This is a genomic window from Methylobacterium sp. Leaf111 (genome assembly GCF_001423285.1).
Taxonomy (GTDB): domain Bacteria; phylum Pseudomonadota; class Alphaproteobacteria; order Rhizobiales; family Beijerinckiaceae; genus Methylobacterium.
Genome location: NZ_LMNE01000020.1, coordinates 1 through 44568, shown reverse-complemented (window position 1 = coordinate 44568; position 44568 = coordinate 1). Strand labels below are relative to the sequence as shown.

Below are 44568 nucleotides of genomic sequence, written 5' to 3'. Positions count from 1 at the left end.
GCCATCACGCGCAGGCTGCCTAACCTCTCACCCCAGATGGACCAGAGCCTCCGCTCCTGAACACCGCTGAATGTCCCAAATCATCTGACGACAGACAGGCGCGGTGCGGTCGGCGAAGACCGACCAGTTGGTGCCGAACTGGTAGGACATCACCAGGCCCGACACGACGCCCATGGCGAAGGCGACGGCGAAGACCTTGAGCCAGTAGCGGTAGACATCGAGGTAGACGGCCTTGCCGGTGGCCAGCCAGCGGCCCTCCAGGACGGCCAGGAAACTCGCCAGGCCGATGGTGAAGGCCGGGAACAGGAAGTGCCACACGACGGTCAGGGCGAACTGGGTGCGGGCCAGGTCCACCGCGCTCGGCAGGGTCAGGGAAGGCATCGGGATCTCCGGGCGTCCGGGCGATGTGCCCGGATCCATCCGCCCGACGATGGCGGGGGGCCGACGCCGCGACCTTGCGCTGGATCAAGGCACCAAAAACTCTTCCCGGCGGGCGATGCGGGATCGGCGCGGCGACGCAGCGCTCGCCGTCGCGAGGCTTCGGCCCTCTCCGTCGACGCAACGGGCGCCTGTTGATCCAGCGCAAGGCTCCCCGGTCGACACGGGCGCACCCCGAAGGCCCCCGACAGCCGGAAGCGACCCTGAGAATGACGACCGCGGCCGTTGACCCCAGGACTTCGCGCGCGCCGGCGGGCCTCGGCTGGCTGACGGGCCTGCGCGGAGGGCTGGCCGTCCTTCCGCTCGCCGGCCTCTGCGCCGGCCTGTCCGCCGAAGCGCTCGGTCGCCCGGACATCGCGGCCTGGGCGTGGACGCTTCCGACGCTGGCGGTCCTTGCCGTCCTCGCGCTCCAGGTCGTGACCAGCCTGGCGCGCGGCGACGTCGGGCTCGACCTCGTCGCCCTGCTGTCGATGGGCGGCGCGCTCGCCCTGTCGCAGCCGCTGGCCGGCGTCGTCATCGCCCTCATGTATGCCGGTGGCCAATCCCTGGAAGCCTACGCCTCCGGACGCGCCGGGCGGGCCATGACGGCGCTGCTCGCCCGGCAGCCACGCTCCGCCCTCCGCGAGGCCTCGAGCGGCGTGAGGGAAGTCCCTATCGAGACCCTGGCCCCGGGCGACCGCATCCTCGTGCGCGTGGGCGACGTCCTGCCGGTGGACGGCCGCGTCGCCGCGGGCCGGGCCATCCTCGATCAGGCGACGCTCACCGGCGAGGCCCTGCCGGTCACGTTCGAAGCGAACGCGTCCGTGCTGAGCGGCACGGTCAATGTCGGGGCGCCCTTCACGCTCCTGGCCGAGCGCCGGGCCGCCGAGAGCACCTATGCGGGGATCGTCCGGCTCGTCGAGGCCGCCCGAACCCAGAAGGCGCCGATGGCGCGCCTCGCCGACCGCTACGGCCTGGCCTTCCTCGGCCTGACCCTGATGCTGGCCGGGGGCGCCTGGGCTGCCACGGGCGATCCCCTGCGGGCCCTCGCGGTGCTGGTCGTCGCCACGCCCTGCCCGCTCATCCTCGCGGTGCCCGTTGCCCTGATCTCCGGTCTGTCGCGGGCGGCCGGCATCGGCGTCATCATCAAGGGCGGCGGCGCCCTGGAGAAGCTGGCGCGGGTGCGCGTCCTGGTGGTCGACAAGACCGGGACGCTGACCCACGGGACGGCGCGGCTGACGGCCGTGGATCGCCTCGGTCCCGTCGCGGAGCAGGATGTCCTGAGGCTGGCCGCCTCCCTCGACCAAGCCTCCGGCCATCCGACGGCCCGTGCCCTGGTCGATGCGGCCCTCGCCCGCGGCCTTACGCTGACGCAGCCGACGCAGGTGGCCGAAGTCCCGGGCGAGGGCGTGTCGGGCCTCGTCGCGGGGCGGCCCGTGAGGGTCGGCGGACCCCGCACGATGCGGGCGCACGGCATCCCCTTCCCGGAGACGGACGCCGTCCGGAACGCGGATGCCGTGGCCGCGACGGTGCTGGTGGCCGTGGACGGCAGGCCCGCCGCGATCCTGAGCTTCGCCGACCCGGTACGAACGGATGGCGGACGGACGCTCGCGGACCTGCGCCGCTGCGGCATCCGGCGCGTGGTGCTCGCGACCGGAGACCGGCGCAGCGTCGCGCAGGCGCTGATCGCGGGCCTGCCCATCGATGCCCTGGCGGCCGATCTCGATCCTGCGGGGAAGACGCAGGTCGTGGCGCGCGAACGGGGCCAGGGGTTGGTGATGATGGTGGGGGACGGCGTCAACGACGCGCCCGCCCTGGCGGCCGCCGATCTCGGGGTCGCGCTCGGCGCCAGGGGCGCGGCCGCGGCGGCCGAGGCGGCGGACGTCGTCCTGCTGATCGACAGCCTCGCGCCGCTTCCGGATGCGATCCGCATCGCCCGGCGGGCCCGGGCCATCGCGCTCCAAAGCGTGCTGGTCGGCCTCGGCCTGTCGCTCGCCGGCATGGTCGCGGCGGCCCTCGGCTACCTGACGCCGCTGCGGGGCGCCCTGTTGCAGGAGGTCATCGACGTCGCCGTCATCCTCAACGCCATGCGGGCGCTCGGTGGTCCGATGACCGCCCCGGCATCCGATGCCGACGAATCCGCGCGCCCGGCCCAGCGGCCTCGTGCCGTCCCTTGAGATGGATCAAGGCCGGCGGAGCCGGGCCGAGCCAGATTGCCCTTCCGCCGGGCTCGGCGGCTCGGGGAGGCGGCCGTGGGTTACGCGCACATCCTGGTATCCGTGGACCTGGATCGCGGTTCCGCCGACCGCGTCCGTCTCGCCGCCGGCCTGGCGCGGCGCTTCGAGGCCGACCTGACCGGCGTGGCGGCCCGGCCGATCCCCGGACCGTCCGCATTCGCCAACATGCAGGCGGACGGGATCCTGCGCGCGGCCGAGGAACGCCGATCGCGCGACGAGGCCGCCCGGGTCCGGGACCTGTTCCTGCGCCATGCCCGCGAGGGCCTCCGCACCGACTGGCGGTTCACCGAGGGACATCCCACGGCCAACCTCGCCCGGGAGGCCCGCGCGGCGGATCTCGTGTTGGTCGGGCGCCATGGCCCGGCCGATGCCGTGCCGGGCGCGATGACGGTGCTGCCCGGCCCGTTGCTGATGGAGGCGGGACGTCCGGTCCTGATCGTTCCCCCGGGGATCGAGCACCTGGGCGCCGACCGCATCGTCGTCGCCTGGAAGGACACCCTCGAGGCCCGGCGGGCCGTCACGGCGGCGCTGCCTTTCCTGCGACAGGCGGACCACGTCTACCTCGTCTCGGTCGGACAGGAGACGCAATTCCAGGGAATCGAGGAGGTGGCGGCCCACCTGTCGCGCCACGACGTGAATGCCACCACCCATGCCCTGTTCGGAAGCCGGTCGGTCGAAGCCGACGAGATCCTGCGCTTCGCACGCCGGGAATACGCCGACCTGATCGTCCTGGGAGCCTATGGACATTCGCGCCTTCGGGAATGGATCTTCGGCGGCATGACCCACGCCATCCTGCAGACGGCACCCGTCTGCTGCCTGATGAGCCACTGATGCGCCGCGCGCTCGTCCTCGCATCGGTCGCGCTGTTCGGGCTCGTCGCGCCCCCCGCCACGGCCCGTGACGGATCGGCCTCACGCGGCAAGGCGTTGGCCCGCGCGACCTGCGCGCGATGCCATGGCATCGGCTCTCGGGGAGTCAGCCCGATGCCCGAGGCGCCGGCGTTTCGAACGCTCGCCCGCCGCTTTCCCATCGATGATCTCGCCGACATCCTGGTCGAGGGTGTCGAGCGACGTCACCCGGCCATGCCCGCGTTTCAGCTCGATCCCTCCTATGCCGACGACCTCACCGCGTATCTGAAGACCCTGAGGCGATGACAGTCCTCCCCGGGATGGCGATCCGGCCGGTGGACGAAGACGAAGGTCGAAGAAGCCCATGGAGCGATCCTTTCTCTACGTCAGTCGCAGGCAGGCGACGGAAGCGGACATCCGGGACATCGTGGACGCCGCCCATGTCAGGAACGTTCGGCTGAACGTCACCGGCGCGCTGATCGCGACCGACGGACGCTTCGCCCAGATCCTGGAAGGCTCGCGCGCCGCCATCGACGAACTGATGGAGAGCATCCGCCGCGACCGGCGGCATACGCAAGTCCACGTGGTGCAGGACCGAGACGCCCCGCGGCGTGACTTCGCCGACTGGTCGATCGCCTATTCGGGCGGGTCTCTCTTCGTCGACGGTTTGATCGGCGCCCTCGCGACGGGCTCGCGGCCGGAACCCGACCGCCACCATCTGCGACGGCTCCTGGCGTTCATGCGGGAGTTTGCGCGCGCCCCCCGGTGAAGGCCCCGCGCCGCTTCGAAGGGGTCTCGCCACAGCCCCCGGCATCCGTCACGGCGCGCGGGTCGTTTTCGTCCCAAGGCGCCTCCCGCGCCACGGCGGGATCGCGGACGGGACGGGGTGTTGGGCCGTGCGACCCGGACGGCCGCAACGGGAACGCGGTATCGGCGGCTCGGTCTCGTGACCGAACCTCCCCTCGTCAGTGCGCGAGGAGCAGGGGGGCCGGGCTGCTTCTCAGGAGGGCGCGCGTGACGCCACCGAAGAAGAACTCGCGGACGCGGGAATGGCCGTACGCCCCCATCACGATCATGTCGGCGTGAAACATCGTCGCCTGGTTGCGAAGCGTCTCCGCGGTGTCCCCCACCACCGGGACGTCGACGACGCTGACGGTCACGCCGTGGCGCGCGAGGTGAGGCGCGAACTCGGCACCCGGAACCGATGTGTAGAGTTCTTCTGTGCCGGCGACGCAGACGATCTCGACGGCGTCCGCCGCGCAGAGGAACGGCATCGCGTCGTTGGCCGCCCGCGCCGCCTGCGCACTGCCGTCCCAGGCCACGATGATCTTCCGACCGGTGAAGGCGTCGTGTCCCGGCGGCACTGCGATGACCGGACGACCACTTGCGAGGAGGGCTTTCTCGATCACCTCGCGATCCAGATCGTAGGTCCGCGGTCCCGCATCCAGGACGGTCAGGTCATGCAGGCTGGCCTGAGCCACCAGCCGACCGACGACGTCCGGGTAAGGCAGGCTCGGCGTCTGCGTCGTGCAGAGCACGCCCGCCTGCGCCGCGTCCCCGGCCGCACGGTCCGCGACGGAACGGGCCATCGCATCGAGGCGCCGGTCGATGCGCGCGACCCCGTCGTCGTCGAGATCGAAACTGCCGAGCCAGGCATCGTCGCCCGAGAGGCACCACGAGGCGGATTGGACCGTGAGGTGGGCGCCGGCGGCTTTCGCGAGCGTCAGGCCGTAACCGATGGCGCTCGAGGGTTCCTCGTACGCGGTCTCGACGGTCGTGCCGACGAGGATGTCGCGAATGGCTGCGAGCGGGGATGAGGGGGGCTTCGCCATGGGGCGTCTCCAAGTTCTGCTGGGTCCCGTGTTCGTCCCGTTGCGACCCAGCCGCCTTGATCCACCTCAAACGCCCCCTTCGCCACAAGATGCTTAGCCGCGGCCAGCAGTTGCGCGGTATCCATCGACTATCTTCAGTGATAGAAACCGCATCAATCGCCGGCCATTGATCTGCGGGCCATGATGTTGGCCGAAGATGTTGCTGTTCGTGGAAGCGTCCATCACGTGACGTCCTTGAACGGACTGGTTGCAGAGATTGTTCTTTGGAGCCCTGGAATAGCCAGCGCCGAAGGGGGCGAACGATGACGAACCCCATCGGCTCGATGTCCCTCGGCCATCTGGGCGACGGCACGCTGACCGTCGACGAACTCCGGCAGACCCTGGACGACGTGGGCGTCTGCATCTGGTCTCTGGATATCCCGACCGGCCGCGTCACGGTCTCGCCGACCTGCGCCCGGCTCTTCGGCGTTCCGCCGGAGCGACTGACCACCTTCACGGCCTCCCAGGCCCTGGTGCACCCCGATGACCGCCAGGCGCGGGCCGATGCCATCCAGGGGGCCCTGCGGGATGGCGGGAGCTACGAGGTCGACTACCGGGTTGTGCGGCCGGACGGTCAGGTCTGCTGGCTGCGCTCGTGCGGGCAGGTGAACCGCGACGCAGAGGGCCGACCGGTGCGTCACCGGGGCGTCGTCCTCAGCATCCACGAGCAGAAGAAGGCCGAGGCGGACCTGCGCGCCCGCGAGGCGCACCTGCGCTCGATCCTCGACACGGTGCCCGAGGCCATGGTCGTCATCGACGAGGCCGGCCTCATCACCTCCTTCAGCACGGCGGCCGAGCGCCTCTTCGGATACGCGGCCGCCGAGACCATCGGGCGCAACGTCCGCATGCTGATGCCGGAGCCGATGCGCGGCGAGCACGATGGCTACCTCGACCACTACCGCCGAACCCGGGAGCGCCGCATCATCGGCATCCATCGGGTCGTGACGGGCCAGCGGGCGGACGGCACGACCTTCCCGATGGAGCTCGCCATCGGTGAGATGCGCTCGGGCGAGCAGGTCTTCTTCACCGGCTTCATCAACGACCTGACCGAGCAACAGAGGATCCAGGCACGGCTGCAGGAACTGCAATCCGAACTCGTCCACATCTCGCGCCTGAGCGCCATGGGCGAGATGGCATCCACCCTGGCCCACGAGCTGAACCAGCCGCTCGGCGCCATCGCCAACTACACCAAGGGCTGCCGTCGCCTGCTCGCGAACCCGGGTCCCGAAGCCATTGCCAAGACCATCGAGGTTCTCGACAAGACCGCCGAGCAGGCCCTGCGGGCCGGGCAGATCATCCGCCGCCTGAGGGAGTTCGTCACCCGCGGCGAGACCGAACGCCGCCTCGAGTCGGTCTCGCGGCTGATCGAGGAGGCGGGCGCCCTGGCCCTGGTCGGCGCCCGGGAGCAGGGCCTCGTCGCCCGCCTCCGCGTGGCCCCCGGCCTGAAGGCCGTTCTGGCGGACCGGGTGCAGGTCCAGCAGGTCCTGGTCAACCTGATGCGCAACGCGCGCGAGGCCATGCAGCACAGCGAACGGCGCGAACTGGCCGTCGACGCCCATGCGCTCTCCGCCGAGGCGGTCGAGATCACGGTGGCGGACACCGGCCCCGGCATCGCGGACGAGGTCGCCGACAGGCTGTTCCAGCCCTTCGTGACCACGAAGGCCAGCGGGATGGGCGTCGGCCTCTCGATCTGCCGCACCATCATCGAGGCGCATGGCGGCCGCCTCACGGTCGAGCGCAACGCGGCCGGCGGGGCGACGTTTCGCCTGACCCTGGCGACCGCCCCGGAGGGAGATGCCATCCATGGCCCATAGCCTCGTGCACGTGGTCGACGATGACCCGGCGATGCGGGATTCGGTCGGCTTCCTGCTCGACACCGCGGGCTTCGAGATCGCGCTCTACGAGGCCGCGACGGACCTCCTCGACACGCTGGTCAAGCCGGCCCGCGGGTGCGTCCTGACCGACATCCGCATGCCCGGCGTCGACGGGCTCGAGCTGCTGCGCCGCCTGCGGGCCTGCGGCCATACCCTCCCCGTGGTGGTGATGACGGGGCACGGGGACGTGCAGCTCGCGGTGGAGGCGATGAAGCTCGGGGCCTGCGACTTCATCGAGAAGCCGTTCGACGACGAAGCGTTGGTGCAGGCGCTGCGCTCCGCCCTGAACCGGGGCGGAGCGGCCAAGGTCGTCGATCCCACCCTCGACGAGTTCGTCCGACGGGTCGGCACCCTGAGCGACCGCGAGCGTCAGGTGATGGACCAACTCGTCGCGGGCGGCTCCAGCAAGGACATCGGCCGCACCCTCGACATCAGCCCGCGGACCGTCGAGATCTACAGGGCCAAGCTCATGGCCAAGACCCAGGCGGCCAGCCTGCAGGAGCTGGTGCGATGGTCCGTGCTGGCCGGCCTAGCCTGACGCGGCTGCGAGGCCCGGCAAGGACGGAACGCGTGGGGGAGCCGCCGGTCCTGGCGCACCTGGCGCCCGACAGCGCGGAGGGGCGGTGAGGGCGTCGGCCGCTCACGGCCTGCAACGATCCGGCTCGGCCCCCTCGCCGCCCCAGGGACGGGAGTAGCGAGCCGACAGGGTCTCGCAGGGATGATGAAACAGGTAATATCCGAACGCGGCACTGGCCTCGCGCGCCGGTGCGGGTTGGAAGCCGAACGGCAGGCTTCCGGTCTCGCGGACCTCGGCGCCGAAGTTCCAGCCCTGGGCCCCGACGAAGGACGGGATCGACAGGTCCTCGCGGACGGCGCAACACAGCCCCGGCGCATGCCGGTGCTGGAAGATGCGGTAGATCTGGGGGCGGCATGGTCTGCCCGGCATCGGAGCCCGTCCTGCCAACAGCGCTTCAGGGTCTCGGGAGAAGCCCGCCGGAGCCATTGGCCGGTCGGCGGACGCCCGTGTCACGCCGCCTTGGCGAAGGCGGTCTCCGTGACGTCGTGCGACAGGGTCGTCGCCTCCTGCCGGTCGTCGGTCAGGCCACGGGTCACGAACGCCGCCTGGAGCGCGACGACCTCCTGGAGCGAGCCGCACCGCGCCAGCCCGACGAGGTGGTCCGCCTGGGCCTGAAGGCGACGGCCCGTGAAGCGCATCGTCTCGGCCGCGAGACGCAACGGCACGTCGACGGCGAGGGTGCGCCAGGCGGCCAAGCCAGCCCCCATCGCCTCGGCGGCGTCCTTGGGGTCATGGGCATGCAGGTGCGGCGTGTGTCCGGAACGCATCGCGATCTCCTTGTCTGGCGAAGGGGCGCAGGGTGCGCCGGCCCACGGCAAAGACCTTGACCCAAATCAAACATCGAGGGATGCATCGTCGTTCTGGAGATCAAGCGACGGCTTTACCAATCTTCGGCAGTTCTCATGCTGCCGAGACCGGACCTCTGTTGATTTGGGTCAAGGCCGCAGACCCATCGCGCGACGATCGTCCTCGCGTGGAAGCGACGGGACGTCCGTCGCTCGGCGTCCGGTCGGCCCCGACTCCCGGGCGCCTTGCTCGCGAGGAGAAGTCGATGCGCACCATCGAGAACCGAGCCGAGGACGCGGTCTTGAACGGCCTCAACGTCTTTCTGGGCATCACCCTGTTCCTGGCCCCCTGGTACCTGGAGCTGGGCAGCGAAACGGTCGCAGCGCGAAATGCCTTCATCTGCGGCGCCGCGATCGCCGTCATCGCCATGCTTGCGCTCAGCCAGTCCTACGACTGGGAGGAATACCTCAACCTCGCCGTCGGTCTCTGGGTGGCCGCGGCGCCCTGGGTGCTGGGCTTCGCGGAGCTGAAGGTCGTCGCGGGCGCCCACGTGGTCATCGGCCTCGCCGTTTTCGTCCTGTCCGGGTCTGAACTCTGGCGGCTGTACCGGTCGCCCGAGGCGCGCTCCGTCTGACCGGAGCGTGTTCGTCAAACAGCGGCTGCGCCGCGCCGTCACGGCCGGCGCAGCCCCGAAGCTCCAGGGCTCCCGATTGCTGCGAACCACGGTCATGCCGTCCGATCCCCTCGCGATCCTCCTCGCTGCGGCGTTCACCTCCGGCTGCGCCTCGATCCACGCTCTGCGCCATCACGCCGATGGCCTGACGTTCGTCCTCGCGGTGATGGCCTACGCGCTCGCCACCGCCGTCGGGTCCCTGCTCGCGGCCCGCTTCGGCCTGCTCATGGCGCCCGACCATGCCGGCGGATGGATGGCCGTGGCGATCGGCGGGGGATGACGGTCGACCCCCGGACCTACGTAATTGCCCTTACGCAGGGGCCCTTACGAAACGGGCCGGAATTTCCCTCCGGCGACGGCGCGGCCAACTTCCCCCTCATCCGATCCGGACGAGGAGTCGATCCATGGCCACAGAGATGACGCGACCCATTCCGTCGTTCACCCCCGCGAACGTCCCGGTTGCCATCGGCCGCGAGGGCGTCCTCTTCGCGGGTTGCCCCGAGATCGTCGGAACACCGTTTGCCTATGGCCGCGAGGAGGAGATCTACGGTGAGGGCGAGGACGCCGAGTTCGTCTACCGGGTGACCGACGGCGCGGTCCGAACCCACAAGGTCCTCAGCGACGGTCGGCGCCAGATCACCGGTTTCCACCTGCCCGGCGACCTGTTCGGCTTCGAGCAGGGCCAGACCCACCGGCACTCGGCCGAGGCCCTCTCGGACACGAAGGTCCTGATCTTCCGGCGCCTGGGGATACAGCGCGCCGCCACCCGCAACGCCGAGGTCGCCTGCCACCTCTGGAACATGGCCACCCGTGGCTTGCGTCACGCCCAGGACCACATGTTGCTTCTCGGCCGCCGCTCCGCCGTGGAACGGGTGGCGACGTTCCTGATCGAGGTCGACGAACGGCTCGGCGGCACCGGGACGTTCCTGCTCCCGATGACGCGGCGCGACATCGCCGACTACCTGGGCCTGACCATCGAGACCGTGTCGCGGACCCTGTCGCAGCTCGAGGAGGCCGGCGCCCTGCTGCGTGCCGGCGGACGTCAGGTCAGCCTGCGCCGTGCGCGCCTTCGCCGGGTCGTCGAGGACTGACCGGTTCCTCGCCGCAAGGCATGAGCCGCACGCGACGTTCAGGCATGGCTTGACACAGATCAACGAAGAAGAATTCGCCTCGAAGAAACATCGACCAGTTGAACGGAGCGCCAATCATGCCATCAACATCGACTATCAGCCGGAGGATCGTGAAGGTCGTGAAACCCGGGATGAAGGCCAAGGACTTGATTGCGGCCGTTCGCGAGCGCTGGCCAAAGGTCTCCAAGAAGAAGATTCGGCGTTCAGCCTTCGCGGCACTGATCGTGCGTGCAGGCAAGAAGGCAGGTAAGAGCGGCTCGGGCGATCGCGGCTCCGTGCAGCCGGCACCGACGCACTGACGGCGGGGCATTGGAGAGGCCGAACGGCAGCCCGGTCGAACGGTCGACCGCCTGCGCACGCACATCTCCGCGGTGTTTCGCCGCAACGGACGCGTCTTCAAGCTGAAGCGGCCGGTGCACGTCCCGGACCTCGACGTCTCGACGACCGAGCGCCGGCGCGCGATGTGCCGTCCCGGGGGCGACGAGCGCGAAGCGCGGCCCCGTCGCCGGGATGTCCCCCGCGGCAATCCGCTCCTCGGAGACGATGGGCAGTCCCGGGAATTGCTCCGAAAGTCGGCCGCCGATGGCGCGCTCGGCGGCGAGATCCGCACCGGTGACAGGCGATCCCCCCTTCCATCTCGGTGCGCGACCGGCCGCGGAGAGGACGGCCGAGCCGGCCGAGCCGGCGATGCGCGCGAGATCGCGTGCCCACCCATCCCCAGCGCGATGGCTTGCTGCGACCTCGTTCGAGTCCATGCCGGCTTCCGCGATCCCTGCCGTCCTGCGTGGGGCCCTGCTTGCGGCCGCCGGAGGCGCCCCGGTCAGTGGGACAGGTACAGAGGCAAGGGGCTGCGCTTGAGGAGGGACTGCGTCACGCCGCCGAGGAACCACTCCTGGAGGCGCGAATGCCGGTAGGCGCCCATCACCAGCATGTCGGCGCCGATCTCGCCGGCCCGGACCCTGAGCGTCTCGGCGACGTCGCCGACGACCGGCACGTCGACCGCGGAAACCGTCACGCCATGCCGCGCGAGGTGCGGGGCGAACTCGGCGCCGGCCGCGGAGGTCGAGAGGTCCTTCTCCCCGACGACGGACACGACTTCCACCAGCTCCGCCGCGCGCAGGAACGGCAGCGCGTCGTTCGCCGCCCGGGCCGCCCGGGCGCTGCCGTCCCAGGCGACGAGGATCCGCCGCGCGGCGTAGGTCTCGTAGCCGGGCGGAACCACGAGGAGCGGTCGCCCGCTCCGGAAGAGGATCCCGTCGATGAGGTCGCGGTCGAGATCGAGCTCCCTCGCCTCGGCATCGAGGACGGTCAGGTCCGCGAGCCGCGCGCGGGCGGTGAGGCGCGCGACCAGGTCCGTGTAGGCAAGGTAAGGCGCCTCGGCCATGCAGGTCACGCCCACGCTGGCGGCGTCCGCCACGGCGCATTCGGCCAGGGCCTGCGCGAGGCCGCGCAGCCGCCTGTTTTCGGTCGCCACGAGGTCGTTCACGAACCCCCACGCCCCGCCGGCGACCACGGCCAGGCGCCGTGCCGCGGATTGGACGGTGAGGTGGGCGCGCGTCGCGGCGGCGAGCGAAAGTCCGTAAGCCAGAGCGGTTTCGGCCTCGTCGCCGCGGCCCTCCTCGGTGAGGCACACGAGAACATCGCGGATCTCGGCGTGCGGGGATGAGAGCGGACGGGACATGCGGGGCTCCGGGCGTTTTGACGGACCCAGTTTCGCACCGCGGTTCGGTCCCGCGTTGATCCATCGCAACGCCGGCCGGTCGGGTCGCCTGGGCATCGCGCCGGGACGGCGGCCGTCATGTCCTGCCGACGGGTCCGCGGGCGCCCCTGGCCATCGTCCCGACCTGGACGAGCAGGAGCGGGGCGACGCTCGCGCCGAGGATGATCGCCCACATGGTCGCGTCGGGCGGCACGAGGCCGAGCACCTTCCCGGCCGCGGGCACGTAAGCCGGGCCGACGAGCAGCACCGTGCAGAGAAGGAGGGCGGCCCAGACCCAGGGGTTGCGCGTCACCTCGTTGCGAAATGGCTTCGCGCCGGAGGCCCGCATGTTGAAGACCTGCCAGAGTTGCGCGAAGGCGAGGGTCAGGAAGGTCACGGTCACGCTGGAGGCCCGGTCGAGGCCGAACCAGGATTCGGCGACCGCCAGCCCCGCGAAGGTCGCGACCGTCAGAACGGCGGCGTGCAGGACGATCCGCACCCATTGGGGACGTCCGAGGATGGGCTCGCGCGGGTCGCGCGGCGGTCGTGCGAGGATGTCGTCCCGTCCCTCGCACATCGCCAGGGCGAAGGCCGGGAAGACGTCGGTCACGACGTTGAGGTAGAGGATCTGCAACGGCTGGATGGGGAGCGGCAGGGCGGAGACGATGGCGAGTCCGACGATCATCACCTCGCTCAGGTTGCAGGCGAGGAGATAGGCGGCGAAGCGGCGGATGTTGTCGAAGATGATCCGACCCTCGCGGATCGCGCCCACGATGGTCGGGAAGGCGTCGTCCATGAGGATCATGGCAGCCGCCTCACGCGCCACGTCCGTCCCCCTCCGCCCCATCGCCACGCCGATATCCGCCTGCTTCAGCGCCGGCGCGTCGTTGACGCCGTCGCCCGTCATGGCGACGATCTCGCCCTTCGCCTGGTACGCCCTGACCAGGGACAGTTTCTCGGCGGGGCTCACCCGCGCGAAGACCGCGACCTCGTCCAGGCGGCCCGGGATCTCGCCGGTGCTGCCGCCCTCGACGACGCGGTCCCCGCGGCCGGCGAGCCCGACCGCGCGCGCGATGCTGAGGGCCGTGACGGCGTGGTCGCCGGTCACCATGACCACGCGAATGCCCGCGGCGCGGCAGGCGGCCAGAGCCTCCGGAACGTCCGACCTGGCGGGGTCTTCCAGCCCGACCAGACCGAGGAACGTGAGGTCCCGGAAGGGATGCCCCCCCGCAGCGCCCCCCGACCTCTCCGCGCAGGCAATGACCCGCAGGCCCCGCGCGGCCAGGTCTTCGACGCGACGCCGCCACAGGTCCCGGGCGCCGTCGTCCAGCGGGACGTCCCGCTCCGCGCCACCGACCGAGCGCGAGGCGGCCAGAACGGCCTCCGGGGCCCCCTTGACCGCCACCCAGTGGCCCGGTTCGACGGCATGGACGGTGGCCATCATGCGGGTGCCCGCATCGAAGGCGTGCTTCCCCACGAGCGGCCGGTCGCGCAGGAGTGCCGCGCGGTCGAGCCTGACGGCGCGACCCGCCCGCAGCAGCGCCTGTTCCATCGGGTCGCCGCTGCCCTGCTGGGAATCCTGCCCCAGGGAGGCGTCGTTGCAGAGGACCGCGACGCGAAGCAACCGTCCGGTCTCGGCGGCGGCGGAGCCCGGATCGGTCAGGTCGGCCTCGCCCGACGGCACCAACAGCCACCGCACCGTCATGCGGTTCTCGGTGAGCGTGCCCGTCTTGTCGGTGAGGATCACCGTGGTGGCGCCGAGGGTCTCGACGGCCGACAGGCGCTCGATCAACGCATTCCGCCGCGCCATCCGCCACATGCCTCGCGCCAGCGCCAGGGTCGCGACGACCGGCAAGCCCTCCGGGATGGCCGCGACCGCCAGCGCGATGCCGGCCTCGGTCATGAGGCGGAGATCCTTGCCGGTCGCCACGCCGAGGCCCGCGAGGACGAGGGCAAGCGCCAGGATCACCCAGACCATCTGGCGGGACAGACGCTCCAGGCGCCGCTCCAAGGGCGAGGTGTCCGGCTCGGCCTGCGCGACGAGGCGTGCGACGGCGCCGAGTTCGGTTCCCAGGCCGGTCGCCACGACGATACCGAGGCCGCTGCCGCGCGTGATCAGCGTGCCGCGGAACAGCATGCAGGTGCGCTCGGCGAGCCGCGCGTCCGGGGCGACCGGCTCCGGCGCCTTGTCCACGGGCACCGACTCGCCCGTGAGGGTGGACTCGTCCGCGCCCAGGTTCGACGCCTCGACCAGCCGGATGTCGGCCGGGACGGCATCGCCGCCTTCGACCAACACGATATCCCCCGGTACGAGATCCTCTGCGGGAAGCACCCGTGCGTGCCCGTCGCGGCGCACGCGGGCCGAGCGCGTCCCGAGCGCCCGCAATCCCTCGACGGACCGCGCCGCCCTCAGTTCGGTCGAGAAGCCAAGGCCGGTGTTGATGGCCAGCACCGCGATGATCGCGGTCGCCTCCTGCCAGTCGCCGAAGTAGAGCGAGAGCGCACCCGCCGCGGCGAGCAGGGAGACGACCGGGCTCATGAACTGGTTCAGGAGCAGGGCAAGCGTGCCGGCCTTCTCCTTCGTGGCAATCACGTTCGGGCCGAAGCGGGCGAGCCGTCGCCGGGCCTCCGCGTCCGTCAGGCCCGCGCTCTGGCACGTTCCGAACATCTCTGGAACGTCCTCGCTCGGCACGGCATGGGCGCCCTCCTTCCCAGCCAGCGTCGAACGGGGTGCGGTGCGCGGGTTCCAAGGCGCGGCCCCGATGTCCTGCCGGGCGGATCCGTGCGCGATTATCGGGCGTTCGGGACCGTGAGGCGCCACGGCCGGATCGCAGGCCGTCCTGGGGCTGCCGTGGGGTTGATCGCATGCCATCTGAAAGCCCGGTCTGGTCCGCCCCGTCCCAGTCTCCCGATGGTCGGCCGGCCGGGCGTTGATCCGCGTCAACGTCCAAGCGGATCGGCATCGGGCGCTGTGAGCATCGAAGCACCGCCCGAGGCCTGCGTTCGGACGCGCGGATTCCCCGAGAAGGCAAATGGAGCCGGCCACAGGCACCGGACACTCCGTTCGCCCAAGAAGGCTCAGAGGCCTTCAACGGCAGCGGTCGTGACCTCGGTGCCGGGCGCAGCGACGATGCCGGTGCTCGCGATAGCCGCGTACGATACGTCTGTGCGTCGGTGACACGAGGCCTGCCCCGAGCCGGCGGACCGAGCCGACCGCTGTCGAAACCGGGGCCGCGGCGATGACCGTTGCAAGCCCAAAGCTGAGCGCGTTCGGGCACATTGCCGCCTCTCACGGCCCGGGGCACCGCGACGGAGAGACGGACGAGCGGACGGGTTAAACGGACTGCCGCCGGTCGAAGCGCGAGCCGTTCGGACAGAACGCCCGGTCGGCGCCGGGTGGCGTTCCCGCCCTCGGTTCGCGTGCGCAGCGGCTGCGTTCCGTACAGTCCGAGCAGCCCGCCTCAAGGGCCCGCATGGCCGCGAGCTGTTGCCGCTGCCTGGCGACGGGGTCGAGGCTCAGGCGTCGCCGCGGGTCCGCGATGCCGCGGCGCCTCGTGCTGGCGCCCGAGCCGGAGGGAGGCCGGGCCGGGCGCCCCGGCCTCCAGCATCGTCTCCATCATCTCCCCGTCGACGTTCCGGAGTTCCTCAGCAGCCTTCAGCAGGCCGCACCACTCGTCCGTCGCGGCGACGATGCCGAAGGGGTCGAACGGGTCGGGCTCGTCGATGGGGGAGGACATCGCAATCTCCGTCTGGCTTGGGAATCCTCCGCACCGGACCGCGGCCCCGCGGGGACCGGGCTGGCGGACATGTCGATCCAGTGCCGCGGCCGTCGGCCGGGGCCATGATCTGGATCAAGTCCCGTCGGCGGATCGACGGACGGTGCCAGACCCGATGCAGCGGTGGGGCGCGCTGAGACGCGCCATGGCGCATGACGCCACCCGGGACGGTTCGCCCTCGGACCGGCTGGTCACGACGATCGGCACGCTCGCGCCCAGAACCAGGCCGGCGGCCTCGGCGCCGGCGAGGTGCACCAACTGCTTGGCCAGCATGTTCCCCGACACGAGGTCCGGCACGACGAGCACGTCGGCATCGCCCGCGACCCGTGAGACGATGTGCTTGGCCGCGGCCGCCGGTCCCGACACCGCATTGTCGAGGGCGAGGGGGCCGTCGACGATGCCACCGGTGATCTGGCCCCGCTCAGCCATCTTGCAGAGCGCGGCGGCATCGACGGTCGAGACGATCCGCGCGTTGACGGTCTCGACGGCGGAGAGAATCGCGACCTTCGGCTCCCGGATGCCGAGGGCGTGGCAGAGCTCGATGGCGTTCTGGACGATGTCGCGCTTGTCATCGAGCGAGGGGGCGATGTTGACCGCCGCGTCCGTGATGAAGAGCGGCTTGGGATGGTGCGGCACGTCGAGCGCGTAGACGTGGCTCATCCGCCGCTCGGTTCGCAGACCCCCCGCCTTTCTGACGGCGGCCTGCATCATCTCGTCGGTATGGAGCGCACCCTTCATCAGGGCGGCGACTTTCCCGGTACGCGCGAGCGCCACCGCCGTCTCGGCCGCCGCATGGCTGTGCCGCGCGTCGACGAGCTCGAAGCCATCGAGCGCGAGGCCAGCCTCGGCGGCGACCGCCCGTATCCGCGCCTCCGGCCCGACCAGGACGGGTTCGATCAGACCCGCCTCCCAGGCCGCGATCGCACCCAGGAGGGAGGTCGCATCGCAGGGATGGACGATGGCCATCCGGATCGGCGCGAGACCGCCGGCAGCCTCGCGCCATCCCCGAAGGGACGTCGCATTCCCGACCGTTCGGGGATCGGCGGTCCGTCCCCCCTCGTCGCCGACCGCGAGGCGTGCCCCGCGGGTCGCCGCGGCTCCGAGGGACAGGCGCCAGGTCATGCGGTGCTCCGCTGCGAACAGGCGCAGACCCTGTCCGCACGGGAAGCCGGGAACCTTGATCCATCTCAAGGCAGGGGTGACCGTGGCCTGGGCAGTCTCGCGGATGCCTTCCCCGAGGCCTGTCCATCCCGAGGCCTGTCCATCCCGAGGCCAGCCCATGCCCGGCCCGAACGACGCCCAACCCGCGCGACGGGCGATCCCTCGTCGGGTTCGCCACCGCTCCCGCTGGCTGGCCGGCCTCGCCGGCGTTGCCGCCGCCCTCCTGGCGTGCACGGCATCCCCGGACGCCCGGCGGGGGACCGGGGAAAGGACCGGGGATACGCCCGGCGGTCTCTACGAAGCCCTCAGCGTCTTCGGAGCGGCGTTCCATGCCATCCGCGCGAAGGCGGCGGAGGAGCGCCGCGACGATCAGCTCGTGGATGCGGCGATCTCCGGGATGGTCGCATCGTTGGATCCGTACTCGGGATACGTGACCGCGGCCGAGCTTCAGGCGTTCGACGAGGAGGATACCGGGACTTACGCGGGGATCGGCGTGACGGTCGAGGCAGGCGGGCGCGTCCGGTCCGCCTTGCCCGGCGCCCCGGCGGCCCGGGCCGGTCTGCACGCCGGAACGATCATCGAGCGGATCGACGGCAGGGCCGTCCACACCATCGACCGCACCGGGATCGTCGACCTCCTGCGCGGTGATCCTGGAACCGCCGTGCACCTGCGGGTCCGCCTTTCGGAGAGACAGGCCGCCACCGAGGTCGCCCTGACACGGGAGTGGCTTCCCCTGCACCCGGTCCGCACACGTCTTCTGGGCACCGTGGGCTATGTCGGGCTCGACCACTTCGACGACTTCACCACCGGGAGGCTGCTCAAGGCCGTGGCGGGCCTCCAGGCTCACATCGGTCCGGAGGCGATCACGGGTCTCGTCCTTGACCTGCGCGGGAACCCCGGCGGTCTCGTCGTGCAGGCCGTGGCGGTCGCCGGGGCGTTCCTGGGGCGGGGAGAGATCGTGCGCCTGGTGGGACGCGGCCCCGGGGACGTCGAGCGTTTCGCGCTCGACCGCGGCGGCAAGGACCTCGTCGACGGGCTTCCCCTGGTGGTGCTCGTGGACGGCGACACCGCCTCCGCGGCCGAGATCGTGGCCGGCGCGCTTCAGGACCACCGACGCGCGACCCTGGTCGGGACGCGCACCTATGGAAAGGGTGCCGTTCAGACGACGTATCTCCATCGCAGCGGACGCGGCCTGCGACTGACGACGGCCTGGTTCGTCACGCCGGCGGGCCGAAGGGTGCAGGGACGCGGCATCGAGCCCGACCTCGTGGTCGCGCAGGATGGCGATGTCACGACGCGGGACGAGGAAGCGGTGCCGACCGGCCATCCCGACGGGGACGCCACGTCCCTGCAGAACGGCATCGTCGAGGATGCCCGCATCGATCCGGCCGGCGATGCCCCGCTCGCGACCGCACTCCGGCATCTCGGGACCGTGGTGGAGAGCCGTGCCGGACGCCGCCCGCCGGGCCTTGATCTGCCTCAAGGTGCGCGCATCCCGGCGGGGCGAGAGTGAGGGAGCCGTTTCGACGTGGCCCGACAGGTGAGGCATCCGATGAACACGACGTTCGACGAGCGCGAGCGGGCCTTCGAGAGCCGCTTCGCCCACGAGGAGGAGTTGCGCTTCCAGGCGCGTGCCGCCGCAATCGCCTGCTGGCGACCTGGGCGGCCGAGCGGATGCACCTGACCGGGGACGCGGCCTCCGGCTACGTCACGTCCTTCGCCGAGGAAGCCGTGGTGTCCGACGACGACGCCTTGCTCGCGCGCCTTCGCGCGGACCTTCGTGCCTGCGGCATCGACGAGCCCCTCGCGAACCTGCGCCGGGAAATGGAGCGCTGCATCGCCTTCGTCCGCGCCGAACAGCGCGTCGGGCTTGCGCTGGATCAAGGCTCCTCCGCCTAGGGCGCGTCATCCTGGTCCGGACTTCCTCACGACAGCAGACGGGAGAGACGCCATGACCGACAAGGATCTTCGCCGCGATGTGCTCGACGAGCTCGACTTCGACCCGAGCCTGGATGCCGCCGAGATCGGCATCGCCGTCTCGAACGGCGTGGTGACCCTGACGGGGCATGTCGGCAGCTATGCCGAGAAGGTGGAGGCCGAGCGCGCGGCGAAACGGGTCAAGGGCGTGCGGGCCATCGCCCAGGAGATCCAGGTTCGCCTTCCCGACGCCAAGAAGATCGAGGACGATCAGATCGCCGCGCGGGCCCTGGCCATCCTCGACTGGTCCGTCCACCTCCCGAAGGACGCCATCCAGGTGAAGGTCGCGCAGGGCTGGGTGACGCTCACCGGGGCGGTGCCCTGGCAGTACCAGGCGATGGGCGCCGAGGCGGCCGTCCGCAAGCTCTCCGGCGTCTTCGGTGTGACGAACCTCGTCGAGGTCAGGCCGGACGTGCAACCGACGGCCGTCAAGGCGAAGATCCTGGAGGCGTTCCGGCGGAACGCCCTGTTCGAGGCGGACGCGATCAAGGTCAGCGTCGAGGGCGACCGGGTCACCCTGGAGGGGGCCGTCACGGTCGGCATCGAGCGGGATGCCGCCGAGCGGGCGGCCTGGTCCGTACCGGGCGTCCGGACCGTCGTCGATCACATCGTCGCCCTGCGCTGAGGAGACGGGACATGCCTCATGGGACACAGGGATCCTCCCCATCCGACCAGCGACACGGCAAGCCTCCCGGACAGCACGCCCTGCCGGGGATGCTGTATCGGGTGACCCTGACGCTGGCCCGCTGCCCGGACTTTCCGGACGGCAGCGTGGCCCGGGGCTACGAGATGGTCGTGCCGCTCGGACCGGACGGGCACCTCGATCCCGCCCTCTGGCGCGAGACCCGCGACAGTTGCCGTGTGCGCCGCTTCTGGGCGGGCCAACGCGACCGCGACGGTCGCCTCGTTCACCGGGCCGGCGGGGAGGGCGGCGCGACCTGGCTGATCGACTACGAGGATTGGACGAACGAGGACGACGAGCCGGGCTACCACCTCGGCACGCACGCCTTCGTTCCGGGCGACTACGTCTCGATCCGTGATGCCGACGACGGGGTCTACCGCACGTTCATGGTCGCCCGCGTCGACCGCGCCGGCGCTGGACGTCAGACCTGACGCCGAGGGTTCCCACGGGGGGAAGGCGGGCCGCTCGCGGCGATGGAGCCGGTCGCTCCGGGCCTCGGGTGCGACCGCTCCGGAGCGAGATCGGCGGTGAGCGGTGGCGCGCGGCCCGTGCGGGGTTTCGACCCGCCGCTCACTGGAGATTCGGGGGAACGACCTCGTGGGTGACGTCCTGACCCGACCCGGCTTCGCGCACGCTGATCCTGACGCCGCGGCGGATCAGCCGCTCCAGGTCCTCGGGCGCCAGGTAGGCTCGGCTCTCGGGGTCGTAGAGCCTGCACCCGCCATACCGTTTGAGCTGGCGGACGGGTGAGGGCTTCGTGCTGGGCGTCATCTCGACTGCGCGGCGCCGGCCGCCTCCGACGTGGGATAGATCTTATCTGGAATAATTAAAGTCTGGACGCCGGATGTGCAAGGGCCGGCGCCCGGGCCGCGCGCCCCTCGAGGCCCCCGTGCACCGAGCCTCCGGTCGCGACCGCGATCTCGCGCTCCTCGTCGGCGGAGACGACGCGGACCTGCACGCGGGAGGCGCGGGCCCCGATGACCCCCGCGGCACGGGCGTTGGCGTCCGCGTCGAGGGCCACGCCTGCGAACCCCAGTCCGCGGCAGACGGCGGTGCGGACCTCGGCGGCGTGCTCGCCGATGCCCCCGGTGAACACGAGGGTGTCGAGGCCGCCGAGGGCCGCGATCAGCGAGCCCGCCTCGCGCACGATCCTGTAGGCGAACAGGTCGAGGGCCTCCCGCGCATCGGGACTTGGGCTCGCCGCCAGCACCCGCACGTCGTCGCTGATCCCCGAGACCCCGAGGAGGCCCGACCGCTCGTTGAGGAGCGAGGCCACCGCATCGGGCGACAGGCCGCGCTCGCGGATCAGGTGCAGGACCAGGCCCGGATCCACCGAGCCGCTGCGGGTGCCCATCATCACCCCGTCGAGCGTCGTGAAGCCCATGGTGGTGGCGACGCTGCGCCCGTCCCGGATGGCGCAGAGGCTGGCCCCGTGCCCGAGATGGGCGGCGAGCACCCGGCCCTGCGGGCAAAGCCGGGCGACGTGGGCGTAGGAGAGGCCGTGGAAGCCGAAGCGGATGAAGCCCTCGTCGAGGAGGGCGCGGGGAAGGGGATAGATCTGGGCGAGCCGGTCCTGGGTGCGATGGAAGGCGGTGTCGAAGCAGGCGACCTGCGGCAGGTCAGGCCAGGTCTCCGTCACCGTCCGGATGCAGGCCAACGCCTGGGGCTGATGGGCCGGCGCCAGCGGGACCAACGTCTCCAGGTCGGCGAGCACCTCGGCATCGAGGCGCACCGGCGCGGCGTAGCGCAAGCCCCCGTGGACGATGCGGTGCCCGGCCGCCGTCGGCGCGGCGGGCAGCCGTCCGAAGAGCCACCGGGCGACCTCGGGATGGTCCCCGGCCGGGGGCTGCTCGTCGTCGCGGGCCAGGCCATCCACCGCGAGCCGCGGGGCGTTTCCGATGTCGGCGACGTGCGCGCGCCAGACCGGGGCATCCGCACCGGACCGGAACAAGGCGCAGCGCAGGCTGGAGGAGCCGGCGTTGAGGACGAGGATCATTGCTCGATTTCCGGCAGGACCGTCCAGCCGTCGACGGTCTCGCCGGCCGGGGGCTCGTGCCTGTCCGGCGGATCGCCCTGCATCAGGTCCGCCTCGATCCGGCGCCGGTCGGCGTGCGCGGGGCCCTCGGGCCAGACCCAGTCCCGGACCGCCGGCAGATCGTCGCCGGTCCGGCAGACGTGCTCGCGATGGGTCGCCAGCACGTCCCGAAGCGCCTCCTGGGCGTGTTCCCCCCGGGCGCCCAGCCGCGGCGCGGCCTGCAGGGCGGCTTGTGCGAGATGGAACCGGTCGAGCCGGTTCAGGACGCACATGTCGAAGGGCGTCGTCGTCGTGCCTTCCTCGATGAAGCCGTGCACGTGGAAGTTGCCGTGGTTCGTCCGCTTGTAGGTCAGCCGATGGATGAGCCAGGGATAGCCGTGATAGGCGAACACCACCGGCCGGTCGCGCGTGAAGAGGCTGTCGAAGGTCGGGTCGTCGAGTCCGTGCGGATGCATCTCGCGCGACGCCAACGTCATCAGGTCGACGACGTTGACGACCCGGACCCGCAGCTCGGGAACATGCCGGCGCAGCCAGTCCACGGCCGCGAGGGTCTCCATCGTCGGCACGTCCCCGGCGCAGGCCATCACCACGTCGGGCTCGGACTCGCCCTCGTTCGTCGCCCAATTCCAGATGGAGGCGCCGGCCGCGCAGTGCTTGGCCGCCTCGTCCGGGCTGAGCCATTGCAGGGCGGGCTGCTTGCCGGCCACCACCACGTTGATGCGGTCGTAGGTGCGCAGGCAGTGGTCCATGACGCACAGGAGGCTGTTCGCGTCCGGCGGCAGGTAGATGCGCGCCGTGTCGCCGCGCTTGTTGGCCACGAAGTCGATGAAGCCCGGGTCCTGGTGGCTGAATCCGTTGTGGTCCTGGCGCCAGACGTGCGACGACAGCAGGATGTTGAGGGAGGGGACCGGCCGGCGCCAGGGCAGCTCGCGCGCGGACTTCAGCCACTTGGCGTGCTGGTTCACCATCGAATCGACCACGTGCGCGAAGGCCTCGTAGGTCGCGAACAGGCCGTGCCGGCCGGTGAGGACGTAGCCTTCGAGCCAGCCCTCGCAGAGATGCTCGCTCAGCACCTCCATGACGCGCCCGTCGCGCCCGAGGTGGTCGTCGCCCGGCAGGATCGCCTCCTGCCACGCCCGGCTCGTCACCGCGAAGACGGCGTCGAGGCGGTTCGAGGCGGTCTCGTCGGGACCCATGATGCGGAAGTTGCGGGCCTCCGCGTTGAGGATCAGGACTTCCCGCAGGTAGGTCCCCAGCACGCGGGTCGCCTCGGCCCGGACCCGGCCGGGCTCGGGTACCGCGACGGCGAGGCGGCGCAGGTCCGGAAGGCGTAGGGGCGCGCTCGTGTGGGCATTGGCGTGCGGGTTGGCCGAGATGCGCCGTCGGCCCTTCGGGGGCAGTGCCGCGAGCTCCGGCACCAGCGCGCCGTCCTGCCCGAACAGCTCCTCGGGCCGGTAGGATCGCATCCAGGCTTCCAGGATGGCGCGATGGTCCGCGTTGTCCCGCACGGCGGCGACGGGAACCTGGTGCGCGCGCCAGGTCCCCTCGACGGGCTTGCCGTCGACGGTCTCGGGGCCGGTCCAGCCCTTCGGGCTGCGCAGCACGATCATGGGCCAGCGCGGCCGCTCGACCTTGCCCCGGTGGGCGGCGCTCCTGATCGCCGCGATGGCGTCGAAGGCCGCGTCGAGAGCCGTCGCCATGGCCTGGTGCATCGCGGCGGGCTCGTGGCCCTCGACGAAGGCCGGCTCGTAGCCGTAGCCGACGAGAAGGCTGCGCAGCTCCGCCTGCGGGATGCGGGCGAGAAGCGTCGGGTTGGCGATCTTGTAGCCGTTGAGGTGCAGGATCGGCAGGACGGTCCCGTCATGGCGCGGGTCGAGGAACTTGTTCGCGTGCCAGGAGGCGGCCAGCGGCCCGGTCTCCGCCTCGCCGTCGCCGACGATGCAGGCGACGGTCAGGTCCGGATTGTCGAGGGCCGCCCCGAAGGCATGCGCCAGTGAATAGCCGAGTTCGCCCCCCTCGTGGATGGAACCCGGCAATTCGGGCGAGGCGTGGCTCGGGATCCCCCCGGGGAAGGAGAACTGGCGGAACAGACGGGTCATGCCGTCGAGGTCCTGCGCCACGTCCGGGTAGGTCTCGCTGTAGGTGCCCTCCAGGTAGGCGTTGGCGACGAGGCCCGGCGCCCCGTGGCCCGGCCCCCACACGGCGAGCATGTCGAGGTCGCGCTGCCGGATGACGCGGTTCAGGTGGGCGTAGATGAAGTTCAGTCCCGGCGTCGTGCCCCAGTGGCCGAGGAGCCGCGGCTTGATCTGCTCCGCCCCCAGGGGCTCGCGCAGCAGCGGGTTGTCCATCAGGTAGATCTGCCCGACCGACAGGTAGTTCGCGGCCCGCCAGTAGGCGTGGATCTCCCGCAACTGGTCCGGGCCGAGGGGACCGGGCGCGAAGGGGTCGGCAGGCGGGAGCGGGGTGCCTCCGCTGGCGGCGTCCAAGCCTCCATCCAAGCCTCCTGTGAGCGGCTCATCCATGTCGGGGTCCCGGGGTGCGGTGATCTTCCGGACATGATGCGGTCTGCCAAACGTCCCGCCTTGCGCTGGATCAACGCCGCTCCGTCCTGCCGGAGGCAGCCTGCGGATCGTTCTGCGCGCACGGGGATGCGGACCATGATGCCGGCGACTGCCCTTCTCCCCCTCATGGTCTGTCTGAGCGTCTCGCTTCCGGCGCGGGCGCAGTCCCGTGCGCCCGCACTGGTCTTTCACGGCAATTATTGCGGCCTGGGCAACAACGCCCCTCTCCCTCCCATCGACGCCCTCGATGCGGCGTGCGCACGGCACGACGCCTGTACCCCTGTCGCAGGCCTGCCTCCCGCCCCCTGCAATCTGCGCCTGAAGCGCGAGGCGGAACGCATCGCGCGCGATCCGAGGATGCCGGACGATGTGCGGACCCTGGCCGGCATCATCGCCGCCGGTGCCTCCGTGCTCCCCTTCGATCCGAGACCCGCAGCGGTCGTCGAAGCTCGGTCACCGCCCCCGAAGCCACGCGGCCGTCGCACCGCCGGGTGAGGGCCGACAGAGCGTCCGCGGGGGCAATCACCGGCCGCGCCGGCGGGTCGTCGCGCGACATCACCTTGCGGAACGTCCGCAACGCGCCTGCTGTCGGAGGAGGGCACCATGTTCGCGATGGTCCTGCGGGAGGCCGGAGGATTCCTTGCCCCCGAGTGCCGCCCGACCCCGGAACCGGGGCCCGGCGAGGTCCGGATCCGGGTCGAGGCCTGCGCGGTCTGCCGCACGGACCTCCACCTCATCGACGGAGAACTCCCGCAGGCGACGTATCCCATCGTGCCCGGCCACGAAGTCGTCGGCATCGTCGCGGCGCGCGGCCCGGATGTCCGGGAGCCACCGTTGGGCAGCCGGGTCGGCGTGCCGTGGCTCGGGCATGCCTGCGGGCATTGCTCCCATTGCGAGGCCGGCCGCGAGAACCTCTGCGACGCGCCCGGCTTCACGGGCTGCACGCGCGACGGCGGCTTCGCGACCGACATCCTGGCCGAGGCAGCCTTCACGATCCCCCTCGGTGCCGATCTCGACCCGGTCGCGACGGCACCGCTGCTCTGCGCCGGCCTGATCGGATGGCGAACCTTGCGGATGGCCGGCGCGGCGGAGACGGTCGGGCTGTACGGCTTCGGCGCGGCGGCCCACATCATCGCCCAGGTCTGCCGATGGCAGGGCCGGCGTGTCTTCGCCTTCACCCGCCCCGGCGACCGCGAGACCCAGGCCTTCGCGCGATCCGTCGGGGCGGAGTGGGCCGGCGGGACGGACGCGCCGCCGCCGGCGCCGCTGGACGCCGCCCTCGTCTTCGCGCCGGACGGGGCCCTCGTCCCGACGGCGCTGAAAGCGGTGCGCAAGGGTGGCCGGGTCGTCTGTGGCGGCATCCACATGAGCGATATCCCCGCCTTTCCCTACGAACTTCTCTGGGGCGAGCGCGCGGTGCTGTCGGTGGCGAACCTGACCCGCGAGGACGCCCGCAGCTTCTTCGCGCTCGTCCCGCGGGCGGGCATCGTCACCCACACGCGTCCCTACCCGCTGGAGCGGGCCAACGAGGCGATCGCGGATCACCGGTCCGGGATCTTGCGGGGGGCGGCCGTCCTGGTGCCTCAGCCGCTCGCCCGGCGCCCAACGACGTGAAGCCCGCAGGCCCCGAAGGGGACGGCCTTGATCCATCTCAAGGCCGTCGCTGGTCCGACGGTCATCATGCCTCGCGTAATCGCGAACGGGAGCCGACGATGACCCTGGTCATGAGATCCACTTACATCCGGTCGGTCCAGCATGTCCGGATGCCGGTCACGCTTCGGGCGCACAATACGGATGCACCCTCGGTCGTCTCGGACGGGCACCGCTACCGAAGCATCGGCAGCCTGCAGGCCCTGGGTCTCGCGATTGTGGCCTCGCTGGTCACGCCGGCCCTGCTCTGGCTCGTGCTCTGAAGCCCCGCGTGAACGCGAACGGGAGACGGACGATGGACGACAGGACCCTGCGCCAGCACGTGCTGGAGGAATTGGACTTCGATCCGAAGGTGGACGCGGCGCATATCGGCGTGGCCGTTCGGGACGGTCTCGTGACGTTGTCCGGCCACGTCGCCACCTATGCCGAGAAGATCGCCGCCGAGAAGGTCGCGCAGCGGGTCCGCGGAGTCCGGGCCGTCGTCGAGGAGATCGAGGTCCGCTACCCCGCAGACCAGAAAACCGGCGACGAGGAGCTCGCCGCCCGCGTCGTGAAGGTTCTGGCCTGGAACGTCCAGGTCCCGGACGAAGCCATCAAGGTCAAGGTCGAGGAGGGCCGTGTCACCCTCGATGGCTGCGTCCCCTGGTACTATCAGAGGGCTGCGGCGCAATCCGCAGTGGCGAAGCTCGCCGGAGTCCGGGAGGTCCTGAACCTCCTCGCGGTCAAGCCCTCCGTTCGGTCGCGCGACGTGAAGGCGAAGGTGCTCGCAGCCCTGAAACGGACGGCGCGGGATCCCGACACGATTACCGTGCGCGTGGAGGGCGACACGGTGATCCTCGACGGATGCGTCGACCTGTGGCGGGAGCGCGAGCTCGCGGAGCGTGCGGCCTGGTCGACCCCGGGCGTCCATGCCGTCGACGACCGCCTCCGGCTGGCTTGGTGACGGGACCGGTGTTTCCCCGCCCCACCGATGCGGGCGGGTTCGGAATGACCGACGCGGATCAGCGGGACCGGATGGCGCGCTGCCAATCCGGACGCCCCCTCCCGCGGGGGCGGCGCGCGAAGCTGTCCGAGGGACTGTTTCAGGGATTGTCCAAGGGACGGGCGGCGGCCACTCCCCGTCATGCGCGGGACGCGCAGAGGATGGGCCCGATGGAGGGCGAAGCCCGGATTCGGGTCGTTCGATCGGGGACCGGGGAGGGCTTCGGCGCCCGCCCGATTCCCCGCCAGGCGCGCCCTCGCGAAGGACCGTCGCGCGCCAGACGCCGCTGCCGCGAGGCGGACGTGGCCGGCCATCCGCCGGTCCTTGAGATGGATCAAAGGCACCGGGGGCCATCGCAGGCAAGGTGTCCCGACAGGGCGGTCGAGCCCGGGCTCGGGGGGGAACTCGTGACGATCTCCAACATCATGGTCTCGGTCGATCTCGGGGCCGCTGCGTCGGACCGCGTTCGGCTTGCCGCCGGCCTCGCCGAGCGCTTCGGGTCCAAACTCACCGGCGTCGCCGGACGCCCGGTCCTCGGTCCGATACCGATCGGAGACGTGCTGCAGGCCGAGCGCGCCTGGGCGGCCGAGGAGCGATCGGCCGAGGAGGATCTCGCCGCGGCCCAGGCCCTCTTCGCGCGCGAGGCGGCAGCGGCGCAGTCTCGAGCCTGGAGATCCGTGACCGGCTCGCCCCTGGCCTACCTCGCCGCACAGGCGCGCAGCGCCGATCTCGTGGTCGTCGGACGGCAGGGGCCGGGCGACGGCGACCCGGGGGTGATGGCTGTCTCGGTCGGTCCGCTCCTGATGGAGGTCGGACGCCCCGTGCTGCTCACGCCGCCCGGACTCGCACATCTCGCGGCAAAGAGGATCGTGGTGGCCTGGAAGGACACCCGCGAGGCGCGCCGGGCCGTCCATGACGCTCTGCCGCTCCTCGCACGGGCGGACAAGGTCCACATCGCCGTGGTCGGCCCGGCGGCGGACCAGGAGGGGGCCGAGGATGCCGCCGCCTATCTGTCCGGCCACGGCGTCACGGTCACCACGCATCTGCTGCGCAGCCCGGAGATCAGCCCCGCTGAGGAGATCCTTCGGTTCGCCCGGCGCGAAGAGGCCGACCTGATGGTGATGGGGGCCTACGGGCGCAGCCGCCTTCGTGAATGGATCTTCGGCGGCGTCACCCGCGACATCCTTCAGACGACCCCCCTCTGCTGCCTGATGAGCCACTGATGCGCCGCGTCTCCCAAAAACGACGTGATCTGCTGGCGATCAGCGCGGCGCCATTCCTTTGGCTGTCCGTCTTCGCCCCCGCCTCCGCCTGGGACCTCAAGGCGAAGCAAGGGGAGACCATCGCCCGGACGAACTGCGCCAGGTGCCACGCCGTGGGGCGGCAGGGTGCGAGCCCGCTCCGGGACGCACCGCCATTCCGTGAGCTGCACACGCACTACCCCGTCGAGAACCTCGCGGAGGCATTGGCGGAGGGCATCACCACCGGGCATCCCGCCATGCCGGAATTTCGCCTCGAACCGGACCAGGCGGACAACCTGATCGCCTACCTGAAGACGCTGGAACGCTGATCGAGGAGGAACTCGTGTACCTGCGCTGCCTCCTCGTACCCACGGCCCCCGGGAACGACGCGACGCCCCGGCTCGATGCCGCACTGCGCCTCAGCCGCCGCCTGCACGCCCATATCGGGGTCGGCTTCATGGCCCCCGGTCCCGAGCACGTCCTCGCCGGAATGGCGAGTTTGGTGCCCGTGGACGACCTGACCATCCAGGCGATCGAGCAGGGCGTGCGCGAGGCCGCCATCGCCGGAAAGGCAGCCCTGCAAGCCTGGTGCGCCCGGCAGGGCGTCGCGTTCATGCCGGCCGGCGAGCGCCTCGATGCCACCTTCGCGGCTTGGTCCGAACATTCCGGCGAGGTCGAACCGCTCCTGACGCGCCTCGGCCGGGTCAACGATCTCATCATCGTCGACCGCCCCGATCCGGCGCAGCCCTTCACCGGGCGGGCACTCGACACGGCCCTGTTCTCCGTCGGCCGACCGACCCTGATGATCGGGGAGCCCGTCACCTACGATCCGCTCTACCATGTGGTCATTGCCTGGAACGGCAGCTTGGAAGCGACGCGCCTGATCGGCCAGTCCATCGCCCTCCTGCGCGAGGCCACCCGCGTGACCGTCCTTCACGTCCGCACCGAGCGGTTCGCGGAGGCCTGCGCCGCCGACCTTTCGGAACACCTGCGCTGGCACGGCATCGTGGCCGAGACGGTGAACCTGCCGATGACGGCAACGGCTTCGGTCGGGGCGGCGATCCTGGCGGAGGCCGAGGCGCGAGACGCCTCCCTGCTCGCACTGGGCGCCTACACCCACAGCCGGGTCCGCGAGTTCCTGCTCGGCGGCGTCACCCGCCACGTCATCGAGAACGCCCGGATGCCGGTGCTGATGGCTCACTGAGGCGCCGGTCCCGGCACGCCGCGCTCCGCGCCCGGATCCTCCCGTTCTCGCCTCACCCGGCAGGCCCGGCTTGCGGGCGGCCTGTGGAGTCGCCCACCATCGGCTTCGGGCCGGCAGCCCGGGGTCGGTCCTTCAGGCATCGGCGAGATGGCGCCCGATCTCCTCGACCGGGTGTTTGGTCAGGTCCTTGTCGACCTCGGCCACGATGGCCCGCCGCAGGCGCTCGGGCAGGACACGCCGAAGTTCCGCGAGCATCCTCGGCGGTGCGACCACGACCAAGGCGAGGAGAGGATCGATGCGGTCCAGGGCCGTCACCACGTCCAGGGCGAAGCGGGTCTCGGCCATCCGATGCCAGTCCGTCTGCTCGATGGAACTGCGGCGGTCGCCCAGCCTGACCCGCGGAGGCCTGTCCGTGCCCTGTTCGCGGGTCGGCGGGTTGGGCGGGGCCTCGAACACCCTCTCCATTCGCAGGTCCAGGGCGCGCGGGTGCCCCTCGTTGCGGAGCACCAAGGCCTTGCGGCCGTCGCAGACGACGACGGAGCCGTCGTGCGGGATCATGAGGTTCAGCCTGCCGGTCATGGGGTCGCTCCAAGCCGAGCGTTCGTCTCCGTCAGTGGCTCAGGAGGCAGCAGACGGGGCAGCCGGCGAGCAGGTTGCGGGTGACGCCCCCGAAGGCCCATTCGCGCAGGCGGCCGTGGCCATAGGCCCCTGCCACGATCAGGTCGGCGGCGTACTCGCTGGCCGCCTCGACGAGCGCTTCGGCGGTCGTGGCGCCATAGGCGTCCTTCGGCATGGCGGTGGCGTGGACGTCATGGGCCTGGAGGAGGCTGACGATGTCCCGGGTATCGCCGGCGCCCTGGCCCTCATCGACGGTCAGCACGACGACATGGGACGCCCGTTTCAGGAAGGGCACCGCATCGCGGACGGCCCGATGCGCTTCGCGGGTGCTCTTCCACGCGACCGCCACCCGCTGCGCATCGAGGTGGTCGATCTCCGGCGGGACCACCAGCACCGGGCTGCCGAGCCGCATCACCGCATCCCCTGGATCGACCGACAGGAGCGGGTTGCCCGCGTCGCCCCGGCCGACGATCACGAGGTCCGCCGCGGTCGACTGGCGGGCCAGGAACTCCAGCGGAAAGTCCAGGTTCGAGCGCCACTCGACGCGGCTTCGGCCGGCGGCGGCTTCGTCGAAGGTCGCGTGCGCGATCCGAAGGTCGTTCAGGACTGCCTCCTGAACCGAGGGGAGGCAAAAGGCGCCTCCGAGCATCGGGCCGATGGGCGCAGCCTCGTAAGCCGGCATCTCGGCCGCGATGCCGATGAGGCGGGCCTTGAAGTCGTCGGCGAGGTGCCCGGCGAGGCGGATCCGGCCGCGCGCAGCTTCGCCGAGATCGACCGAGACCATGAGGCTGGCATAGGACATGGGGATCTCCCGTTCGGCGTCGGCTTCGGAAGGGGCGGCGCGGGGCCGGCGGCGAGCCCGACCCCGGTCGGTCGTTCAAGCGAGCGTCAGGTGGTCCACGACGGAGCGCACGCCGGGAGCGGACCAGGCGGCGTTCTCGACGAGGTTGCGCTCGTGCCAGGCATGCACCTTGCCCTCCAGGGTCACCTTGGCGTCCTTGACCGTCACCTTGATCGCGTCGGCCTCGACCTCGGCGTTGCGCTTGAGCGCCGCCTCGATCTTCGCGCGCACGTCCGTGGCGCTCGCCGCCGGCTTGACCTCGATCATGTTGATGATGCCGGCGACGCCCGAGAGGCGCTTGAGCGCGGCCTGGGCCTCCTCCTTCTGGTACTGCCACGCGACCTCGCCGGTGAGCGTGACCCAGCCGTCCTGCACCTTCACCTGGATGGCGTTCGGCGGAACGCTGACGGACCAGTCGAGCATCTGAACGGCGCGTCGGGCCAGGTCCTCGTCGCGGGGCGGTGCCTCGCCGGCGAAGCGGACCTTGATCTCCTCGACCACGCCGCGCACGCCGCGCACCTTCCGGGCCGCCTTCTCGGCCGCCAGCCGCTCGGTGTAGCTGCCGACATGGCCCGTGAGCGTGACGATGCCGTTGTCCACGGCGACGCCGATGTTGGCCGCATCGATGCTGGGCTCGAAATCGAGCTCGTCGACGATGCTTTGGCGGAGGATCTTGTCGTTCATGGGAGATCTCCTTCGGGGAGGGACCGGCATCCGTCCTCGTGACGATGGCCGGGTGCCGTATCCTGGCTTCCGCAGGCCGGGGGGCATTGATCCACCTCAAGGGCCTGGCCGGAGCGGATCCCGCCCTCCATCGGGCATTCCCTGGGCTCGGCCCGGGCCCCTTCCGCCAATCGCTGGAGCCGGATCGCCCGTGCGACGGCCTCCGTCAGGCAGGGGCGGTCGAGGACGAGGACGTCGCCGAAGGCTTTTGGAACGGGAATCGAGCCCGCGAACAGCGCGAACGGGATCCCGCGGCGGCGCAGCGCGCAGGCCAGGGGGAAGCAGGGGCCTTCCTGCAGGTCGACGCTGACGAGGGCGAAGGCCGGCTCGCTGCGGGCCAACCCGTCCACGGCCTCCTCGCAGGTGGAATAGGGGCCTTCGACCGCGTAGCCCTCATCCGTCAGCGTGTCCTCCAGCCACATGGCCGGCAGCGCCTGCGGCTCGGCCACGAGCACGACCCGTCTCGAGGCTTGATCCGTCCCTGGCATGGCCCGTCCTTCCAAAGCTGCAGGCGCCGAGAATCGGGGAGGGAGGTCCGGTCGACCTTGATCTATCGCAACGGAAGGACGGCGCTGATCAGCATCGCGGCGACGGTGAGCATCATGCAGGCGGTGGCCGCCCAGCCGAGCAATCGGAGCGGCCCGCGCACGGCGAAGGCCCCCATGATGTCGGTGCGGGACGCGGCCAGCATCATCACGGCCATGATCGGCACCGCGATGACGCCGTTGACGACCGCGCTCCAGTAGAGCGCCCGGATCGGGTCGACGGCGCCCAGGCTGATGATCATGCCGACGAGGGTCGCGAGGGCCACCGTCCCGTAGAAGGCGCGTGCCTCGAGCAGGTGACGTCCGAATCCGACCGGCCAGTGCTGCGCCTCGCCGACCGCGTAGGCCGCCGAGCCGGCCAGGACCGGCACCGCCAGGAGCCCGGTGCCGACGATGCCAAGCGCGAAGACGCCCGCCGACAGGGGGCCGGCGATGGGCCGGAGCGCCTCGGCGGCCTGGGCCGAGGTCTGGATGTCGGTGATGCCGTGCGGGTGCAGCACCGCGGCGGTCGTCACCATGATGGCCAGGGCGACGATGTTCGAGAACGTCATGCCGACGAGGGTATCGACGCGGATGCGGTGAAGGGCCGCCTTTCCCTGCTCGGGTGCGTGGGCGAGGTCGCGCCGCCGCGGGAAGGCGTGCAGGTCCTCGGCCTCCTCCGCCGCCTGCCAGAAGAACAGGTACGGGCTGATCGTGGTGCCGAAGATCGCCACCAGGGTGGTGAGGCTCGCCCCGCTGCCGTCGAGACGCGGCACGGCCATGGCCCATCCGAGCTCGGACCAGGAGACATGGGCGAACACGACCACACCGAGATAGGCGAACAGGCTCAGGGTCAGCCACTTCAGCACGGCGACGTAGCGGGTGTACTGCAGCACCAGTTGCATGAACACGCAGGCCCCCGAGAACAGCCCGACATAGAGCCAGCGCGGGCCCGGCAGCAGGAGATTCAGGGCATCGGCCATGGCGCCGAGGTCGGCGCCGAGGTTCAGGATGTTGGCGATGAGCAGGAGCAGGACCACGCCCTGGAGCAGGCCGTTGGGATAGTGCTGGCGCAGCACGCCGGCGATGCCGTGGCCGGTGGTGCGCCCGATCCGGGCCGAGACCATCTGCACGGCGGCCATCAGGGGCAGGCTGTAGAGCATGGTCCAGCACAGGCCGTACCCGAGCTGCGCCCCGGCCTGCCCGTAGGTGGCGATGCCGCTGGGATCGTCGTCCGAGGCCCCGGTGATCAGGCCCGGTCCGAGAACACCCAGCAGGCGTGGTTTCGAGGGGCCGACGGCGGCGCTCAGGCCCTCCGGGTCATTCGGCTCGGTCAGGATGCTTGCGACCGGGACCGGTATCTCGGTCATCGGTCGATGCCGCGCGCGCCACGAGGGCCCGTGTCGTGCCCAAGGGGGGGCAGGGCATCGGGGGCGGACCAGATCGTGCGGGCGACCTTCAGGGCCGCGTCCAGGTCCTCGTGGTCCGTGCCGTAGCGACGGTGCAGGGCTTCGAGCCACGGCAGCGTGCCGTCGGGGCCCGACCAGATCTCCGCGGCCGACACGTGGTACATCCCATCGAGTGCCTCGATGCCGTAGCCGGTGACGGCCCACTGCCGCCCGCGCCAGTGCACCGGTTCGGTAAGCTCGTGCGCCATGACCTCGCTCCCGATCCTCGCGCCGCTAGGCGCGTTCTTCCTGCACCGCGGCGGCCTCGCAGGAGTCCGCACGCAACCGCCAATCCACGATGCCGTTGGCTTCACAGAACAGCGCCTGCCCGGCTGCGCGGGCGGAGGCCTCCGACGTGGCCGGAACGAGGACTTGGTGCTGGCGCGCAGGCCGCTCGTGACCGGTATCGTCGCTGACCAGCTTGTGGAACGTGACCAGGAACATCCTCATCGGGTCGCCTCCGTGCGCGCGCGACGAGACGCCGTCGCGTCCCCCGCGAGCGGAGTTGACCCCGGATCCGGCTCGGCGCCTTGATCTGCCGCAAACTCGGCCCCCGTCTGCGGAAAGAAGCGCGTCCGCTTCGGCGCAAGGAGCGTGCTGCCGGAGCCGGACGACGCCACCCGATGGGCGTGGCCCTTGCCGTGCAGCGGCCAGTATCGCTCCATGGCGAGATAGGTGAACGAGGCCGACCAGCCGATCAGCAACAGGCCGTTCAGGGCCTCGACGCCGGAGATGAGGCGCGCATGCCCGACCGGGAAGTGGTCGCCGAAGCCGAGCGTCGTGTAGGTCACCACCGAGAAGTACAGGCAGTCCTCGAAGGTGGTGACCGGTACGCCCGCAAAGGCGCCGTTACCGAGCCGCAGCACGAGCAGCCAATAGGCGCCGGCATAGATCCACACCGCCGCCGTATGCCCGACGAAGGCCGCCAGCACCACGACGAGGATGCGGGCGCGCGGTGGAATCGGAAGCTCCGCCAGGTGCTCGGAGGTCAGGCGCAGGATCTCGTACAGCACCAGGATGGTGGTGATGACGAGGGCGACGCTGGCGGACATGGCGAGGAGCATGCGGCTGTCCCGAGAAGGAACCCGGGGGCAGCATGCGCCGCGCCGCACCGGGCGCCTTGACCTGCCTCAACGCGGCCCCGACGTCCGCCCCGCCGTCGTGGGCCGGCGGTCAGCGGGTCCTGATCCAGATCAACGCGTCACCCGATCCCGTACCATCACCTTGTCACTGCGCCCCGATCTTCCGGGCGCGCGTCAGCAAGGGAGGCCGGCCATGCCGGACGTTCGCGTATCCGAGGATCTGTGGTCCACGGGGATGCTGCCCGAAGGCATCCTGGAGCGCTGGCTGGTCGAGGACGGGGCCAGGGTGAGGGCCGGGGAGGCCGTGGCCGCCGTGCGGATCGGCGAGGCGCTCCACGACATCGTCTCGCCGGTCGGCGGGCGCCTGGAGGTCGTTGCGCCGGCCAGCGAGGTCGTCGACCCAGGCTGCATCATCGCCGAGGTTCATGCCTGAAGCCGCGCCGCGGAGAGACTTTGAGCGAGATCAAGGCCGGGCGGCCCGCGCGGCGAGAGGATGACGGCAGCGAACCGCGGCGGATGTTGTCGCGGGCACCGGTCGGAGGTGTCCCATGGCTCGATCCAACCTGCACGCGCGCCCCTCGCCACCGGAATGGCGGACGGACGAGATCCTGCTCGGCGCCCTGCAGCACGCGGCCGGCGTCGCGCTGGTGCTGGCCGCGTGGGTCCTCATCCTCGTCGACCAAGGCCGCCCCGGCGCCTCCGCGCTCCTGCCGGGCCTGTTGGTCTTCGGGCTGTCCACCGCCAACCAGCTTCGCTTCCGCGCCGTGTTGGAGCGTGCCATCGCGCTCATCGGGGCCTGGACGCTGCTGGCCCCCTGGATGCTCGGGTTCGCCGCCAACGATGTCGCGACCTGGGCCCACGTGACGCTCGGCGGCGTGAGTCTCGCCTCCGCTCTGGCATGGCTCAAGCTGGCGCGAAAGCCATGACCCCAGCGACACCATCCCGGATCGGATGGCTGGCCTGTTCGGGGCTGGCGGCGGTCACGCTGAGTTTTCCGGCCACTGCCGGCCCGGGGGAGGATCACCGCATCCGGGGCTGGACCGTGGCCGCGCAGCTTTGCAGCCGGTGCCACGTCATCGGCAGGGAGCCGCAGGACGGCGGACACGTTGGACCAGACTTCCGGACCATCGCCGCCATGCCCTCGACCACGGGCGTCGCGCTCAACGTCTTCCTGCAGAGCCACCATCAATGGATGCCGAGCGTGCGGCTGGACCGGGACGAGCTGGATGCGGTCATCGACTACGTCCTCAGCCTCAAGACGGCGGACGCCGCGAGGCCTTGAGGCCCGGAGATCGAGAGCGATGCTTCCCTTTCCCGTGCTCCTGGCCGACATCGGCGGCACCTACGCCCGGTTCGCCGTCCTGCCGCGGCCGGGCGCCGACCCGACGCCGATCTGGAAGGTCGCGACCGCCGGCTTCCCCGGCCCTGTGGAGGCCATTCGGTCCTATCTCGATCGACCCGGCACGGTCAGGCCGTGCGCCGCCTTCCTCGCCGTCGCCGGGCGGGTCGGGGGCGATGGGACGCGCCTGACCAACGCGGGTTGGCGGTTCGACCCCGGTGAGATCGGCATCGCACTCGGCCTCGATGCCGTGAGGCTGGTCAACGACTACGTGCCGCTCGCGGCCGCCCTCACGATCCTCGACCAGGAGAACCCGGCCGAACTGGTGCGGATCGGTCCCCCGGGGACCCCCTCGGGCACGGGGTCATCGGGCCGGGCAGAGACTTCGGCGCGGGGGCCCTGATCCCGGCCGGTGACCGCCTCCTGTTCCGGACCACGGAGTCCGGGCACTCGCGGCGGCAGGCGATGCCGCGATCGACCGGCCCCTGCCAGCGGGGGTCCTCGCCATGCGGTCCAAGAGTGCGGTCCACAAGTGCGGTTCAAGAACGCGGTCGCAGGCGAGGCAATCGAACCGTACGCACGCCTGCTCGGCCGTTGTGCCCGCGACCTGTCCGTGTCGGGCGGTGACAAGCCCCTCCCCGAGAGCCCTCCCCGAGAGCGTCCGCGAAGGGCGGATACGGGCGGGGTCAAAGCCCGCCAGTGGCGAGGCTTCGCTCTCGGGAAGGCCCCAGGATGTTTGGCGCGAAGGTCTCCGCGGCGGTTCGGTTTCATCGACGGCAACGCTCGTCGCGAGGCAGCCCGGGGTTTTGGGCTCGATCGCGAGACGATGGCCAGGATGCCCGCCGCCGGCCCTCACTTCGCCTTCTGGATCCGCGTCACCGCGATCGAACCGTTGATGCGCTCGGCGGAGAAGCGCACCTTCTCGCCCGGTTTGAGACCCTTGAGCAGAGCGGGGTCCTGGACCCGGTAGGCCATCGTCATCGCGTCCATGTCGATATTGGGGATGGACGCGTGGTCGAGGGTGACCTTGCCCGCGGCCTCGTCGACCTTCTTCACCGTCCCGGCGACGAGGGGCGCGTTGGCGGGCGTCGCCGACGCGGTCGGCTTCTCCGGAGCGGGGGGCGATGCGGGCTGGGTTTTCGCCGGCGCCGCCTGGACCGCCCGGTCGAGGGGGCCTTCGCCCGGCGGCGTCTGGTTGGGCTGCGGCCGGTAGCCCGCCTCGCGACTGCGGACCTGCCACTGCTTCAGGGCGTCGATCCGCGCCTGCTGCGTGTCCTGGATCGTCTGCGCGATCTCGCGCAGCTGACGGTCGGCGCCGTAATCGAGCTGCGCCTTGGCCAGGAACAGCGTCTCCTCGAGGCTGGCGATCAGCAGCGCGGCGAAATCCCGGTCCGGGTCGCCGGTGAGCTTCGTGTCCCGGAACCGGGTCGCCATCGTGTCGCGCGCCCGCTCCAGGGCTGCGGGCGCGGCCTTCGCGGGCTGTGCGCCGGCGGGAGGCGCGACCGAACCGACAAGGACGGCCGCGAGCGCGGTGGACAGGATCAGGCGTCGCATCGGGGCTCCATTTCAAGACTCGACGGCCCTCGCACCGGACCGGGTGGCGATCGTGCGAGGGCCCCTGGGGGGAGGGCGCTATTTCGCCTTCTGGATCGTCGTGACGGTGTACGCACCGCCGGTCTCGACCACGTCGAAATCGACCTTGTCCCCGGCCTTGAGGCCCTTGAGCACCGCAGGGTCCTTGACCGGATACGCCATCGTCATCGCGCCCATGTCGAGCTTCGGGATCGCGGCATGGTCGAGGGTCACCTTGCCGGCGGCCGGGTCGATCTTCGTCACCGTCCCCTTCACGGATTGCGCCCAGGCGGGCATCGCGACCGCCAGGAAGGCCATCGAGAGGACGGCGAGCGGGATCTTGCGTCTCATGGTCGGTTCTCCTTGAAACCAGCGAAGCACCACGCCGGCCCCGTCGAGCGGATCGGCGACCGGTGCGGCGGAGTCCGGACGGGATCGCTCCCGGTCCGAACGGATCTGCCCGGGCGGCAGCCCGGGGGGGCCGTCCGCGGGCGCGGGCGACGCGCGGTCGACCGGTCAGGGCTCATGGCCGCCCGCGTTGGACGCGGTGCGCCGCGTGCGCGGATCCACGGCCCGGAGGTCGGTCTGGCGCGCCCGCCGGCCCTTCGGCGTGCCGGGCGCGCGCGCCGGCTCGGGCATCGGCTCGCCGGTCCACTCGTAGGCCACGGAGCCTGCCGGGTGCTGGTACCAACCCGGGTCGCGATAATCGTCGGCCGCCAGTCCAGGCCGCACCTTCAGGACCGTGAACATCCCGCCCATCTCGACGGAGCCGAACGGACCGGCGCCGGTCATCATCGGCAGCGTGTTCTCCGGGAGCGGCATCTCCATTTCGGCCATCATGCCGCCGCCCGTCGAACCCATCGGCATGTAGCCGGGCGCGATCTTCTGGATCTGCTTGACCGTGCTCTTCAGGTTGACGCCGATATACGTCCGGACCGCATGGCCCATCGCGTTCATGGTGTGGTGCGACTTGTGGCAGTGGAGGGCCCAGTCGCCCGGGTTGTCGGCGTTGAACTCGATCACCCGCATCTGTCCGACGGCGACGTCGGCCGACACCTCCGGCACCTGATAGCGCTCGTCGATCCAGCCGCCATCCGTGCCGGTGACCTTGAAGTCGCAGCCGTGGACGTGGATCGGGTGGTTGGTCATGGTGAGGTTGCCGAAGCGCATCCGCACCTTGTCGCCCTGGCGGACGACCAGGGGGTCGATGCCGGGCCACGCGCGGCTGTTGAAGCACCACAGGTTCATGTCGAGCATCGTGTTGACCTTGGGCACGTAGGACCCGGCCTCGATGTCGTAGGCGTTCAGCAACCAGACGAAGTCGCGGTCGACCCGCCGCTCGACCGGGTCGCGCGGATGCACGACGACGAACCCCATCATGCCCATCGCCATCTGGACCATCTCGTCCGAGTGCGGGTGGTACATGAAGGTGCCGGAGCGCCTCAGGATGAACTCGTAGACGAAGGTCTTGCCCGGGGGGATGCCGGGCTGGGTCAGCCCGGCGACCCCGTCCATGCCGTTGGGGAGCGTCTGCCCGTGCCAGTGCACGGCGGTCGCCTCCGGCAGGCGGTTGGTGACGAAGATGCGGATCTTGTCGCCCTCGACCGCCTCGATGGTCGGGCCCGGCGATTGCCCGTTGTAGCCCCAGAGCCGCGCGTTCATGCCGGGCGCCATCTCCCGCACGACCGGCTCGGCGATCAGGTGGAACTCCTTCCAGTCGCCGCGCATGCGCCACGGCAGCGTCCAGCCGTTGAGCGTCACCACCGGCTGGTAGTCCGGCCCGCTCGTCGGATAGAGCGGCGGCTGCATGGTCGCCTTGTCCATGATCGGGGCCTCCGGCAGGCCCGCGGCCTGGACCCGTCCGCTGATCATCGACGTGCCGGCGAGCACGAGGCCGCCCGCTCCCAGGATCCTTCTGCGCGAGATGTCGGTCATGAGGCCTCTCCGAATGACATGGGCGGACCGGGCTCCGGGGCTCAACCGCCGGGCGTCCCGACGGCGAGGCTCTCGCCCGGGGTGCCTCCGGCGGCTTCGCCGCCGAAGTTGTCCGCCGAGAACCCGCCGCCGACGGTCGCCGCCTTGAGGTCGGTCGCCGCGATCCAGAAGTCGCGCTTCGCCTCGATGGCCTGGATGTTGCTCAGGATCCGGGCCCGGGCGTCGATGATGAGCGTCGTCACGTCTAGGAGCATGCCGCTGTACTGGAGCAGGGCCTGGTCCTGGATCGTCCTGCGCAAGGGCAGGACGCTCGTCTGGTAATGCCGGGTGATGTCGTACTGGCCGCGGTACCGCTGATAGGCCTCGCGGACTTCGGAGCGGGCGTTCACCGCACGCTCCGCCAGCCGGTTCGCCGTGGCGAGATAGGCCTCCTTCGCGCCCCGGACCGCCGTCGTGCCGAAATCGTAGATGGGGATGGTCAGGTCGGCCGAGAATCCGTTCAGGCTGCCCTTGTCGACCTTCGGGGCGGCACCGCTCTCGAACGTCCGCGACCGGGCGTACTGGTTCGCGAAGCCCACGTCGAAGACGCTGATGAAGCCAGTGGCCTGGTCCAGGCCGAACTGCCCGACGAGCGACTGCAGTTCGAAGCGGGCCGCCTGCACGTCGGCCCGCCGCCTCAGCGCCTCCACCTCGATGCCTCGACCGTCCACGAGGCGCTTGGGCAGCGCGGGAAGGTCCTTCGGAAGGCGGAACTCGATGTCCCGCCCCCAGAGGCCGAGCAGGCGGGTCAGGCGCTCCCGCTCCGCCCGCTGCTGGACACGCGCCTTGGCGAGCTGCGCCCCCAACTCGCTGTAGAAGGCGTGCTCGCGCGCCTGCTCCAGCTTGTTCAGTGCGCCCGTCTCGCCGAGTTGCTGGGTCAGGGTCGACGCGGATTCGGTGCTCGCCAGCGCCTGTTCGAGGAAGGCGATGGCCTGGTTGGCCGCCACCGTCCGATAGAACTGGCGCCGGGCCTCGCCCGCGAGTTTCAGGACCTGGTCCGCCGCGTTGTACTGGTCGCCCCGGAAACGCTGGCGGGCGATCTCGGCGCGGGCCGGCAGCGTCGCCAGGTCCAGCACGCTGGCGGCCACGGAGCGCTCGATCTCCGTGTTGAACCCAAGCCCCCATTGCGTGATCGAGAAGGTCGGGGCGTGCGGCAGGGTCGCCTGCACGTACTGCGCCTCGGAGACGCCGAGGCCGTTGAAGGCGGCCTGCAAGCCCCTGTTCCTGAGGAGCGCGACCTGGACGGCGCCATCCGCCGTGAGGGGACGCCGCAGCAGCGCATCCACCCGCGCCTCCGCGCTCGGCGCGATCCCCTGGTCGCTCGATTTCGCGATGTCCTTGCCGAGTTCGAGCGAGGCGTATTCGCTGGCGACCGACAGGCCTGCATCTGGTGAGAAGCTCGCGCAGCCTCCCAGCAGCAAGGCCACGCCGGCCAAGCTCCCGGTCAAGCTCCTGCCCCCCGGGCGCCCCCGGACGGCGCCGCCCGGAGGGCGCGCCGTCGTACCGGCATCTCCCGGCGTGGTCGTGTTGCGTCCCATGACCGTTAGTCCGGGAGGGGGATCGATCGGGTTACAGAGATGGACCATCACCGACCTCCCGAATCGCGCTTTCCGCCCATGCCGTCCATGCCCGGCATGCCTCCCGTCCCGCCGGACCCCGCCTTCGGGGCCACCTGCCGGTTGAGCTCCAGCCAGTCCTTCGTCTCGACCACACCGAAATCCTTCACGCCCCGGGTGACCGTCGCGTAGCGAGGGGGTGGGACCGTCACGTTCGGATCGGAGGGCAGGACAAGCCCGACGGGCACTGTGGCGGGCATGCAGCCGGCGAGCGGCAGGACCGCCGCAAGCGCGGCCGGTCTCGGCAACTTGAACATCGTATATTTCCCGAACTGAGGCGGAGGGCCGGGGACATGGCCCGGCGAGCCGCCGGCCGCACGGCGGAAGCCGACGACGGGGTCGCGCTCGACCAGGGCACCAAGGCGATGAGGGGGGAGGGGGTGGCCGTCCCGTCGGAACGGCCGTCGGCGGTCGCGAGAGCCGCCCGCGCATCAGGCGCCGAGCCTCGGCGGTCGCTCGATCCGGAGCGGGTGGGCGTCGACGGGTCCGTCCGCCCGTCCGATCCGTCCGCGGTCGGAGGGCGTGTCCTCCAAGGGCGGTCCGCCCCCTGCCATCGTCGGCAACGCGGCTTGGCAGCCGAGGGCGCAGCAGGGCGACGGGCCGCCCGGGCGCTTCGAACCGTGTCGGTGTCCCGGGCCGCCGTCATCGCCGGCGGACGCGGAGGGACCGTCCTGTGACGGCGCATGACGCGCCGCGTCCCGCGCGCTGTCCGGCGTGTCGGAATCCCGCGACGCCCGCGCGGGGTCGGTGTGCGGCATCCGCGCGGAGGCGTCGGAGAGCCAACGGTCGGCCGCCGCGGCCTGACGGCCCATCGTGCATGCCGCCGCCGGCGCGATGGCCAAAGCGAAAGCCAGGACGGCGAGCATCACTGTGCGCAGGAAGAGCATCGCTCAGGATTCCGGCCCGATCTGGAGAAAACATCGCGCGGCCCGGCGGGGCCTGCAATCCCCCCGACAGCAACAATCTCCGTTAACAACCCTCTGTTGCATTTTCGCCATGAGCCGGGTCCCGGACAGGTTCTGCAGGATGGGCGACGCAGCGGGCGGCGGCGGGACGGTCAATGGGTATGGTCGTTGGGAAGGGCACTCGGAGCCGGGACCGCATCGGTCCTGCCCACGGCATCGGGCGTGACGGCGTCATTCGTGGGGGTGTGGTCGTGCGCGTGGCTATGCCCCTCGGCATGGTCGCCGCCACCGGGATGGACGTGGTCGCCGGATGTCGGGAGTGCCATGACGCCCAGGCCATAGCGGTAGACGTTCTCGCCCCCGAGCCAGCCCGTCACCGCGAGCGCGCCCGAACCTCCCGCCAGCAACGCCAGCAGCACGAGGCCCGCTCCGGCGCTCTTTCGGCGCTCCAACCAGGCGACGCCCCCGGCGGCGAGGAAGACCAGCGCGGTGGCCACGGCCCAACGCAGGTGGATCGTCATGTTCCGGTGCGAGGCCGCGTCGTGCGCCACCGTGTTGTAGGCCGACCAGCCCGTGGCGAGGGTTGCGACCGTGATGCCGACACCCATCGCGAGGTTCCAGCGGGCGGCCGTCGTGAGCGCGCCTCCGTACGGCCGCTGCCCGAGCAAGGTCCCGAGGGCGAAGAGGCCGCTGCTCGTGATGAGGAGAGCGACCGTGAAATGGACCGCGACCGGATGCCAGTTCGGGATCACCTCGATCATGACTGCACTCCAAGAAAAGCGTCGATGGCCGGACGGCCGGTCTTTGTCCGGGTCAGTTCAATCGCGGGGAGGGACCGAGCGAGACATCGCACGGGGACACGGCCGACGCCGTCACCGGATAGGACGTCAGACCTAGCCGGATCCGGCCCGGAACACCTTGTCGTGGGATGGGGAGCGCGCCGGCGCCAAGGCTCGGAAACCTCCCTGCCCACCTGTCTCACCGTACCCGTCCGGGGTATAGGAATGCTACCTAAGCTTGACAATCATTCCCGCAACATACCTGTGCGTGAAGGCATGACGGGAGCGCAGTAACCTTTCGGGCCAGGATTGCGGACTGTCCGTTTGAGCGGCGGGAGCGATTCCGTGTGGCGATTGGGCCGCCGACCGCGTGAACTGGATCGCCGGACGAACGGCGTGCTTCGGCGACACCGCGTGGCCATTTTGAGGAGTTCTGCGGGGTGGCGGATGATGCGATCGACTTCGTTCTTCCGCTCGGCAGCCATGAACCGGCTCGCCTAGCTCGCGTGTCCCAGGCGGAGGAAGAACTGCGTGGCCTGCTCATCGCCAGCCTCGGGGGGAGCGCCGTCGACTACCGGCGCTTCCTCGAGCGCCTCGGTTCGCATCTGCGCGCGTACTACAAAGGCAAGCTGGTCCGGTCCGGGCGGACGGACACCGAGGCGGAGGACCTGGTCCAGGAAACCCTGATGGTGATCCATACGCGGCGGCACACCTATGACGTCACGCAGCCTGTGACGCCGTGGGTCCACGCCATCGCCCGATACAAACTGATCGACCATCTCCGGCAGACGCGCGCGACCGCTGCGAACGTCCCCGTCGAGGATGCGGGTGTGCTGCTGGCCCACGGCGATCACGTCGCGGCGGAGAGTTCCCTCGATGTCGCGCGCCTGCTCGCGCACTGGCCGGCCAAGATGAGAAGCGCGATCCAATCCACGAAGGTCGACGGCCTGAGCACCGCCGAGGCAGCCGCGCGCTCCGGCATGTCCGAGACGGCGGTCAAGGTGAGCGTCCACCGTGGCCTGAAGGCGCTAGCGAAACTGGTCGGAGGCACGGCGCGATGAAGACGGACGACCTCATCGGTTTCCTGGGCAGCAGTTTCGAGCGCGAACCGGTTCGGACCTCGTGGATGACCCGGCGGCTCGGCCTCGCCGTGGCCGTGGGCGCCGCTTGTGCCCTCTTTCTCGCGCTCGCCGTCCTCGGCGTACGCCCCGGCCTCATGCAGGGCCGCCCGCTCCTGTTCCTCGCCTTCAAGCTCGCCTTCGCGGCCGCGGTCGGTGGCCTCGCGATCCGGTATCTCGTCAGGGTGGCCAGTCCGGGCGGGGAGAGCCGCGTCCATCTCGGGATCGCGGCATTGCCGTTCGTCGCGGTCGCGGCCCTGGCCGGGGCCAGCCTCACGACGGTGCCCCGCGAGCACTGGCATGGCCAGATCTCGGGCCATTCCTGGCTCGAATGCCTGGTCTCGATCCCCCTGATCGCCATCGTTCCGTTCGCCGTCGTCACCTGGGCGGTCCGCCGGTTCGGGGCTCCGACGGACCTGATTCGCGCCGGAGCCCTGGTGGGTCTCGCAGCGGGCGCCGTGAGCGCGCTCGGCTACTCGCTGCACTGCATGGACGACACCGTCCCGTTCGTCGCCGTCTGGTACGGCGGGACGATCGCGTTGTGCACCCTGGCCGGGGCGGTTCTGGGGCCGCGTCTCCTCCGCTGGTAGCGCGCCGCCGAGCCTCCCCGCACCTGAGCCCGATGCTGTCGGGACAGGGGCGGCGGGG

Annotated in this window: 49 protein-coding genes and 2 pseudogenes; 25 read left to right on the top strand and 26 right to left on the bottom strand. The window is 71.0% G+C overall.

Translation table 11 applies throughout. The annotated features are described in order from the left end of the window. Positions 1-93: 93 nt before the first annotated feature. Positions 94-381: pseudogene (locus tag ASF41_RS12675) on the bottom strand (cytochrome ubiquinol oxidase subunit I); the annotation flags it as partial. Between the two features lie 266 nt (positions 382-647). On the opposite strand from ASF41_RS12675, the gene ASF41_RS12670 reads away from it, so the two are divergent. The 4 genes from ASF41_RS12670 to ASF41_RS12655 all read left to right on the top strand — a co-directional run bounded on the left by ASF41_RS12670 (position 648) and on the right by ASF41_RS12655 (position 4271). After that, positions 648-2594 (top strand): heavy metal translocating P-type ATPase, encoded by a 1947-nt coding sequence (locus ASF41_RS12670; RefSeq protein ID WP_056493635.1) that lies wholly within the window; start codon positions 648-650, stop codon positions 2592-2594. Between the two features lie 75 nt (positions 2595-2669). Further along, the gene (locus tag ASF41_RS12665) at positions 2670-3485 is read left to right on the top strand and encodes a universal stress protein (protein ID WP_056493649.1); all 816 of its coding nucleotides are present in this window, start codon (positions 2670-2672) and stop codon (positions 3483-3485) included. Then, positions 3485-3808, top strand: coding sequence for a cytochrome c (locus ASF41_RS12660; protein ID WP_056493628.1), 324 nt, complete (start codon positions 3485-3487; stop codon positions 3806-3808). Before ASF41_RS12665 ends, ASF41_RS12660 begins: the two co-directional genes overlap by 1 nt. A gap of 121 nt (positions 3809-3929) precedes the next feature. Continuing rightward, entirely contained in the window at positions 3930-4271 is a 342-nt protein-coding gene (locus tag ASF41_RS12655; protein ID WP_244472509.1) for a BLUF domain-containing protein, read from the top strand. A gap of 196 nt (positions 4272-4467) precedes the next feature. Here ASF41_RS12655 and ASF41_RS12650 read toward each other — a convergent pair whose 3' ends face one another. Then, on the bottom strand, positions 4468-5334 hold the full coding sequence (locus ASF41_RS12650) for a universal stress protein (RefSeq protein ID WP_056220044.1): 867 nt from the start codon (positions 5332-5334) through the stop codon (positions 4468-4470). A gap of 302 nt (positions 5335-5636) precedes the next feature. On the opposite strand from ASF41_RS12650, the gene ASF41_RS12645 reads away from it, so the two are divergent. Both ASF41_RS12645 and fixJ read left to right on the top strand, forming a co-directional pair. Beyond that, positions 5637-7187, top strand: a complete 1551-nt coding sequence (locus tag ASF41_RS12645) for a PAS domain-containing sensor histidine kinase (RefSeq protein ID WP_056493625.1) — start codon at positions 5637-5639, stop codon at positions 7185-7187. Then, positions 7177-7785 carry a response regulator FixJ gene (gene fixJ / locus ASF41_RS12640; RefSeq protein WP_056220050.1) on the top strand — a complete coding sequence of 203 codons (609 nt, stop codon included), beginning with the start codon at positions 7177-7179 and terminating at the stop codon, positions 7783-7785. The genes ASF41_RS12645 and fixJ overlap by 11 nt, the downstream gene beginning before the upstream one ends. A 102-nt stretch (positions 7786-7887) precedes the next feature. Here the strand turns inward: fixJ and ASF41_RS12635 are convergent, their stop codons facing one another. Together ASF41_RS12635 and ASF41_RS12630 are read right to left on the bottom strand one after the other, a co-directional pair. Next, positions 7888-8193, bottom strand: coding sequence for a hypothetical protein (locus tag ASF41_RS12635; protein WP_056382667.1), 306 nt, complete (start codon positions 8191-8193; stop codon positions 7888-7890). Positions 8194-8273: 80 nt separating this feature from the next. Next, on the bottom strand, positions 8274-8591 hold the full coding sequence (locus ASF41_RS12630) for a phasin family protein (protein WP_056270437.1): 318 nt from the start codon (positions 8589-8591) through the stop codon (positions 8274-8276). A 284-nt stretch (positions 8592-8875) separates the two neighbouring features. Here ASF41_RS12630 and ASF41_RS12625 point away from each other — a divergent pair, with 284 nt between their 5' ends. The 3 genes from ASF41_RS12625 (at position 8876) to ASF41_RS12615 (ending at position 10374) form a co-directional block, all read left to right on the top strand. Beyond that, complete coding sequence (locus ASF41_RS12625) at positions 8876-9244, top strand: SPW repeat protein (RefSeq protein WP_056270439.1); 369 nt, start codon at positions 8876-8878, stop codon at positions 9242-9244. Positions 9245-9251: 7 nt separating this feature from the next. Beyond that, positions 9252-9563 (top strand): hypothetical protein, encoded by a 312-nt coding sequence (locus tag ASF41_RS12620; protein ID WP_244476302.1) that lies wholly within the window; start codon positions 9252-9254, stop codon positions 9561-9563. A gap of 124 nt (positions 9564-9687) precedes the next feature. Then, positions 9688-10374: a helix-turn-helix domain-containing protein gene (locus tag ASF41_RS12615; RefSeq protein ID WP_056220062.1), complete on the top strand. Its 687-nt coding sequence runs from the start codon at positions 9688-9690 to the stop codon at positions 10372-10374. 242 nt (positions 10375-10616) lie between these two features. Here ASF41_RS12615 and ASF41_RS24825 read toward each other — a convergent pair whose 3' ends face one another. From ASF41_RS24825 to ASF41_RS12595, 5 genes are all read right to left on the bottom strand, one after another. Then, complete coding sequence (locus ASF41_RS24825; RefSeq protein WP_156653277.1) at positions 10617-11168, bottom strand: hypothetical protein; 552 nt, start codon at positions 11166-11168, stop codon at positions 10617-10619. Positions 11169-11233: 65 nt separating this feature from the next. Next, positions 11234-12094: a universal stress protein gene (locus ASF41_RS12610; RefSeq protein WP_056493620.1), complete on the bottom strand. Its 861-nt coding sequence runs from the start codon at positions 12092-12094 to the stop codon at positions 11234-11236. 115 nt (positions 12095-12209) lie between these two features. Beyond that, on the bottom strand, positions 12210-14804 hold the full coding sequence (locus tag ASF41_RS12605; protein WP_280138145.1) for a cation-transporting P-type ATPase: 2595 nt from the start codon (positions 14802-14804) through the stop codon (positions 12210-12212). A 769-nt stretch (positions 14805-15573) separates the two neighbouring features. Further along, entirely contained in the window at positions 15574-15849 is a 276-nt protein-coding gene (locus ASF41_RS12600) for a hypothetical protein (protein ID WP_200941364.1), read from the bottom strand. A gap of 114 nt (positions 15850-15963) precedes the next feature. Continuing rightward, positions 15964-17010, bottom strand: coding sequence for a bifunctional enoyl-CoA hydratase/phosphate acetyltransferase (locus ASF41_RS12595; RefSeq protein WP_407067279.1), 1047 nt, complete (start codon positions 17008-17010; stop codon positions 15964-15966). A gap of 157 nt (positions 17011-17167) precedes the next feature. Here ASF41_RS12595 and ASF41_RS12590 point away from each other — a divergent pair, with 157 nt between their 5' ends. The 4 genes and pseudogenes from ASF41_RS12590 (at position 17168) to ASF41_RS12575 (ending at position 20139) form a co-directional block, all read left to right on the top strand. Continuing rightward, positions 17168-18562, top strand: coding sequence for a S41 family peptidase (locus ASF41_RS12590; RefSeq protein ID WP_082504327.1), 1395 nt, complete (start codon positions 17168-17170; stop codon positions 18560-18562). Between the two features lie 39 nt (positions 18563-18601). After that, positions 18602-18948: pseudogene (locus ASF41_RS12585) on the top strand (DUF1476 domain-containing protein). 52 nt (positions 18949-19000) lie between these two features. After that, on the top strand, positions 19001-19651 hold the full coding sequence (locus ASF41_RS12580) for a BON domain-containing protein (protein ID WP_056270457.1): 651 nt from the start codon (positions 19001-19003) through the stop codon (positions 19649-19651). 11 nt (positions 19652-19662) lie between these two features. Then, positions 19663-20139, top strand: a complete 477-nt coding sequence (locus ASF41_RS12575) for a hypothetical protein (protein ID WP_200941273.1) — start codon at positions 19663-19665, stop codon at positions 20137-20139. A 139-nt stretch (positions 20140-20278) separates the two neighbouring features. Here ASF41_RS12575 and ASF41_RS12570 read toward each other — a convergent pair whose 3' ends face one another. From ASF41_RS12570 to ASF41_RS12560, 3 genes are read right to left on the bottom strand one after another with little or no spacing between them, the layout of a single operon-like run. Continuing rightward, positions 20279-20479, bottom strand: a complete 201-nt coding sequence (locus ASF41_RS12570; RefSeq protein WP_056493617.1) for a polyhydroxyalkanoate synthesis regulator DNA-binding domain-containing protein — start codon at positions 20477-20479, stop codon at positions 20279-20281. Between the two features lie 55 nt (positions 20480-20534). Then, entirely contained in the window at positions 20535-21704 is a 1170-nt protein-coding gene (locus tag ASF41_RS12565) for an acetate/propionate family kinase (RefSeq protein ID WP_082504325.1), read from the bottom strand. Then, complete coding sequence (locus tag ASF41_RS12560; RefSeq protein ID WP_056493614.1) at positions 21701-24229, bottom strand: phosphoketolase; 2529 nt, start codon at positions 24227-24229, stop codon at positions 21701-21703. Before ASF41_RS12560 ends, ASF41_RS12565 begins: the two co-directional genes overlap by 4 nt. Before the next feature lie 678 nt (positions 24230-24907). On the opposite strand from ASF41_RS12560, the gene ASF41_RS12550 reads away from it, so the two are divergent. From ASF41_RS12550 to ASF41_RS12525, 6 genes are all read left to right on the top strand, one after another. Beyond that, positions 24908-25918: a zinc-dependent alcohol dehydrogenase family protein gene (locus ASF41_RS12550; protein WP_056493612.1), complete on the top strand. Its 1011-nt coding sequence runs from the start codon at positions 24908-24910 to the stop codon at positions 25916-25918. A 98-nt stretch (positions 25919-26016) separates the two neighbouring features. Then, on the top strand, positions 26017-26217 hold the full coding sequence (locus ASF41_RS12545; RefSeq protein WP_056493643.1) for a hypothetical protein: 201 nt from the start codon (positions 26017-26019) through the stop codon (positions 26215-26217). A gap of 32 nt (positions 26218-26249) precedes the next feature. After that, positions 26250-26897, top strand: a complete 648-nt coding sequence (locus tag ASF41_RS12540; RefSeq protein ID WP_056348475.1) for a BON domain-containing protein — start codon at positions 26250-26252, stop codon at positions 26895-26897. Positions 26898-27343: 446 nt separating this feature from the next. After that, positions 27344-28159, top strand: a complete 816-nt coding sequence (locus ASF41_RS12535; RefSeq protein ID WP_056493610.1) for a universal stress protein — start codon at positions 27344-27346, stop codon at positions 28157-28159. Next, positions 28159-28506: a cytochrome c gene (locus ASF41_RS12530; protein WP_056270478.1), complete on the top strand. Its 348-nt coding sequence runs from the start codon at positions 28159-28161 to the stop codon at positions 28504-28506. Before ASF41_RS12535 ends, ASF41_RS12530 begins: the two co-directional genes overlap by 1 nt. Positions 28507-28520: 14 nt before the next feature. Beyond that, positions 28521-29381: a universal stress protein gene (locus ASF41_RS12525; protein ID WP_056382683.1), complete on the top strand. Its 861-nt coding sequence runs from the start codon at positions 28521-28523 to the stop codon at positions 29379-29381. A 132-nt stretch (positions 29382-29513) separates the two neighbouring features. On the opposite strand, the gene ASF41_RS12520 is transcribed toward ASF41_RS12525, so the two are convergent. The 8 genes from ASF41_RS12520 to ASF41_RS12485 all read right to left on the bottom strand — a co-directional run bounded on the left by ASF41_RS12520 (position 29514) and on the right by ASF41_RS12485 (position 34599). Further along, positions 29514-29960 (bottom strand): host attachment protein, encoded by a 447-nt coding sequence (locus ASF41_RS12520; RefSeq protein WP_056220105.1) that lies wholly within the window; start codon positions 29958-29960, stop codon positions 29514-29516. Positions 29961-29991: 31 nt separating this feature from the next. Further along, positions 29992-30801: a universal stress protein gene (locus ASF41_RS12515; RefSeq protein ID WP_056220108.1), complete on the bottom strand. Its 810-nt coding sequence runs from the start codon at positions 30799-30801 to the stop codon at positions 29992-29994. Between the two features lie 75 nt (positions 30802-30876). Continuing rightward, on the bottom strand, positions 30877-31524 hold the full coding sequence (locus ASF41_RS12510; RefSeq protein WP_056348492.1) for a BON domain-containing protein: 648 nt from the start codon (positions 31522-31524) through the stop codon (positions 30877-30879). Further along, positions 31521-32018 carry a histidine kinase gene (locus tag ASF41_RS12505; protein ID WP_348271630.1) on the bottom strand — a complete coding sequence of 166 codons (498 nt, stop codon included), beginning with the start codon at positions 32016-32018 and terminating at the stop codon, positions 31521-31523. The genes ASF41_RS12510 and ASF41_RS12505 overlap by 4 nt, the downstream gene beginning before the upstream one ends. 95 nt (positions 32019-32113) lie before the next feature. Next, entirely contained in the window at positions 32114-33457 is a 1344-nt protein-coding gene (locus ASF41_RS12500; protein WP_056493608.1) for an NRAMP family divalent metal transporter, read from the bottom strand. Beyond that, on the bottom strand, positions 33454-33744 hold the full coding sequence (locus tag ASF41_RS12495; protein WP_056348497.1) for a hypothetical protein: 291 nt from the start codon (positions 33742-33744) through the stop codon (positions 33454-33456). Before ASF41_RS12495 ends, ASF41_RS12500 begins: the two co-directional genes overlap by 4 nt. A gap of 25 nt (positions 33745-33769) precedes the next feature. Beyond that, a complete protein-coding gene (locus ASF41_RS12490; RefSeq protein WP_056348500.1) occupies positions 33770-33985 on the bottom strand; it encodes a hypothetical protein in 216 nt (71 codons plus the stop codon). After that, complete coding sequence (locus ASF41_RS12485; protein WP_082504321.1) at positions 33982-34599, bottom strand: potassium channel family protein; 618 nt, start codon at positions 34597-34599, stop codon at positions 33982-33984. The genes ASF41_RS12490 and ASF41_RS12485 overlap by 4 nt, the downstream gene beginning before the upstream one ends. 211 nt (positions 34600-34810) lie before the next feature. Between ASF41_RS12485 and ASF41_RS12480 the strand changes: the two genes are divergently transcribed. The 4 genes from ASF41_RS12480 (at position 34811) to ASF41_RS12465 (ending at position 36359) form a co-directional block, all read left to right on the top strand. After that, positions 34811-35050 carry a biotin/lipoyl-containing protein gene (locus tag ASF41_RS12480; protein ID WP_056220123.1) on the top strand — a complete coding sequence of 80 codons (240 nt, stop codon included), beginning with the start codon at positions 34811-34813 and terminating at the stop codon, positions 35048-35050. Between the two features lie 115 nt (positions 35051-35165). Then, positions 35166-35543, top strand: coding sequence for an SPW repeat protein (locus tag ASF41_RS12475; protein WP_056220126.1), 378 nt, complete (start codon positions 35166-35168; stop codon positions 35541-35543). Continuing rightward, entirely contained in the window at positions 35540-35899 is a 360-nt protein-coding gene (locus ASF41_RS12470) for a hypothetical protein (protein ID WP_056220129.1), read from the top strand. Before ASF41_RS12475 ends, ASF41_RS12470 begins: the two co-directional genes overlap by 4 nt. A 19-nt stretch (positions 35900-35918) precedes the next feature. Further along, complete coding sequence (locus ASF41_RS12465) at positions 35919-36359, top strand: glucokinase (protein WP_056382699.1); 441 nt, start codon at positions 35919-35921, stop codon at positions 36357-36359. 449 nt (positions 36360-36808) lie between these two features. On the opposite strand, the gene ASF41_RS12460 is transcribed toward ASF41_RS12465, so the two are convergent. The 6 genes from ASF41_RS12460 to ASF41_RS12430 form a co-directional block, all read right to left on the bottom strand. Further along, a complete protein-coding gene (locus ASF41_RS12460; RefSeq protein WP_056493605.1) occupies positions 36809-37510 on the bottom strand; it encodes a copper-binding protein in 702 nt (233 codons plus the stop codon). A gap of 78 nt (positions 37511-37588) precedes the next feature. Continuing rightward, the gene (locus tag ASF41_RS12455; protein WP_056220138.1) at positions 37589-37879 is read right to left on the bottom strand and encodes a copper-binding protein; all 291 of its coding nucleotides are present in this window, start codon (positions 37877-37879) and stop codon (positions 37589-37591) included. Positions 37880-38044: 165 nt separating this feature from the next. Continuing rightward, positions 38045-39463 (bottom strand): multicopper oxidase family protein, encoded by a 1419-nt coding sequence (locus tag ASF41_RS12450; RefSeq protein WP_056493600.1) that lies wholly within the window; start codon positions 39461-39463, stop codon positions 38045-38047. Positions 39464-39504: 41 nt separating this feature from the next. After that, positions 39505-41040, bottom strand: coding sequence for a TolC family protein (locus tag ASF41_RS12445; protein ID WP_056493598.1), 1536 nt, complete (start codon positions 41038-41040; stop codon positions 39505-39507). Positions 41041-41087: 47 nt separating this feature from the next. After that, entirely contained in the window at positions 41088-41375 is a 288-nt protein-coding gene (locus ASF41_RS12440) for a hypothetical protein (protein WP_056220147.1), read from the bottom strand. Between the two features lie 800 nt (positions 41376-42175). Further along, entirely contained in the window at positions 42176-42784 is a 609-nt protein-coding gene (locus tag ASF41_RS12430; RefSeq protein WP_056348522.1) for a DUF2231 domain-containing protein, read from the bottom strand. A gap of 524 nt (positions 42785-43308) precedes the next feature. Here ASF41_RS12430 and ASF41_RS12425 point away from each other — a divergent pair. Both ASF41_RS12425 and ASF41_RS12420 read left to right on the top strand, forming a co-directional pair. Further along, entirely contained in the window at positions 43309-43863 is a 555-nt protein-coding gene (locus ASF41_RS12425; protein WP_056493641.1) for a sigma-70 family RNA polymerase sigma factor, read from the top strand. Beyond that, positions 43860-44510, top strand: coding sequence for an NrsF family protein (locus ASF41_RS12420; RefSeq protein WP_056493592.1), 651 nt, complete (start codon positions 43860-43862; stop codon positions 44508-44510). The genes ASF41_RS12425 and ASF41_RS12420 overlap by 4 nt, the downstream gene beginning before the upstream one ends. The last annotated feature ends 58 nt before the right edge of the window (positions 44511-44568 follow it).

Coding starts and splice junctions, on each gene's coding strand:
- ASF41_RS12660 (WP_056493628.1), top strand. CDS start 3,485: ATGCGCCGCGCGCTCGTCCTCGCATCGGTCGCGCTGTTCGGGCTCGTC.
- ASF41_RS12545 (WP_056493643.1), top strand. CDS start 26,017: ATGACCCTGGTCATGAGATCCACTTACATCCGGTCGGTCCAGCATGTC.
- ASF41_RS12550 (WP_056493612.1), top strand. CDS start 24,908: ATGTTCGCGATGGTCCTGCGGGAGGCCGGAGGATTCCTTGCCCCCGAG.
- ASF41_RS12565 (WP_082504325.1), bottom strand. CDS start 21,704: ATGATCCTCGTCCTCAACGCCGGCTCCTCCAGCCTGCGCTGCGCCTTG.
- ASF41_RS12595 (WP_407067279.1), bottom strand. CDS start 17,010: ATGACCTGGCGCCTGTCCCTCGGAGCCGCGGCGACCCGCGGGGCACGC.
- ASF41_RS12590 (WP_082504327.1), top strand. CDS start 17,168: ATGCCCGGCCCGAACGACGCCCAACCCGCGCGACGGGCGATCCCTCGT.
- ASF41_RS12440 (WP_056220147.1), bottom strand. CDS start 41,375: ATGTTCAAGTTGCCGAGACCGGCCGCGCTTGCGGCGGTCCTGCCGCTC.
- ASF41_RS12610 (WP_056493620.1), bottom strand. CDS start 12,094: ATGTCCCGTCCGCTCTCATCCCCGCACGCCGAGATCCGCGATGTTCTC.
- fixJ (WP_056220050.1), top strand. CDS start 7,177: ATGGCCCATAGCCTCGTGCACGTGGTCGACGATGACCCGGCGATGCGG.
- ASF41_RS12510 (WP_056348492.1), bottom strand. CDS start 31,524: ATGAACGACAAGATCCTCCGCCAAAGCATCGTCGACGAGCTCGATTTC.
- ASF41_RS12515 (WP_056220108.1), bottom strand. CDS start 30,801: ATGTCCTATGCCAGCCTCATGGTCTCGGTCGATCTCGGCGAAGCTGCG.
- ASF41_RS12445 (WP_056493598.1), bottom strand. CDS start 41,040: ATGGGACGCAACACGACCACGCCGGGAGATGCCGGTACGACGGCGCGC.
- ASF41_RS12465 (WP_056382699.1), top strand. CDS start 35,919: ATGCTTCCCTTTCCCGTGCTCCTGGCCGACATCGGCGGCACCTACGCC.
- ASF41_RS12615 (WP_056220062.1), top strand. CDS start 9,688: ATGGCCACAGAGATGACGCGACCCATTCCGTCGTTCACCCCCGCGAAC.
- ASF41_RS12490 (WP_056348500.1), bottom strand. CDS start 33,985: ATGAGGATGTTCCTGGTCACGTTCCACAAGCTGGTCAGCGACGATACC.
- ASF41_RS12470 (WP_056220129.1), top strand. CDS start 35,540: ATGACCCCAGCGACACCATCCCGGATCGGATGGCTGGCCTGTTCGGGG.
- ASF41_RS12460 (WP_056493605.1), bottom strand. CDS start 37,510: ATGCGACGCCTGATCCTGTCCACCGCGCTCGCGGCCGTCCTTGTCGGT.
- ASF41_RS12650 (WP_056220044.1), bottom strand. CDS start 5,334: ATGGCGAAGCCCCCCTCATCCCCGCTCGCAGCCATTCGCGACATCCTC.
- ASF41_RS12625 (WP_056270439.1), top strand. CDS start 8,876: ATGCGCACCATCGAGAACCGAGCCGAGGACGCGGTCTTGAACGGCCTC.
- ASF41_RS24825 (WP_156653277.1), bottom strand. CDS start 11,168: ATGGACTCGAACGAGGTCGCAGCAAGCCATCGCGCTGGGGATGGGTGG.
- ASF41_RS12455 (WP_056220138.1), bottom strand. CDS start 37,879: ATGAGACGCAAGATCCCGCTCGCCGTCCTCTCGATGGCCTTCCTGGCG.
- ASF41_RS12485 (WP_082504321.1), bottom strand. CDS start 34,599: ATGCTCCTCGCCATGTCCGCCAGCGTCGCCCTCGTCATCACCACCATC.
- ASF41_RS12530 (WP_056270478.1), top strand. CDS start 28,159: ATGCGCCGCGTCTCCCAAAAACGACGTGATCTGCTGGCGATCAGCGCG.
- ASF41_RS12645 (WP_056493625.1), top strand. CDS start 5,637: ATGACGAACCCCATCGGCTCGATGTCCCTCGGCCATCTGGGCGACGGC.
- ASF41_RS12580 (WP_056270457.1), top strand. CDS start 19,001: ATGACCGACAAGGATCTTCGCCGCGATGTGCTCGACGAGCTCGACTTC.
- ASF41_RS12420 (WP_056493592.1), top strand. CDS start 43,860: ATGAAGACGGACGACCTCATCGGTTTCCTGGGCAGCAGTTTCGAGCGC.
- ASF41_RS12570 (WP_056493617.1), bottom strand. CDS start 20,479: ATGACGCCCAGCACGAAGCCCTCACCCGTCCGCCAGCTCAAACGGTAT.
- ASF41_RS12430 (WP_056348522.1), bottom strand. CDS start 42,784: ATGATCGAGGTGATCCCGAACTGGCATCCGGTCGCGGTCCATTTCACG.
- ASF41_RS12495 (WP_056348497.1), bottom strand. CDS start 33,744: ATGGCGCACGAGCTTACCGAACCGGTGCACTGGCGCGGGCGGCAGTGG.
- ASF41_RS12630 (WP_056270437.1), bottom strand. CDS start 8,591: ATGCGTTCCGGACACACGCCGCACCTGCATGCCCATGACCCCAAGGAC.
- ASF41_RS12500 (WP_056493608.1), bottom strand. CDS start 33,457: ATGACCGAGATACCGGTCCCGGTCGCAAGCATCCTGACCGAGCCGAAT.
- ASF41_RS12480 (WP_056220123.1), top strand. CDS start 34,811: ATGCCGGACGTTCGCGTATCCGAGGATCTGTGGTCCACGGGGATGCTG.
- ASF41_RS12520 (WP_056220105.1), bottom strand. CDS start 29,960: ATGACCGGCAGGCTGAACCTCATGATCCCGCACGACGGCTCCGTCGTC.
- ASF41_RS12575 (WP_200941273.1), top strand. CDS start 19,663: ATGCCTCATGGGACACAGGGATCCTCCCCATCCGACCAGCGACACGGC.
- ASF41_RS12450 (WP_056493600.1), bottom strand. CDS start 39,463: ATGACCGACATCTCGCGCAGAAGGATCCTGGGAGCGGGCGGCCTCGTG.
- ASF41_RS12475 (WP_056220126.1), top strand. CDS start 35,166: ATGGCTCGATCCAACCTGCACGCGCGCCCCTCGCCACCGGAATGGCGG.
- ASF41_RS12600 (WP_200941364.1), bottom strand. CDS start 15,849: ATGTCCTCCCCCATCGACGAGCCCGACCCGTTCGACCCCTTCGGCATC.
- ASF41_RS12670 (WP_056493635.1), top strand. CDS start 648: ATGACGACCGCGGCCGTTGACCCCAGGACTTCGCGCGCGCCGGCGGGC.
- ASF41_RS12635 (WP_056382667.1), bottom strand. CDS start 8,193: ATGCCGGGCAGACCATGCCGCCCCCAGATCTACCGCATCTTCCAGCAC.
- ASF41_RS12540 (WP_056348475.1), top strand. CDS start 26,250: ATGGACGACAGGACCCTGCGCCAGCACGTGCTGGAGGAATTGGACTTC.